Raw genomic sequence first — 52,787 nt, 5'->3', positions numbered from 1 at the left:
GCGCCCTGCTCGACGAGATGGTCGACGAGTCGGACGAGGCTGGGCTCGTCCAAGCTGAGATCGGGCTTGAACGGAGTGACGATGAGGACCTGGTTGCCCTGGATGGGATTGCTCATAGCGATAGATTCCGATGAAATCAAAGGGCGGCGCACAAGCGCCGGACAGCTTCGTCCAGGCGGTCCTCCGGGACCCCCAGCGAGAAGCGGACATGGGAGCCGTATTCGCTCCCGTAAGCGGTACCGGGATTGCAAGCGATCCCGTACCGTCTAATCAAGTCGCCCAGGTGGGCTTGCGCCGATTGGCCACCGGGGGTGCGAGCCCAGACGAACATCCCGGCTCTGCTCGGGAAAACCTCGTAGCCAGCGCGCTGAAGGCCGCCGGAGAGAAGCCGCCGCCGCGCCGAGTATGTGAGGCGCTGGGCAGCCAGGAAGGCTTCCAGCGGTTGCCCAAGCATCCGCGCGGCCGCGAGTTGCAGCACCGTGGCCGGCCCGGCGTCGACATGGCGCTTGAGCGCCAGCACGCGCGCGATCGCGTCGTGCTGACCTAGCATCACCCCAAGACGCCAACCGCAAAGGTTGTAGGTCTTCGACAGCGAGTGCAACTCCACAGCGACGTCGAGCGCACCCTCAATTTCGAGGAGGCTGCGCGGTGCTGGCCCGTCGTCGTATATCTCTGAATAGACGAAATCGTTGCACAGCAAGAAGCCATGCCGGCGCGCGGCGTCTATCCAGCGCTCGAAACAACCCGGCGTGGCCAAGGCGCCCGTCGGGTTGTTCGGGAAGTTCAGGAACACGAGGCGGGTACGCGACAGCACATCGTCCGGAACTTGCGAGGGCTCTGCCCCGAACCCCATCTCGGCGCGGCCCGCGAGCGAATGAACCCGAGCCCCGCACCGCTCCGCCGCAGATCGATAAGGGCCGTAGGCCGGTTCGCAAATGACGACGCTGTCACCCCGCACGAGCAGGGCGGCGCAGAGCAGGTGCGCAGCTTCCTTCGCGCCCAGCATCGCCAGAACCTGCGTCTCCACGTCCAGTGACACGCTTGATCGCCTGCGATACCAGGCGGCGAATGCTTCGCGGAATTCCGGCATGCCGCGCGACTCCATGGGCGCGTAGCGGTGCGCCCCTGGCGCGTGCACCGCAGCATTCAGTGCGTCGAGGGCCTCCTCGGGCGGCGGAAGGTCGGGATTACCGATCGAGAGGTCGACGACATCGAACCCACACGCCCGCGCGTCCTCGACGACCTGGGCCATGCGTGCTGTGATGTAGGTTACATCCGTCGCCGGCAGCTCCGCCTGACTCATGCGGCGGCCTTAAGAAGAAGGCTGCGCAGTTCTGCGGGCGACGACACCAGCACATCCGGCTTGACATCCTCAAGTTCCCGTCGCGAACCGATGCCCCAGGTCACCGCACAAGAGGACACTCCGGCCGAGCGGGCGGCCACGATGTCGTTGGGAGAGTCGCCGATCATCCACGCTTGTTCAGCCTGGACACCAAGCATGTCGAGCGCCCGCAACAGTGGCTGAGGATGAGGCTTGGGGTTTTCAATCTCGTCGCCACCAACGATCGCGTCGAAGCCCGGAAGGCCAAGCACCTCGATCAGTTCGTCGACGCGCCGACGGTCCTTTCCGGTCACCAGACCCGTTGCCACGCCTTCGCTCCGCAACTCGCGTAGCAACTCCGATATACCGGGAAACACCTCAATAAGGTTCGATAGCCGCGTGCTGTAGTCCCTGAACACCGGGTACATCTGCGTAGGTAGCGACATCTTGCTCATGATCCTGTCGAACGAGTCGCCCATGTGGCTCAGATATTCGCGCACAGGAGGCTCGCCCCGCCCGACGATGTCGCGAAAACTGAGCGTGAAGGCGGCCTTAATAACAGGCTCGGAGTTGATGATGACTCCGTCGAAATCGAACAGCACGCAGGACTTCATGATGTCGCCTCCGAAGGATTCGCGCGCCGTGCGAGGTAGCGCGCCAAATCCGCGACGGTCGGGTACATCGAGAGCATAAGGTCCTCGTCGTCGAAACTGACACCTGTACGCTGCTCCAACGCTACGACCAACTGCACGAACGATAGGGAATCGACACCCAGGTCACGCACGAGTTCGTCCAGGAGTGACACACGATCACGATGGCAGATCGTTGCGAGCACACTTGCGACCTCTTCTTCAATCGTCTTCATCACACGGCCTCACTTGCGACAATGTTCGTTAGCATCTGGCGCAGTTGTGACTTAATGACCTTACCAAGCAGATTGCGGGGCAAGTTATCCATCACCACGATCCGAGTTGGCCATTGCACCTGGGGCAGGCGCTCCTTCACGAAGCGTTCCAGGTCCGCAGCCGGTTGACAGACTTGCACGAACGACACGATGTCCTGGCTCTGGCGCTCGTTATCGATGCCGAGAGTCGCAGATTCGACCACGGCCGGATGGGATTCAATGATCTCGTCGATCTCGACCGGATCGAACTTGATGCCGGCTTTGTTGATCATGTCGTTCCGACGTCCGTGCAGATAGAGGTAGCCGTCGGCGTCCACGGTGCCGATGTCTCCGATGAGGTACCAGCCGTCCTCGAACGCCAAGCCCGTCCGCGCCGGATCCTGGAAGTAACCGTCGAAGACGTAGGCCCCTGCGACGCCGATTTGCCCATCCGGCAGGATGCGCACGCGGCATTTCGCAGGGATGCGCCCCACCGAACCCTCTCGGTATGGTATCTGGCGCGTGTAATAGGCGACCAGAAGCGCCTCCGTGGAGCCATAGTTCTGCAGAACGATAGTGTCGAATAGGCGCTCGAACTGGCCCTGCAACTCCGGGGCCAGGCGCGACGAACCGCAGATCACGTAGTTCAAGGCCTGTCCCCCGCCGGACGGCCGACGCCCTCGTATCGCGATCAACGCGGACAACATCGCCGGGACCGCGATCAGCACGTTGCGGTGGTCGGGTTCGAGGAGTTGGTCAAATGTCGCAGCCACATGGGCGTCGAACAAGGGCGCAATGGTCACACTCGCGCCGAACAGCAGTGGCTGCAGCGTGCTGTAGGTCCAGCCGTCAATGTGCCACATTGGCATGGAGACGATGAAGCGCGTCGTTGGCCCGACGTCCAGGTCGTGTCCGTAGTCCATGATGTTCTCGATGAAGTGGCCCCACCGTAAGGCGGCGCCCTTAGGGCGTCCCGTTGTCCCACTTGTATAGAGCAGGGCGATCGGCTCGTCGGCGGCAAAAGGCACTTCGGGCAGGTGAGCCACCGCAGCCGAAGCCAGCGCGTCTAGATCAACGGGCATGGTGGGAACATCCACCAAATATGGTCTGGCGTCGTCCGCGATCAGGGCCAGCCGTGGCTGGGCATCTACGATGACGTCATGGATTCGGTTTGCCTCCTCGTCGGGGCCGAGCGGCACCGCGACAGCGTGCAGGCGCAGCACTGCGAAGTAGGAGACCACGAACTCAAGGCTGTTCCCCGACACGAGCAACACACGATCACCGGGACGGATGCCGCACGCAATCAATCGCTCAGCAAGCGCTGCAGACGCATGGGCGAGTTCGGAATAGGTGAGGCGCCGGCGTCGGCGTGGCTCTACGGCAAAGTGCCGTTCGGCGAAGCGTTCAAACAGCGGCGACAGAGTATGCAACATGGCACTTACCTCCAATTGATGAAGACGATCTCAGCCAGGAGACTGTGTTCTTCTTTTTTCAAGGAGGTCGCGCCATGGCACAACAAGCAAATTATGCGCGCACGTAACCGCGTTAGCATAACCCGCACCTGAATCGGAGCTCCCCCCAATTCCTTTCGGCGCCAGATGATTTTTGATCCCTGCGGCAGGTCTTGTATTTGTACCTGCTCGTAACCTCACCTTTATATATTTTCTGCTTCTTACCACAGAATATTTTCTGCTACTTACCACAAATAAGTTGTGCTACGCAAGGTTTTTTTGACTAACTCAAAAAACAAATGTGGCAGCCCCCGCCGAGGTTTCATGATCCGGGAATTCGAGCTTGCGCACCCGCAAAACTGCTCAAATCCCACCCGTTTTGGCCTGTTTCCGCGTTTTTTGCACCTGGAGGGCTGCCTGGGCTGGTTCCGTACCCTGGACCTGTCGGACGAGAAGGCGCTCCAGCCCAATTCGTTCCTGGCTTCGGCGACCGCTGCATGATGCCGTCAATAGCATTTCAGACTTGCGCCTAGCATTAAGTTTTCCTGAAACTGGCCCAGCCACCCCCGGTTTGGGGTACGGCCGGGGTGTTTCGTCAACCGACCAACTGCCTGGCCAGTGCCACTTCGATGGAATCCCCCGACTGGTTCAACACATCCAGCCCCGACTCCGGCGTGTCGCCCGAAGTCGATTGAGCCACGGCGATTTTCTTCGCCATCAGCTCGAGGCAGGTCATCTGCGCCGTGCCCTGGTAGCCCAGGAAAACCACGTCCACCGGCTGCTTTTGACCGATCCGCCAAGAACGGCGGGCGGCCTGTTGCAGCGTGTAGACGTTGTACCCGGACTGCAGGAACACGATGGTCGGAAACTCCAGCAGGTCGAGACCGGTTTTCACCAGCTCGGGGTTGGTCACCAGCACGTCGATGCCGCGGTCGACCTGGTCAGCGACCCAGTCTTCCCGCTTCTCGGCGGCCACGCTTGCACTCAGGGTTGCCACCTTGAGGCCCTCGGCCGCCAGCAGCGCCTTGAGCCTTGCGGTGGTGTCACGGGTGCCCGTGTAGACCGTGTAGACCAGGACTCGGCGGCCCTTGACCTTCTCGGCTCTCACGCGCTCGATGAGCATGCGCTCCTTCGGCATCGGCTCCGAACCTTCGAACAGCGCCGGCACGTGGGCCAGGACGCGGCTGCGATGATGCGGGTGGACGACGTGTTCCGCACGGAACGCGCAATCCGGCCAGGCCAGCAGTGCGTTGAGCACCACGCCCAGGAGACTGTGATCCCCCGCGCGCAGCGCCTGCTTCAAGGCATCTTTCAAGGCCCCCTCCAGCTTGCGATACCACTCCAGCTGCACCGGCGCCATCGCCACCCCCTCGAAATGCTCCTCGTAGGGGGGCAGGACATTGCCGCCGATCTGCTTGAGCTTCAGGAACGCGGTGATCGGCACCACATACCGCATGATGCCGTTCGGGCCGAAGCCCGGTCCCTTGGCTGCCCGATGCACGGTCTGTCGGCCGCGCGCCGTGCGGTGCGATTTGGCTTCGTCATCGCGGGTCTTGTAGATGTCCTTGATGACGCCATGGGCTCTCAGGAAGCCCATGGAAGCCGGCCCGAGCGAGCCGCGCCGCGAGTAGCCGAAACCATCCTCCATCATCGCCTTGGGTTGCAACCGCCAAAGCAGGTAGAAGAGATCGTCGGCATAACCGCCCATCAGCGTCCCAGTCAGGAGCAGCGTCTTGCTGCATTTCCTGGCCAGTACGCCGAAGGCCTGGCCCTGGGCGGAGCCCTCGTTCTTGAACTCGTGACCTTCGTCGACGATGAGCAAGCCGAAGTAGCCCTGGGGCAGATAGCGCTTGATGAACTCGGTCGGTTGGTAGCCGCCTTGCCCAAAGCTGAACTCGGAGTTAGCCATGGCCCGCTCCATCCGGGTCGCCTGGCGATCGGAGAAGAACAGGTCGCCGTCCTCGTCCATCAGGTTGATGAACTCGTAGACGTTGTCCTCCAGCATGTCGCCCAGCATCGTGGCCCCGAATGTTGCCAGGAGCCGCTGCGCCGTCTTGGCACCGATCGTCGGCAGCTGCTGCATCGCCGAAAGCACCATTTCGTCCCGCGACTTCGCCGAGGCCTGCGGACGGGTCAACGTCCACAAGGCGCCCTGGCACTGCGGGCAGAATCGGCGTTCCTTGGCCAGTAGGTACTCGGCCAGGTCAGGGTTCAGGGGCCTGTCGTCCCCATCGGTGATCCAGGTATGGCAGTGCGGGCAGACCGCGACCTTCGACCCTTGCGGGAACGTCGAGTCGCCATTCTCCTCGCGCACCAGGACGCGCTTGAGATTGAACGCTGGTTTCCAATGGTAGCCCATGCGCATCCGCACCCGGCCCATCACGAAGAACTCGGGATGGAGCGGGGCCTCGCGCATCTCGCGCAGCTGCAGGAGCTTCCTGAGCGTGTCCGGACCGTTGAGGATCCAGACCCGCGCATTCGGCACCGTCTGCTTGATCTCCCGCCGCCACTTGTAGACCAGGTGGGGAGGGCAGATGACCAGGCTGCGTCGATAGCCTTCGGCGTGGGCGACCGCGGCGACCGCGATGGCCATCATGGTCTTGCCCGTGCCCATCTCGGCATTGATGATACCGGCCGGCTCGTCCTCGTCGAACAGCAGGGCCGAGACGGCCTGGACCACCTCGCGCTGGGCAGGGAAGGGCGCCCGGGTCAGGGTGTCCATCACCGCCTCCCGCCGCACATCCGGCAGGCCCGAGTACACGGGTGGGTTCTGCCGGCGCACGGCATCGAGCAGGCCCGTGCCGAAGCATGAGACGAACTCCGACAGCGACATCACGGACGGTCCGGCGATCGGCGTCATCTCGGCATCCTCGGCGGGCCGAAGATCCTGGCTGGGACTCGCGTAGTAAGCGGCCACGGCCTGGTCCTTCGTGGTGGGCCGGAAATGCTGGTCCACCTCGATCCTGGGCGCGCTGCCCGGCAAGCCGGTGATGCCGGCCTGCAACTCGGCCAGCTCGGCGATGGAGACGGATCCCCATTCGTCGTACTGCAGTCCGGTCACGAAGCCGAAGCCGATGCGATCCCCTGCATCGTATTCGGTCAGCCACCAGGTGGCCGAGCCGAAGGCGTCGAAGAGCTTGCAGATGACCCACTGTTCCGGGGCATCGGCCGGTTTCGGATGCGAGGCGATGAACGCCAGGATGTCCGCGTGGAGCTTGTTATGGTCGCCCACCGGCTGGGTGGACGTGGTGACATGAAGAATTTGACGTTCGACTTGCATGGTGGTCTCCAGAGAAGAGATGACGGGGACACCATGCCCCTCGCGGGGAATGGATACCCCGCGAGGGTGGTTGAGGAAGTGAACAGGTCAGGCCGCGAGCGGCATTTCCTGCGGGGTGGTGCCGCCAGTGTCGACCTGGCGCGTGAGCACCCGGGTTTTCACCAGCTCAGAAATGGCCTGTGAGAAGGATTCCCCAAGGTCGATCAGCGAGGCCCGCACGGGCCCCAGGGTTGGCCAAGTGACCTTGGCATGATGGTTGAGATCCTGGACGACGGCGCCGCCCAGGCGGGCCAGCACCGTATCGCGCCAGGCGTCGACCAGGGGCACCGGCGAGATCCGCTGGATCATCGCCCATACCGCCTCGGTGTGGGCCGTTTCCTCGTCGCCGAGGGTCATCACCCAGGCACGACCGTTCGCCGTGTCCGGTTCGACCACGGCCGGGTCGTAGATGAAGGCATGCGTCACCGGCCCGAACAGCGACCGGCGCGGCAGCTTGCCGGCCAGCTTGGTCAACCGCGAGGCATCGCCGATGAAGGCGAGGCCACGCGGGTCTTCCGCCGGCGGCGTACCGGGACGCAACTCCACGACCCCCACCACGCCGTCACCAGGACGGGGCGGGGCCTCGACCTGGTGCAGGGTGATGCGGTCGACGCCCCCGATGACAAGGGCAGGGAGAAAGCCGCCAGCAACTGCTGGATGGCGGTATCCCGGCCGTACAGCGAGGCGAACATCAATTGCCCCGCTTCGTTTCTGACCAGCGCATCCAGGAACACGTCCGAGAACTCCCTGATGCGCCAAAGCGATGGTGTAGCCATGCAGACCTCCAACAAGAATTGCGAGGCCCGCCCCTGACGGGGAAGACGCCCCGCGAGGGTTGATGATTGATCCCGGCGCCAGGCGCCCGATCTGGTTGCAGGGATGACCGGATCTCGATGCTTACGGCATCAGCGGGTCGAAAGCCTTCGACCAGGTAGTGCTCGCCAAAGCCAAGGGCCTTGTTGGAGGGCCCGTCAAACAGGCACTCCAAAAAGGCCCCTCACGAGGAGGGGCAAGCGGAGGAGACTTCAAATATCACTGCACTGCCTACCGAATGGTCAGCACCTCGCCGAAGGCCGGGCTGCCATCGGTGAAGTCGATGGCTCGGATCACCGGCACGAACCGATCGGTCAGGACACGGGTTTCCGACACGTTGCCCTTGGCATCGGTTTCATGCTGGACCGATACCTCCTTCTCCTTGTGGGTTGCCCCCTTGATCAGGTAGGTACGGCCGTCCTGGGAGGCCACGAAACCGCCGATCTGGCCAGCGGCCAGCCCCAGGGCTAGGTGCCAGTCCGAGAGCATCCGCAAGGGGCGCCGGTGGGCCTGGGCCTGGGCACTGAAGGTCCGCGGGAACGCGGGCCACAGCGTACTGGCATGATGCCTTACGATCTCCGAAGCCAACTCGGGGCCGTTCAGGCGCAGGGCCTGGAATACCAGGTCATCGCCGGCGACGGCCTCGGGCACCAGGAGGGGAGCATGCGGCCAGGCCTCCGGCAACTCGGGCGGCAGGGTGTCCTTCACCGCCATCAAGGCCTCGACCTGCCCCCTGGAGGGCGCGGCCGGCCGGCGCTTGATGCCGAACACCACCATCTGCTTGAATTGCCGCTCTGGCGCTGACCAGGCCGTGAGGTTGGAGAAATGCCGGCACAGGTAGTTGGCCATCTCCTCGCTCATGACATAGTGCGGGACGATGAAGACCAGCACACCGCCCACCTGGAGCCATCCCGCCGTCTTGCGCAGGAAGATCAGTTCCAGCCGTTCGCTATGCTTGCCATCCCCAGTCTGCCCGGTGTCGGCCACGGTATGGCCGTAGGGCGGATTGAGGAACAGCAGGCTGGCCATCCTGGACGACACCCAGGCGTCGTTCATGTCGGCGTGAAGCACGGTGTCGAGCAGCTGCTTCGCATGCCAGGCACGCTCCACATCGAACTCGATGCCCAGGGCTTCCACGGCGGCGCCGGCCTCGGTCAGGGCATGCTTGACCTCGGCCAGGGCGACGCCCTCGCCACAGCACGGATCCGCGATCCGCACCCGGGCGCCGGCGATGTCCAGGGCGTTGATGATGCGGCCGAGGGTGACCTCGTCCGTTGGGAAGTAGCCGTTCTTGATGAAGTTGCGGGCCAGCCGCGAGAACATGAGTCCCATGGCCAACCTCCTCAGATCAGACCGAGCAGGGACAGCCAGCTATCCGGATGGTCCGGCTCGACGCAATCGCCTTCCGGCGTTTCGCAAACCGAATCGAGGATCCACTCCTCGATCTGCTCCAGACTGGGGACTTCGTAGGAAGTCCCGTTGAACATGATGCGTGGGGGCAATTTGAACATGATGCGCTCCATAGGAATGTGGAGACACCATGCCCCTCGCGGGGAACGATATCCCCACGGGGTAAGAAACAACGGTTAAAAGGCCTTGTTCAGGCCGGCTTGTTTGAGCACGCCGTTGGCGGTGTGCCGGGAAAGGATGGTTCCGTCGACCGGGAAGTGCCGACCGGAAATCGGGCTGTACCAGATTTCATGATCGCCTTTCCCCTGCCTGACCAGGTAACAGCCCTGCTCCAGGAGCATGGCCTTGAGCCTAGCGGTAAAGCCTTTCATGTCGAGCCCTCAGGCTGCGAGGGCGATCTGGTCGTCGACGATCAGCTGATAGTTGGCCACCAGGCCTTCGACAGCCACATGGTTCAACTCGATCAGTTCCGGAACCAGAACCTTGAGCTTGGCATGCAAATCCTCCAGCGACGGCGACTCGGTGCAAAGACCGGGAAGATCATCGCTTTCGGCGACCCAGACGTGGACGTCTGGATCCCATCGGGCTTGGATGTGAAACATACACAAAATGCTATCGGCAAGTCTCTTGAACATGGATACCTCCACTATAGCGGAGACACCACGGCCCTTCCGGGGAGGTGTCCCCGAAAGGGTTGCAAAAGGATGAAGTCCCGAGCCTCGCGGCTGCGCTCGTTCCAGGGACTGACGAGCTTCAAGTTACGCATGCAGTCTAGGGCTTTTCCCGGGAGGTTTCTAGCCCTGCTGCATCGCATGGTCATAGAGCGCCTGGGCGCCAGCCTTGCGGGACCGGTGGTGCCCCAACGGCGCACCGTTGGGGGCCTCCGCCACCCACCGCCCTGCTTGGCCAAGCAGCAGACCGAGCCTGGCGCCGACCAGGCCATGATGCCGGACCTCATAGCGACCGTGCCCGATCTTCACGATGTGGAACTTGTCTTGCATGATTTCTCCTTCAAACGATGTAACTCGGCAAAGGCTGATCGGGGTTGATCGGCCCTGACAGCAACTCTCCGCTGTCTTGGTCGTAGACCTCGACCCAGTAACCGCTTCGGTGATAACGATGCGTCTGCTCGCAGGCCTTCGGCCGAGTCGGGCAGATCTCGTAATCCGCCAAGTTGCCCTTGGCATGTCCCTCGCGGGCTGCGGGATCGGACGTGCTTGCTTCAACGATGAATGGCATGGAAATTTACTCCGTACATACGACGACGCCGGGCACTGTCAATGCCGGCGTAAGTGGTTGAAATTCAGACAGCCTTGCGCTGCTCGATGACCCTGGCCAGGACGCGCGGTGGAACCCGATAGAAGCGGCCCTGGTACTCGCCGGTCAGGCGCCGGCCGCGCTTTTCGACGATCCTGACCTGGGGGATGGCGAATCCTTCCAGGATCAGGACATCGCCGACGTCGACCTTGCGATTGCGGGCAGCGTGCCAGGCGCGCACCTGGCCACGCCAGTCCGCGTTGGCCACCGGCACCATGTCCAGGTAGGACAAGGGACAGGTGTAGTAGTAGGGCCCCATGCTTTCGCACAGGTCCTTGTAGCCCCAGCCGTGCTTCTTGCCGCCCGGCGCCAACAGGTCGCAACCGATGTACCGGTAAGGCGGCCTGTAGGCCCTGGGGGGCTCTGGTGGGCCCGGGATGACCTCCCAGACCGTCCAGAGCACGTTCCCCACCGTGGCGTGCCTCAAACACTCCCAGCGCGTCCCGTCAGCCTGAGTGGCCGACCGGATGCGCTTCGCGAGGACTTCGGACCGGCTGCTGTCAAAAGAGATTGTCCATCCCATGAGTGATGACCTCCTTGCTGTGCCGAAGGTCGTGCACCCTACGGGGTGGTGACACCCCGGCGGGTTGAGATTGCCCCCCATCCGGGGGAGATGCGATGAAGCCCCAGGCCTGGCGGCCGTGCTCGTTTCAGGGGCTGACGAGCCGTGACAGATTCCGTCTGTCGGCGTTTGTTACCTGGTTGGCGCGTGGCCTTTCCAGGGCCGTGAAAAACGCGGCCCTGGAAAGGCCCCTCAACGAGGGGCCGGGTTAATCAATCAACCGATCCGAATCACGCTATCGACTGCCCAGGCACTGGCAGGCCTGTCCGGGAAGCTGGTGCGTATCAGTTCACGCTTCGCCCTCTCGGGTGCGGCGTTTTCGTTCGGCGCGTACACGTCGACGTAACCCTCATAGCGCTCCCAGATGCCGGGTACGCTATGCATCCGGACGCGATACTTGCCGTAGTGGTCACAGCCATATTCATCGGACATTGCCCGCCTCCACCTTCCAGATTGCATCAACAAACTGTGGATCAAGGGCCACCTGGTGCGAAATGACGGCAGCGGTTTCCTCGCCACCACCGCTCTGTGGGACGATCACCGCGCCATCGGCCGTGTCTCGCATGTCATAGTCGACCACGACAAGCTCCACGGGCAGGTCCGACGAGACGCCCTGGACCAACCCGCCATCGACGCCAACCACGACCCGAGGCCTTGTGGGTATGGCGGGATTAGGCGGTGTGCCACCCAGGGCGGACATGGCCAGGTTGTAGGCTTCGGTCAGGGCCCGATCAACGTCATCGGGCGGCACGTCGGCCTGTTCTCGCAACCTCATTGCGGCGACCAGGCTCCGACAGGCCGCCACGGCGCTTGCCTCTCGCCGCTTCTGCAAGACGCTCGCGTCCGGTGCGGGCCAAATCTCGACGGTGGCCACCACGACAAACTCGAGACCGCTGTCCTCTTCCTCAAAGTCGTCGTAGAGGAGGGGCATCTCCTGAGTGTCATCCCAGATCGTGCCCGCCTCGAAAGCGGCCTGAGCGATCCCTGTCGCCTCCTCGTCGTCGGTCGACGGAATGCCGACCTGGACCCGGTGCCGATAGGGGAGGGTGTACTCCACAATGCGCAACTGTCTTCCCATGATGTGCTCCTGAAGATGCGGAGCACCGTCCCGCGGGACGGTTGCCCCGCAGGGTGATAAGAAATGCGCCTTAGATCATTCCCCGGGAAAGGGTCTGACTGCCGGCAATGATGAGTGCATACAGCGCACGTCAGCCGTGCGAGTTGAGATGCGTCTCGACCTGGCCGAGCACCCACACACCGGTGCGCTTCCAGGCCTGCCCGCTCAGTAGGTCCGTATCGGGGATTTGAACCGCCGGATCGGCCACCTGCTCGGCGTACCGGCGCAAGGCTTCGAGCACGAAGGCCTGCACCAGTGCTCCGGTGGGGCAGAAGTTCATGATGCGGTCGATGAATTCAGAGTTGGTTTCCATGATGTCCTCCAGGGAAATGGCAGGGACACCGGGCCCTGCAGGGCCCAGGTGTTCCCTGCAGGGTGGGATAGCCCGTGAATCTGGCTTCGGGCTTGCAAACGACAATTTCGGGCGGCGGGTTAGGCCGGCGTCCAGGTGCCCTCCGCGGAAGCCTTGGAGGCCTCCGCAAAGGTGCCGTAGAACTCATCGGATACCCGCAGGCATTCCTGGTAGTCCTCGTCGTATGCCGCGATGAAAAATCCTCGTCCGAGGGCGAGGCCGATGATGTGCTCCGGGGTTTCCGAGATCACACATTCCGTTGTCATGGTTTGCGCTCCAGGTGAAACGGAGACGCTGGCCCCGATGCGGGGACAGACATCCCCGCGGGGTTGATGAAGATGGGATCCCAGGCCTGGCGGCCTTGCTCGTTCCAGGGACTGACGAGCCTCGATCCTTGACGGGGATCGGGCGGGCCGTAACGACGGCCGGCGTTGGTACGCGGCGTGGGCTTTCTTCAGGATGGCCCTCAAGAAAACCCCCAGGGCAGTCTGCCCTGGGTGTCGGTCAAATGTCGTAGCCTTCCAGCTGGGTCCAGCAGCCGGTGGCCAGCGCGTGTTCGGCGCTATCCCTGTCCGGGAAATACTCGGCCGATTCGCGGCTGTACGGTCCATCCGTGGGATGGATGGTCCCGATGAAGAAGCCAGAGTTGCTTTGGCACACTTGGAGAGGAAGGTCGACCTTCAGGTATCGCTTGGCCAGCAGGCCAATTTGTTGTCCGGTTTGCATGAATTACCTCCTGCTTTATCGATTTGGCATAGGGCCAACCCTCGTCGGGCCGGCGCTATGCAGAGGATTATAGAAACGAGCCGCGGGTGTTCTCGCGGTCAATGATGAAACAGCGGACGGTTGACCGGCCGCCGGCGGCGTGCGATCGCCGCCAAGTCGCGCACGGCCCGGAACGGCAGGCGGACGCAGCGGTAGAAGAAATACCCCGCAGCACCCAGGTATTCCGATACGGTCCTGACCACAGCCCGGTTGGCTTGCTTGGCGCGTGTCGCCTCGCTTGCGAACGAGTCGCTCAAGACCAGCTTCGCCCGCAGGTACAGGCCGGGCTGCTTGAGCTTCTCGGTGGGCGCATGATCGAAAAAGCTGACGATCATGCGTGCCACCACAGGCTCGTCGACGCGCGCAACCAGTGTGTCCCAGTGCTGCTGTTCGGCGGCCCGCTGGCCACCCTTGGCGGCACGGGATTGTTCCAGTCGCTGTTGGAAGGACGTGATGTTGCTCATGTGGATCTCCTTGATGAGAAACCCGACACGGAATTCGACCCCCATGCGGGAAGGCGATCCCGCGTGGGCAGTGGGTGAAGGGCCGTGGCCCCGGTTGATTTAGCCGCGCACCTTGCGGTGCGTACTGTTCCAGCGGCAGCAGTACATTGGTGGCCACAAGGGCCGGGTGAACCTCGGCATCCTTGAGCGGGCTCGGCAAACCGGCTCAAGGATGCCCAAGGTGGGCGGGATGACATTCACATCGTGGGCAGTTGCGATCGCGTCTCCACACGGCGCCGGCGGCGCCGTCGCGTCCGATAGGGGAGACCAGGACGCGCAGTTAAGGGTCACGGTTCGGGGTAACCGCAAACCTGGATTCAATCGCCGCTGGATGGGCTCATCCCGCAGGCCTCTGCGAGGCCTCCCGGATGAACCCGCCAGAGCGGGTTCTGTAAGTTCACATCACGCAGCAGGCAGCTCCCACATTTGCTTGCTGGCATCGAACCGGTAGCCATGCGCCTTCAGGGCATCACGCTGGGCACGGAACAAGCCACGGTCCACGGTGGGATCGAGCTTGACCGGCTTGCCGGCATTGATGAGATCTTGAGTCTCGGCATCGAATAGCGAGGGCTCGGCATCCGATGCCTCCTGGTTCTCCACAACAGCCGATTGGGGCTCCGGCTGGGGTGTGACCGCCTCGTCGGCGGGATCGGGTTCCACAGCCTCCGGAAGCGCCTCGACATCCGGCGTTTCCTCGGGCTGGTTGTCGACGTGGATCGCCGACAGCTTGGCTCGGACCTCGACCCAGACCTTGCCGCGCCAGGTGTAGCTGGACGGATAAATCTCGTCGATGACGAAAGCGCCGACATATTCGCCGGCGGGGTACTGGTCAAGGATGGCATCCTTGACCTTGAAGGTTCCGATGTCGGTGATGAGATCGCCGACGCAGAAGCTTCCGGAACGGCCTTTGACCTCCTTGATGCTGAGCGTGCCTTGAAGTTGGACGGGCATGATGCCTCCTGGTTGAGAGTCCAGCCAGAAGGCCCCTCTCCCGGTGGGAGCGCAGGCACTCCCAGGCGGGACAGGTTGAGTAAGCTGAGCCATCGGGGAGATGGCGGGTAAGGTGGGGATTCCACCGGCCACAGTCCACGAATGGACTGGAGCCGATGGCAGGGTGGATCTAGTGCCTGTCTTCCGGACAAGGTCACGGCCTGGGGCCGTTGCAGGGAGAGCGCGACAGGGAGTCGCTACAATGGCGTTGTCGGGACTGTGAAGGCCCTATACAGCCGGCTCCGGTTGATTGAGACTTAACCCAGCCTTTCGGCCGCGAAGTTTCAGGGCTGACTTCGCATTCGGGTGAGCGTTTTTCTCTCGAAACGCACAAAACGAGGGGAATCGGTGGCCTCGGGTGGCTTGTTCCAACCCGGCGCGCCGGGCTCGAACAAGACCCCGAAGGGTCTCGGCTGCGGATTATGCAGCAAAGCGGTTCTGCTCGGCAAAATCGACCGGCATGCCATCGATCTTGGCGGAGCGGATCTGCAGGAGGCGGCCCTTGATGGACACGCCCGTTTGGCCGGCCTTGTCGCCGGATTTGTACTGGAAGGTTTCCGCGTAGATGTCGCCGATCTTGAACGACACGGTCACCTTCTTGTTCTGCTCCACGGCACTCAACAGGAACTGGACACGCTCCAGGGCCTCCGCGCCCTCGATCTTGCAATCGAAGTAGGTGGTTTCCGGATCGTTGATGTCCCCGTGCAGCGCGGCGATCGAGCAGGCCCAGAAGGAACCCTTCTTGACCTTGACCTCGCGGACACGGTTCAGATACCCGATCCCGGTGGTGTGCAGGTCGAGATGCGTTTTCGGCTGCTTCTCGGCTGCGGCCGGGGTGGTAGCCGTGGTGCTGACAGCGGTTTCGTTGGTAGCGGTGCTCATGGTGATCTCCTTGATGAAATAAAAAAGGGGAGACCACTGCCCGCGCTGGGGAGTTAAGCCTCCCCAGAGGGATGTGGGTCTTGCGACCCGAATGGAACCGGCGAACCGGCGACAGCGATTAGAAGAGTTGAACCAGGGTGGCCACGACGCCGACGGCAACCGTCAGCATGACACCGAGCCGGATGGTCAAATCCCGGCTCAGGACATCGAACTTGGCATTGATGCTGGCTTGCATCAAGGCGAGGTCGGTCTTGGTGGCCAATTGGTCGAACATTTCCTTTTCCAGGGCTTCCACGACTGCTCGGGCTTTGTCATGCGGTATGTTGACCGCTTCGAAAGCCTCGATGATCGAGAGTGCTGTTGCTGCTTGCATTAAGAACCTCCATACAGGGCACGGAGGCTGCCCGATGGGGGACAAGTCCCCGCACGGGTTGAGAAGGATGCTGCCTCGGCTCTTGCGAACCGGCGCGGTTACAAGGCTGACCGCGCTAAAGGGACCAGATGACGCACCGGTGGGCGAATCGCGTTACATGCGATCAAACGAGCCCGAAGGCCAGAGAAACGCTTTTATGCAATCAAATATCCGCGCGTCTGTCAAGCACTGCGTCGGTAGATGCCTCCTGCAGTTGAGCCCACATCATCGGCGAGCCGTCCACCGCGTACTCCAGGACGTGAACCCGCTCGAAATCATCCGAGAGGAAGGCTAGGTATTCCTCCAGGTCATCCACCTGGCACATGGTGCCGTCTGGCCACAGGCACCAGAGATCTTCGCTCGCAGGATGGCCATGGAGATGGTCGACCGGCACGGCGATCGCGCGATCGCCGGCCTGCCAGCGCGCAAGGTGCTCCGGACAGGCCGAGCAGACGCCGAGGCCTGCGCCATAGTCCACCTTCAGCCAGCTGCAGGGCTGGCCGGCCGCCTCGTCATAGCAGGCATGCAGATCATCGCAACCGCAACCTATACAAGTGGCCAGCATCATGCCGACCTCCTTTCATCGCGCCCTTTTGATGGGCAGCTTTCCAACTCATGACAGCACAATGAAATTACGCCGTTATCCACAGGGTTACCCACTAAAACGGTGGATAACTCAGGCGCCCGTCTTCGGCACGGCGCTCCAGACCACATCCACCAACTGGCCGGACTCGAACAACTGCACCCGTACCCCGTTGATCCGGCACACGGCCGTCACCCTGAAACGATCGAAGCACCCCACGGCCAGGCAGTGGCTGGCCTGGCTTTCCTGCACCAGGTCCATCACCATCGCGTTCAACTGGGATTGTTCCTGCACCAGTGAGAGCATGGTTACCTCCTGCATCATTCAAATTCAACGCTGCACATAGGCACGCTGTTCGTCTCTACGATTCGTGAGATTTCCACTATCTCTTCTATACGGACAACTCCTGAACGGGCCAGTTCGTGCGCAAATATATCCGCGAGTTCATTGGTGCGCGTGACATCGCTTGTAAACACAAGACGGAAACCATATCGACGCCCCAGCCTTAGGAAGACTTCAATATCTTCAGGGCCATCATCCCTCTCCTCGAAAGTACCATCCGCCCGGTGCCAGACCTGGCGGTTACCAACGTTGAATTCCTGATCCCAATACGCCTCCTGGAGCATCGAGGAAGGCACCTGGATGCCCAGCTGCTCCAGCTTCCTGCGGTAATACTCCAGGGGCTGCCGCCAGGCCTGCGGGTCATCCAGGTTGGAGTAGAGGTATTCGTCGTTCACCTCCTCCCCATCCTGCTCCAGTTCCACGACCAGGAAATACTGGCCAAGCGGCCGATCCCAGCCCAACAGCACTGTCACAGGCCGGCCGTCTGGGGTGGCGGTGTTGAAGTAGTGTTGGGTCATGTCCTATCGGCCACTGGCGAGATCAGTCGCCATCGAGTTTGAAAGGGATCCGCCAAGTCAGCTGGATCAAGAGTCCAACTGCCAAGCAGGCAAGACCGAGCATCCAAATCCCATCCTGGGCAAGAACCGCGGAGAACGTCCCTTCAGGCATGGGATCCTTTTCCTGAAGGGTTGACGCCATGGCCCAGGCGCCCAAGATCAAAATGCCCGTAGAGGAAAAGAGCATCAGCAAAAATCGCATCATCATTTGAGTCTCTCCTTATTCCTGGTTATCCGAGGCCTCGCCGGCGCCGGACTTCTCCTTGAAGGTCACCGATTCGATGCGCGAGAGGGCCAGGAAGACGTCGTCGATCACCAACCGGAATTCCGACTTCTCCTCGCCGGTGTCCTTGTCCGCCCAGCTTTCTTCCTTCAGACGGCCTTCCACGCGCACCCGGGCGCCTTTGCGCAGCAGTTTCGCGGTAGCCTCCGCCCGCCTGTCCCAGACCGAGCCAGTCAGCCAGAAACCGCCGCTCTGCTGTATCTCTCCCTTGGCATCGCGGCTGTACTCGTCGAAGAAGACCCGTAGTTCGCACACGGGGCGATCCTCGCCCTTGACGGCCACCATCTTGAGAACAGGCGCAGCCCCCAGATTGCCAGTACCACGGAATTCATTGCCCATAACACACTCCTATCAAGTAATTAGAAACGATAGACAACAGCTAATTCTCCACCGCGTAGAGGTCGCGCATCACCTGGCGCGCATGGCGCACCAGGCGTTCTCTTGCATTGAGCCAGCGGGCTGAGGCCTCGGTATCCCGATACCATCGGGCAGCCTCGGCCGGCAGCCGGTCCAACCTGGAGGCCAAGGCCTCGGCCGACAGAGCTTTCGCGCCAGCCTTCCAACGTAGCGCCACGGCGCCGGTGGCCCGGCGCTGCAGCGTCAGCTGCAGGCCCGTGCCGTTGTGTGCCCGGGTAACCTCAGCCAGCTGCATCATTTCCCGTTCGATCTCATCCAGTTGCTGGTTCAGGTCCATGACCATCCGGCCGCTGCGCTTCAACACCGTCTTGCCATCGAGTTGGCCTGTCCACAGCCCGACCAGCTCGGACAGGTCGTGCACCGCTCGGCTACCCTGCGCCATGTCCATCACCAGGGTCTCCAGCCAGGCCGGAATAGGGCGGTGGGAGTCCCCCCATGGCTAGAATGGATACCCGGAACGCGACCGTCCGTGGCTGCAACCACATCTGGACGGCGCAAACCGAGCCGAAAGCCATAAACCAACCGTTTTGAAAGGAGTCCCACCATGGAACCAAGTACCGAAACCAAGATCCTCGAATCCCTGAATTTCATCGCCGGTACGCTCGCACTCATGGCAGCAGATCTCCGTGCGTTACGTGCGGCACAACACGACCCCACGCAAGCCAACATGGAATCACTTAAGGATCTTGGCGATTGGCTTGCCCGTGCCGACGACATCGGAAAACGGATCGGCAAGGATTTCCTTAAGAGCATCAGCCCCGCCTCGCCAGGCTGATTTCGACACCCTCGACACCGAAGAACCGGATCACGGTCAAGCGCATCAACTTGCGGCGATCTTGAATTGCCCGGTCGATTGACCTTGTAAAAGCGGTAGAAAGTTCAGCGGTTCGCCTTTCGAGCGCCAGGACCCGGTCACGATCAGGTTGGCCGGCTTCATCTACTGCCAGTGTTTGCAGGTACTCATACCAGTCCCCGTAACTCATGGAGGCTCTTTGCTCCTCCCATGAGGCCGTTTCCGCATCCGGGACGGGCAAGGGAATCAGCCCCTCGACATATTCGATGACGGCCTTTGCCATGCCGAACAGTTCATCATCGGTCAACTCAGACATCTCCGTTCCTTACCTCAACGGACTCGGCCGCTCGCGCGCCCGCGCCCTTACCCTTAAGACCCTTTGAACTACCAGTCGGTAACCGCACCAACCCCGGTATCCAAAGCCTGAAAACCATCGCCTATCCCTTTCAAAACCAGACCCGCTACAGCAAATCCGCGGCCTCGGTATCCTCAGCCGTCCGCTCCCGCTTTGGTTCCCGCCGTAACGGCTTAGCATGTCTCGGCAACTTCGCCCGGCTAAGCACATCCTCCGGTAGCCCAGGCCAGATTTCGGCGAGTGCCTTGACACGATCTTGTATATCCCGCGTCTTCGGATGCCCGACATCCGCACGGGTAACGGCGGCGTAGGCGGGCACCTGGAGTACGTTCTGGTTGCGTAGTGCCCGATCGAAGAAAGCGCGGATTGGCCTCAGCCTGGCACTCAGGATTTCGCGTTCCTTATCCGCGCTGATCAGATTCCTGCCGGTCAAGGTCTTGACCACCCGCACATACATGTCGAAGTCCATGACCAGCTTGGAGAGCAGGAAACCGTATGGCGACCGGAAGCCTAGCGACACCTTGGCCGGATCCCGGCTGCGCAGAATGGACAGATGCATCCCACTCGCCGCCATGTCGTCAATCTGGGTGCGGGCCTCAGCCGTTGCCTTGGACAATTGCTGGATCAGGTCGTCTATCTCGAACTCGACCAGGATCAGCATCCAATCGGCATAGGGATTGTCCTGTCCAGACAACTGCCAGAGGTTGCGTAGGGCCGAGCCGACATTCTTGGCGCCCGGAATACGTGCGAGCTTGCCCTCCGGGTCCCGGCCCCGGCCGACGAACAGACGATACGCCTGCCGTGTATGCACCAGCATGTAATCGTCATCGGAGTCCAGCGAACCGATGGACAGGATCACCCTGGCCTCATCGCGGTTCACGCCCTTATCAGCACCCAGCTTGCCCGCATAGTCCCGCTTGGCTTGCTCCTGGGCATCCTCCCAGGCCAACAGCTGCTGGTAGAGCGGATGCAGGGGATGGTGCGTAGGGACATCCATATCCGCATCCAAGAACTCGGCGAGCTGTCGCCGAGCCTCCTCCGGTTCAAACTTCGGTTTAGCCATAACGTCATTCCTTACTCAATAACCGCATGCCATCGGCACAGAACAAACCGATGTACCATTTAACCGAGTGCATCCAGGCGGGGCGGCCAAGTCCATAAAGGTGACTACCTGCCACGGTCGCTGCACCACCAGGTAGTCGCGGATCGAACTTGCAGCACCCTTTGCTCACCATGGCCTGTTGAGAAGGCTGTGACGAGCCACCGGCTGACTTCTCGCCGGCAAGTAGAAGCGCCCCCCGCAATCCGGATTGCGGGCGTTGATGCGGTGTTCCGCATCCGATCCGTCTTCGGCCGGGCCTGACCGCCCCGCCTGGATGCACTCAATTCAAACCTCCTTCCCGGACTGTCCAGAGTCTGGACACCCTGCCGTCGCTTCCCTGGCTGTCCAACCCTTGGACACCTGCCGTCGCTTCCCGGACTGTCCAGAGTCTGGACACCCTGCCGTCGCTTCCCGGACTGTCCAGAGTCTGGACACCCTGCCGTCGCTTCCCTGGCTGTCCAACCCTTGGACACCTGCCGTCGCTTCCCAGCCTGTCCAGTAGCTGGACACCCGCCGTCGCTTCCCAGCCTGTCCAGTAGCTGGACACCCTGCCGTCGCTTCCCGGACTGTCCAGAGTCTGGACACCCTGCCGTCGCTTCCCTGGCTGTCCAACCCTTGGACACCTGCCGTCGCTTCCCAGCCTGTCCAGTAGCTGGACACCCGCCGTCGCTTCCCAGCCTGTCCAGTAGCTGGACACCCGCCGTCGCTTCCCAGCCTGTCCAGTAGCTGGACACCCGCCGTCGCTTCCCAGCCTGTCCAACCCCTGGACACCCTGCCGTCGCTTCCCAGCCTGTCCAACCCTTTGCTCATGTTGGCCTCCGTTGGCCCATGCGTTGAGCCATGAAGGCCCGCAAGGTCGCTAAGCCCGCCTGGCGCTTGCGGGCCTCCTCTTCAGTGCGTGTGATCGCTCCCGGGGCGTCGGCAGTTCTCAGCTGGCGAGCTTGTTCCTTGAGCCAGGCGTCGCGCTGATTGCTCGCCAGCTGAGAGTCTTCGGCTTCACGCTGCTGGCGAGCTTGTTCCCTCAAGGCAACAGTCGGTACGAACCGGCCGGTCTTGACTTCCTTCACCAGGGTGTTGATGTAGCCCAGTGGCGATTCGATGCTCCGCTTGCGGGACTGTCCAGCCAGTTCATACAGAAGCAACTGGGCTTGTTCCGGCACGTCGGCCAAGACCTTGATGGCCCAGGACCGCTCCTCGGGCCGCAAGGTTCTCGGCCAGACCAAATTATCGGACCAACTCCCCCCAGAAGCGTTGCTGGCCTCACCGGGCTTGGAGATCGTGGAGGGGGTAGGGGGAGGAGGTGTTTGTGTTGTATTCCCTATACCTGTAGTCATAGAGATATAGAGATTTTCCGATTTCCGCCCATCTGATTTTCCGGTTTCCGCCCATCTTGTTGGCTCGTTTCCGGAAATCCAGTTGGTACGATTTCGGAAATCCAGTTGGTACGTTTCCGGAAAATCAGTTTGCAGGTTTCCTGCATTCATGTTTGCAGGATTCCCGCAAACTAGTTTGCAGGTTTCCTGCAAACTGGATGGTGCGTTTCCGGAAAATTGGTCAACCATGCGGGTTCCAGCCTGGTTGTCGGGCTGGCGCAGCTCCGCATTGGTTGCGTCAGGTCGGCTGTTGCCAGCCGAGAGGAGGCCGATCAGGTGATCCAGCCTGAGCTGCCATTCGACCTTGGGTGGCATGCCCGAGCGTCGTTCGTCGAGCAGGGCCGACTGGCGCAAGTGCAGCCTGGCGCCGTCCAGTTCGTGGCGGCTCAGGCCGGTTTGATGGCGTAGGGCGTCGAACCGGTATGTCTGCCATCCTGACAAAATCTCTCCGGTCCGGATGCGGCCGCGCTCGTGTCCCAGGAGGTGGGAGAGCAACACCGCCGAGGTGGCGGCGCCGGTGATGTCTGACAGCGGCCGATAGAAGAGGAGGGCGCGCCCGAGCAGTTGCAGGATCGCCCGTTCATTGCGCCAGTCCCACGTGGTGTACAGCTTGGGCTCCAGGAGGCGTCCCAGCGTATCCAGGTCAACTCGATACCATACCTTGGCCGGCATGCCGACCCGCTTCTCTTGCCAGAGCCCAAGCTCCTTCAGGATGACCCTTGACCTATCCTGCTCTCGTCTGGACAGCCCGCATTCATTGCGCCAGTCCTCGCGCGTCTTCCAGAACCAACCCAGTCTGGCCGGCTCGGTCATTGCCAGCCGCTTCGTCCAATAGATTGCCTGGGATAGCATCAATCCGGCTGTGACCCGACCGGTTAGCTGCACCAGTCGCGGATGATAGGCGACACACCGTTGCCCCAGCAGCAGGGTGATCTCGTGGATCTGATCCAGGCGCCGCTTGGAACGGGAGGAGCTCCCTGTCATGGTGTCAGGCGGCCCTTTCTGCTTTGCTTGTCGTGGGAGACATTGCTACGCGATCTCCGGCTCGCCGAAAAACCGGCGATAGATGTCCGGATCCTGTTCGAGCCAATTCTTGGCTTCGTTCTCGCTGATTGGCTGCACAGCCAACCCAAATGGATACCCTGTCCCATTGTCTGTCTGGAAACTCAGCTTGAACCATTGACCAACTCTAGTCCTACAAAGCTGCTCAAGTATTAGTGGGCCTGGACGGTCAAGTTTATCCACCCGCCTCGTGGCGATCGCTACGGATTCGGTGCCGACAAATCGACGACCTCCAACCACGCAATCCAACATTGGGAGAGCGGCATTTATGGCCTGCAGATTGCGAGCAGATGACCTTAGATCGTAGAGACGGATGATGGCAAAGGCTGTAATCAAGAAGCCGACTGCAACTCCAAACCCTCCGAGGTAATCAATTAGAGCTACCGAGACAGGCAATGCCGCGAAAGCGGCTAACCAGGCGGCTAACCATTTGAGGGCTTTGATGGCTTCCATGTTCTAACCTCCGGCCCCAGCAGAGTAGTCAATTTGCTCTAACCCCTCGTATTTCCTGGCTGCCTGGGATTGCAGCAGTTCCACCAGCCTGGCGACGTCGACGCGGATCTCCAGGCGAGCAGGCATGCCGACCCGGCGCTCCTCGATCAGGCCGCGGTCGCGCAGAGCGCGTCGAGCAGTTTCTTGTTCAGTCCTCGACAAGCAGGTGGCCTCGCGCCATTGTTCGGTGCTTAGGCGCAGCCAGCCATCGGAATCCGGCGGCAGCTGCGACGCCTCGTGACAGGCGCAGGACAGGAAGAGGGCGGCCGTGACCCCACCGCCGAGTTCCACGAAGGAGCGGTGAAAGGACACCGGCTCGTCGTACAGTTCCAGCAGGACGCTCGGGGACAACATGCGTTGCCCCTGGAGCGGCTTTAGGTTGTGGCCGTTGAGCTTCTTCATGAGGCGATCTCCTTGATGGCGGCCCACAAGGTGGCCACATGGATGTTCGGGTAGCTGTCTACCAACTGGTGGAAGCGCTGAGCCAGGTCATCACTGCCCCGCGTGCGATTCCAGGACCGGCGCACCTCCTCGGCCAGGTGACCGTCGAGCTTCGGGGTGCGGCCGCGGCGAGTTGCCGGGCCGGCAACGCCGCGCAGGCGGCGGTACTCCATCTCATTGATCCCGAACAACTCCAGCATCGCGGCGGCCGGCGCGCCACGCCGGATGAACCACATAGTCTCTTCCTGCTCGGCGTGGATCCTGCGCAGGCGATTGATGGCCAGGTGGAGCATGGGCTCGTCAACGCAGATCGAACAGAAGGCCGGCCGCTGCTCGGCCAGACGCAACAACTCGTGCGTAGGAATTTGCCGGAGCAAGTTCAGGGTGGATGGGCTGAGATGGGCCTCGAGGTGTTCCAAGTCGGCCACGTCGGCGCGATCGGCGATGTGCTGCAAGATGGACGCCACGTACTGGCTGTCGTAAATCGGGATGCCGGGCAAGCGGCTATCTGCACTGTCGCCGCGCCGGCGCAGGTGAAGGTGAATGTTGGGTAAGCGGTGGTGGGGATTCATTGTCCACCTCCGAAACGTCCGGGGGCCTGCGCGCGCAGGTCGCGAAGCGCCCGTACCAGGTCCATCCAGACCGACACCGAATCGATCTCTGTCGCCAGTCGCTTGCCCAGCGTCAGGGGGTCAATGGGCATTCCCAGGATGGTGTCCATATAGTGCTGGAGTGCGTATTCGTCACGGCCGTTCTCCTGGCGCTGGGCCTGGCGCCAGGTCGAGTCGGCGGGCAACAATTCGGACCAAGTGTCGTCCAGCTGGTCGGACAGCATGGCCAGCATCCACCAGCCATGGTAGCGGTCGGCGCCGAACTCGTTCAGCTCGATCGGCTCGTCGCGCTCCGGCACCTCCATGTAGAAGCCACACGGCCAGGTGTCCATGAGGTGCAAACAATCCGCCACTTCGGACATCCGGGCGAAGCGGGTGGCCAGCTCCTGCACGGCCGCCAGCGGATCGACGTCGACCGGGTGGGCCGGCGACGCCCGTGTCCTGGGCGGCTTGGCCACGGCCGGATCGCCGGCGGGGCTCTCCGGATCGTCTTCGGGGGAAGATGCAGGGGCAGGGGAGGCCGGTTTGCTGGCGGAGGAGGGGGCCGACGGCTTCATCTGTAGCCTGGCCTGCGCCACCAGGCCCGCGACATCCTCGCCGGTGAACCGCTGGCAGAGGTCGCGCGCCAAGCGCACGAATTCGACCGCCTCGCCGAGCTTGAGGGCTACGGCTTGGTCGATCTGGTCGATGATCTTGGCCGGATCCAGTTCGCCGGTAGCGAGCCAGGATTGCTCGGCACTCCGCAGTACCTGGTCGCGCAGGTCTGGCCAGAAATCGGCCTGCAGGGTGTGCTTGAGGAGGCGCTCGAAGGCGTTGAAGGCCGGTTGCCATGCGATGGTATTGTTGATTGTCAGGCGCCTACAGGCGCTTCCAAGACCATTGAGGTTGTTGACAGCAAAAATGTAGTAACTAAGAGTGGTCTTGCTGACCGGCAGGCCGCTCTGCCGAAGCCGGACCTCCAGCGCCCGCGCGGACAGGGTGGTACTCTGGGCCTCCTCGGCCAGCTGCTTGAAGGTGACGGCGTAGGCCTGCGCCTTGTCCCAGAAGATGGTGTCCGCGCGCAACTCGTTTTCCGCGCAGTGGTCGGCGAAGGTGGCAAGTTCCGACACCCAGGGCACATAGGTGGCCAGGGTGTACTGGAAGGCCGGATCCCCGGTTTCCTCGAACAACTCCTGCAGGATGCGCAGCCGGGTGTTGCCGCCCTTGCCGACCATGTACTTGGTAGTGCCTGGCCGCCGCGTGACGACGAGCGGACTGTTGAGCCGCTTCAGGGTTCTGATCGAATCCTTGATGTCGTCGTAGCGTTCGTTCTCCGCTTTCCGTGGGTTGAGGTCATACGGGATGATATCCATCACGGGAATCTGGATTTGCGTTTCGCTGTCCGCGTTCAACTGATGCTGGTTGTCGGGTACCACCACGTTCAGCGACTGTCGCATCAGCGCGACATCGGCCTCATCCATGGATTTGGTGCCGGCGGGTTGAGCGTTCTGCTTCATCTTCCGGCGACGCGCCAGCTCTTCGATGCTGACGGAGGCGGGGAGGCGATCTTTGCCGGTGGCCATCACTCACCCCCGTCTTCTGAGTATCCGCCGGCGTAGACGCCGCGCAAGGAGGGGATCATCTCCCAGACCAGCTCATGCATGGTATCGAAGGGAGATACCCGGTCACGGCGCTTGAGACGGTGCACGGGGAGTTGCGCCGTCGCCGCCTCGTTGTAGGCGACCGAGGCCGGGATAATGGTCTCGGCCACGGTGACCAGCCCCTTCATGTCCAGGTAGCTGGTCCGGATCTCGTCGGTGATCTGGCGGGCATCGTTGGTATGCCCGACCCGGTTGAGCACCGCGGTCAACGGCCCCGGCGAGATGCCCAGGGCCTGGGCCTCATCGAGTTTCTGGAGCAATTCGATGGTGCCGACCCGGAACTCCCGCGCACTGGGCGTTTCGGGCATGATCGGCGAGATCAGGCGGTGAGCGGCCAATGCCGCTGTGTAGAGCAACGGCCCCTGGGCGCCCGGGGTATCCACGAACACCAAGTCGTAGTGGTCCTCGATCATGGGTGAGCGCAGTGCGCGTCGCAGGATCATAGGCGCATCGATACGGCCTTGGATGAACTGTTCCAGGTCGGTGGTTTCGATGCCTGCGAACTTCCGCCGTGGGGCATCGCATACGATGATGTCCAGGCGGTCCCACATGGTGGGCGTGATCGCGGTTTCGGCGACGCGGCCGTTCAGGATGACCGAGGTCAGACCGTCTCGGGGATCGCTCCGGAGTTGGAAATACTTGGTCAGGGATGCCTGGATGTCGGCATCGACCATGAGGACGCGCAAACCCATGTCCGCGGTGAGCGCACTGAGATTGGCGGTTAGGGTCGTTTTCCCGATCCCGCCTTTTGTTCCTACGACACTAAAAATGACCACATGAACCCCCTAAAGCTTGTTGCCATCGGCGTTAACCCTTGGGAGTTGTCGTCACCATCCAGCTTTCGTGCCACATCGCTTCACCACCTTAGCAAGTCGTCTAATGTATATTATGTTAAATTATCAAAGCGGGTCTGCCAGTCCGGGTTGAGTTGCTAAAATAACGCCCCATATCGAACACGTTGCCCTACCACCACAACCCCAAGTCGGAGCAAATATGTCTACCAAGCACAGCCCCCTGTTGATCCTCGGTTCCGGCCCCGCCGGCTACACGGCCGCCGTCTACGCCGCACGGGCGAACCTGAAGCCGGTCATGATCACCGGCCTGCAGCAAGGTGGCCAGCTGATGACCACCACCGAGGTCGACAACTGGCCGGCCGATGTCAACGGCGTCATGGGGCCGGACCTGATGACCCGCTTCCAGCAGCATGCCGAGCGCTTCGGCACCGAGATCATCTTCGACCATATCCACACCGCCAAGCTGACCGAACGTCCGTTCACGCTGGTCGGCGATTCCGGCAGCTATACCTGCGACGCCCTCATCATCGCCACCGGCGCCTCGGCCATGTACCTCGGCCTGGACTCGGAACAGAAGTTCATGGGCCGCGGGGTCTCCGGCTGTGCGACCTGCGACGGGTTCTTCTACAAGAACCAGGAAGTCGCGGTGATCGGCGGCGGCAACACCGCGGTCGAGGAAGCGATCTATCTGGCCAATATCGCCGCCAAGGTGACCCTGGTGCATCGCCGCGACAGCTTCAAGGCCGAGAAGATCATGGTCGATCACCTCATGGAGAAGGTTAAGGAAGGCAAGATCGTTCTTGAATTGAATAGTGTTCTGGATGAAGTCTTGGGCGACAACAGCGGCGTCACCGGGATGCGCCTGAAGAATGCCCAGAGCGGCGCCAGCAAGGACGTCACCGTCGCCGGCATCTTCGTCGCGATCGGCCACAAGCCGAATACCGACCTGTTCACCGGCCAACTGGAGCTCGATCACGGCTACATCGTCACCCAGGGTGGCCGCCACGGTAACGCGCAGCAGACCAGCATCCCCGGGATCTTCGCCGCCGGTGACGTTCAGGACATGATGTACAAGCAGGCCATCACCAGCGCGGCGTCCGGCTGCCAGGCCGCCCTGGACGCCGAGCGTTACCTTGACAGCCAGAAGTAGGATGGTCGCGTAACACCATGAAAACCGGAGGGAAGCCCCCTCCTCCCGGCCATGCGGAGGACGACGCGCAGGCATTCATGACCGAGATGGCGGGGGTCGAGCCCATCTCGCCGCATGGCCGCGTCGTCCACGCCGCGCCCCGTCTACCGCCGTTGCCGCTCAGCCTGTTCCGGGACGAGCGCGAGGTGATCCTGGAATCGATGCGCGACCCGGCGCACTGGGACGAGGATTCGGAACAGGACCGCGACACCTCCTACGTCCGTCCCGGGCTGTCGCGCCAGACCCTGCGCCGGCTGCGCCGCGGCGAGTGGCACATCCAGGCCGAACTGGACCTGCACGGCCTGACCAAGGTCGAGGCCAAGCACGAGTTGGCGGAATTCCTGCACGAGTGCAAGCGCCGCGGCGGCCGCTGCGTGCGCATCATCCACGGCAAGGGACTCCGGTCGCCGAACCGCGAGCCGGTGCTCAAGCACCATGTCCGCCACTGGCTGACCCAACGCGACGAGGTGCTCGCCTTCGTCAGCGCACGGCCGGCGGACGGCGGCGACGGTGCGGTGGTCGTCCTCCTGAAAGGGCGCTAGGCCTCGCGGATTTCGACCGGCGTGTAGGCCGGTACGAGGTCGAACAGTTCCAGCAGGTCGGCGTTGCGCATGCGGATGCAGCCGTGCGAGCGCGGCTCCTGGACGAAGCGCTCGTCCGGGGTGCCGTGTATATAGATGTAGCGGCGCATGGTGTCGTTGGCGCCCAGCCGGTTGTGGCCGGGTTCGCTGCCGGACAGCCAGAGTATGCGGCTGAGTATCCAGTCGCGCTCCGGTTCCGCCGCACCCAGTTCCGGGCGGTAGGTTTCCCCGGTCGGCCGGCGTCCGGTGAACACGGTGTTCACGGGCATGCCGCCGCCGATCTTGGCCCGGACGACATGCCGGCCGCGCGGGGTGCAGCCGCTGCCGCTCGTCTCGCCCGCGCCGTTGGCCGCCGTCGAGACCGGCCAGGTGCGCACGGGTGCGCCGGCGTCGTCGAACAGTTCGAGGCGCTGTTCGGCCAGGTTGACGACGATCCTCATGGCGGTGCCGCCTCCCGGCGAGCTTGGCGCTTGGCGGCGAAGAAGGCGGATACGAGGCCACCGCAGTCTTCCGCCATGATCCCGCCGACCACTTCGGCATGGTGATTCAGGCGTTCTTCGGCGAATAGGTCCACGACGCTGCCGGCGGCGCCGGTCTTGGGTTCGCGCGCGCCGTAGACGACCCGGGCGACGCGGGCGTGGAAGATCGCCCCGGCGCACATCGCACAGGGTTCGATGGTGACGTACAGGGTGCAGCCCGGCAGGCGGTAGTTGCCCAGGCTGCGGGCGGCATCGCGCAGCGCCATGATCTCGGCGTGGCCGGTTGGGTCATGCGCCGCGATGGGGTGGTTGAAGCCGCGGCCGACCACCTTGCCGTCCTGCACCACCACGGCGCCGACCGGCACCTCGCCGAGCCGCCAGGCCTCGCGTGCGAGTTCGAGGGCCTCGGTCATGTAGCGGCAATCGACGTCCTTGTCCATGGTGTCAACGGGGGCTTGCGGGAGGTATGGCGAAGTCGCTGCTAAAATACACGAGTTTCTCCAGGCGCGTGATGCGGCGAGGCAAGACCATGAATTTCATGCAGCAGTTCAGTCTAGACATTCGAGGCCCGATGGCGGACGAGGCGCGCGAGAGCATTCAGATGTACATCAATCTGAAACTCGCCGCATCGGGTCAGCCGCCCTGCCAGGATGGCCGCGACCACGCCTTTCTGGCGGTGGCGGAGAACCTGCTCAAGAGCTACCGCGAGAAAAGCCGCCTGCTGGCGGGCTACCTGTGTCCGCCCGACCGCCGCATCCAGGACTTCCTGGACGGCTATCTGGGGGACGCCGCCGCGGACGCCGTGCCGCGGCTGCCCGAGAACACCCTGAACCTGGATCGCGAGGGCATGGCACGGGAGATTTCGCTGCCGCACAACGGCGACGTGTTCCGCAACGACTACGTCAGCAGCTACCGCATCCGCAACGGCGTACTGCACAACCCGGCCTCCGACCGGCGCACGACCAAGGGCTCCTTCCACGTCGCCGAGGGCGGTCTGGCCATCCCGGGCGACAAGAAGGCGGTGCCGCGCGCGGTGTTCGCCCGCTTGCTGGGCGAGGCGCTCAACCCGCCGGATCATCTGCTGACCATTCCGTACACCCACGGCCAGCCCGAAGAGGCGAAGCTGTTCGTCTCCCTGCTCCTGCGGCCGGTGGTCTGCCCGGAAATCCCCGGGCGCGAGGCCGAAAAGACCATGGAGGTGCGCTTCTTCGCGCCCGGCAGCCTGGTCAGCAACCTGGACTTCGTCGAGAGCATCTTCGGCAATGGCGGCAATCCGTTCCTGTCTTCCAGCGACGCCGGCCTCGACGTCGAGCACTGGACCGGCCATACCGGCTGCGTGATCCTGGCGCCGCACCTGAACCGCTTCACCAAAAAGGAACTCGGCCTGCCGCACTGGGACCAGGCCAGCGAGGGCCAGCGCCGCGACGGCATGTGCTGGCGGGACGAGGGCGAGCTGTACAACGAAGGGGCCGCCTTCAAGGTCACCGCGCGCGACGAGCGCGGCGTCATCGTCACCCTGATCGCCGACAACTACTACGGCTACTGCAAGAAAGAGGTCAAGACCCAGATCAGCTATGCCGCCAACCTGTTCGGCCTGGCCGAGGAAGAACATTCCGGCGGCGCCCTCGCCTTCCCCTGCCACAACCATGGCGAGGAGTACGGCGTCGACAGCCGTACCCGCCCGGAAGGCTACAACTTCGCCGACATGGTCGAGCGCTACGGCAGCCTGATGGACCTGCAGCCGGAAGGCTACGGCATCGACAAGCGCTATCCGGAGGTCGTCTACGTGCCCCAGGCCGTGCGCATGGATCTGCCCAGCCAGACCATCAGCTGGTACGACGGTGCCGATGCCCGTTCCATCAAGCTCCGGCCGGGCAAGATCTACGTCCAGCCGAACGGCTACAAGGTCGAGATGCTCAAGCATCCGGGCGCGCCGTCCTGGCGCCTGGTCGGCACCGATCCGGAGGGCACCTTCTGCCACAAGCCGTGCACCGTGTCGGGCGGCGGCAAGTCGGAGATATCGAAGTCGCTCAACGACGCCGTGATCTATGGCTCCTTGTTCGTCTCCAACCTGGAAAAGGACCTCGACCAGGTCGCGGCGATCTTCGAGCACGATTATCGCGGCCGTTTCAAGCCGGGCTTCGAGCAGGAGGACCGCGGGCCGGACCGGCAGCCGCTCAACCCGGAGCGCAGCCTGGGTTCGGTGATCAAGCTGCTGACGCCGTCGCCGGTCTACAACGAGGCCTACAACGCCTGGCTGGAGTCCATCCCCGACCGCATCCTGGCGCTGGCCTTCGTGATCAAGCGCATGTACCGGCCGGAATGGGGTGCCGACTGGCGGCGCCAGCTCTCCGTCGACTTCATCAACGGCCAGCCCGGCCACGAGCTCAAGCTGGGCGACCGCAAGCTGGTCGGTTCCTACCTGCGCGTCGGTTTCGAGGAAAACGGCGCCTGGCGCGTATTCAAGATGCGCCAGGACTTCATCGCCGCCGAGAAGGTGCAGATGGAGGACGACATCTCGGCCAGCGTGGTGGTCCCCACCGACTGCCTGGGCAACCGTTCCCCGCTCAGCCACGAACCGTCGGTGAAGCTGGTCAAGAACTGCGAGCGGCGCCTGTTCCAGCGCCCCGACGACGCTATCCACCGCGGCTATGACAAGCAGGCCGAGGCCGACATGGCGCGCCGGGACAACTTCCTGGCCAACTTCGAACCGCTCGCCGGCGTCGTCCTCGACGAGATCGTCGAGGACGAGGTCGGCTTCGGCCGCTACACCCGGCCCATGCGGGACATCCTCAAGGAGTCCTACGACACCGGCCACGGTTACGTGGTGTCGTCGGCCCACCCGCGCTTGGTCGACGGCAAGCCGAGCAAGAATCCCCGCTATCTGCAGCTCAGGCCCGACCTGGCCGACCCCGTGCGCCGCTATGTCGCCGAGATCGGTGCCCGCTTCCACCGCAAGGTAGCCCTCGGCGAGCCGGTCTGCGAACCGGTCAACGCCGTGCTGGTCGGGCGCCGCAACAACCCGCCCGAGCCGGGCATCCGGCCCCTGGCGGTGTACAACCCGATCCATTACCAGGAATTGCCCGAGCTGTTCATGGACTTCGTGTGCAGCCTGACCGGCAAGTCGCCCTCCACCACCGGCGCCGGTTCCGAAGGCGCCCTCACCAAGGGCCCGTTCAACGCCCTGCGGCCGACCGCGGACCTCAACAACGCCCTGGTCTCCTACATCCTGACCGGCTATGCCGGCTATTCGACCGCCGCCGGCTGGATCGGCCCCAAGGTCCGGGTCAACCACGACATCAGCCTCCTGGTGCCGGAGATATGGTCGCGCCTGACCGCCGAGCAACGCGAGCCGCGCTGGCTGATCGAGCACGGCTACCTGGAAAAGATGGAGGACTTCGAATACCAGGGCCGCACGGTGCAGGCCAGCCGGCTCGGCTACCGGATCACCGAGCGTTTCGTGCACGGCTTCCTGGGCAAGATATTCGACACCCCGATGGCGGTCATGCCGGAGGCCATCCTGCGCCCCGAGAAGCAGGATATGGCAGTGTTCGTCGATGGCGTCGACAACATCGTCGAGGCCCAGCAGCGGGTCGCCCAGCGCTATCTGGACGACGGCAGCCTCGCCGAGGCCTGCCCGCCGCTCCGGGCCCTGCTGCATATCATGGCGAGCGGCCAGTACGAGGGCAAGAATGCCCACCATCCCGACATCCGGGCCTTGTTCACCCGCGAAGCCCTGCTCGCTGCGGACTGGTACCAGGAGCGCCTGGAGGTCAAGCAGGCCCGCGACGTCGCCCTTTGGCAGCGCCACGTCGCCTACCTGGAGGCCTACGCGGCGCGTCCCGGCCATCAGGACCTGGTCGCCCGCTTCGGCATCCCCGAACGCCTGGCGGCCACCCGGGCCCACCTGGACCACGTCGGCAGCGCCGCCTACCTGGACAGCCTGCGCGGGACGCTGGGGGCGGACCCGCTGGCCCCGGCGCGGACGATATGAACATGCCCGATATGGGTATAATCGCCGGACTTTGACTGACTAACGCAGGAAGGAATCGAAAAGTGGGCTTTCTCTCCGGCAAGAAGATACTTATTACCGGGCTGATCAGTAACCGTTCCATCGCCTACGGGGTCGCCGAGGCGTGCAGGCGCGAGGGTGCCGAACTGGCCTTCAGCTACCAGGGCGAGCGGGTCAGGGACCGGGTTATGGAAATGGCCCAGAAGGACTTCGGCTCCAGCCTCTGCTTCGACTGCGACGTGTCGAGCGACGAGCAGATCGACAAGCTGTTCCAGGATTTGGGCCAGCACTGGGACGGGCTGGACGGCATCGTCCACTCCATCGCCTTCGTGCCGAAGCAGGCGTTGGCCGGCGACTATCTGGAAAACATCAACCGGGAATACTTCCGTATCGCCCACGACATCTCCAGCTATTCCTTCACCGCCCTGGCCAAGGCCGCAATGCCGATGATGGCAGGCCGCAACGCCTCGCTGCTGACCATGTCCTACCTGGGCGCGGTGCGCTCGGTGCCGCACTACAACGTCATGGGTCTGGCCAAGGCCAGCCTGGAGAGCAGCGTCTACTACCTGGCCGCCGCGCTCGGCCCCAGGGGCATCCGGGTCAACGGCCTCTCGGCCGGTCCGATCAAGACCCTGGCCGCCTCGGGCATCGCCGACTTCAACAAGCTGCTGGCCTGGGGCGAGAAGCACTCGCCGTTGCGCCGCAACGTCACCATCGAGGAAGTGGGCAACGTGGGGGCCTTCCTGCTCTCCGACCTGTCCTCCGGCATGACCGGCGAGATCACCTACGTCGATTCCGGCTTCAACAGCACGGCCGGCCTGGCGGTGGATCCCGACTGAGCGTCGTCATGCGACCTGAAACGGCCGGAATTCCGGCCGTTTTTTTTGCCCGCGGCGTTGGCGCTTCCGGTGCCCTCGTCTAAGCTAAACGTTTGCGTTATGGTCCGTCTATGCCGAACGACCTCATTGCCGCCCTCGACCGTTATTTCGAACTGGTGCACGCCGACGACGACGGATTGCGCATGGAGGTCTACCGCCTGCGTTACCAGGTCTACGTCGTGGAGACCGGTTTCGAGCGCTCGGAGCATTGCCGGCAGGCCATCGGGGCCGACGGCCTGCCTTATTTCTGGGAAGAGGACAGCTTCGACCGCCGGGCCGACCACTTCCTCCTCCGTCACCGCGCCAGCGGCCTCTACGCCGCCACCGCCCGTCTCATCCTGCCGCACCCGGAAGATGCCTGTAGCCTGTTCCCCATCGAATGGCACTGCGAGCTGGACCGGCCGGTGCTCGGGGCGGCCGCCCGTGGCCGCCTGGCCGAGATATCCCGTTTCGCCGTATCCAAGGCGTTCAAGAAGCGGGCCGGCGAGGCCGGTACCCTGGCCGGGGTCGCCGACGACATCGAGCGTTATTTCCAGGAAGACGAGCGCCGCGTCTTGCCGCACCTGTCGCTCGGCCTGTTCGCCGCGGTGATGCGCATGGTCCACGCGCACGGCATCCGGCACAGCTATGCGGTCATGGAGCCGGCGCTCAAGCGTCTGCTGGCCCGCTTCGGGGTGTTGTTCGAGCAGATCGGCCCGGAAGCCGACTACCACGGCGCCCGGGTGCCCTGCCTGATCAGCGCCGACAGTGCCCTGGGCCACATTAAGCAGGCGGCCCCCCACGTCTGGGACCTGATCACCGAGCGCGGCGCCCTGGTCGGACAACCGGGCTGAACGGGCGTCCGGTCAGGGCCGCGTCTCGATCCGCCTGGCGTGTACGCGGCCGGCCTCGGTCACGAAACGGATCGGCGCCACCGCCGCCAAGGCATGCAATGCCGCGCTTTCGTCGTCGATCAGGAACACGCCGCTGACGCGCCGGCGCGCCAGTTCCGGATCGTCGAGTCCGATCGGGGTGCGGCGGTAGCGGTTCAGGGCGGCGACCACGTCGGCCAGCGGCTCGGCGTTGACGACCAGGCGGCCCTGGGTCCAAGCCAGCGCGGCGGCGGCCGCGACCGGTTGCACGGGGGAGATGACGTCGGCGCCGAAGTCGGCCGCCTGGCCCGCGTGCAGGCGGCGCCGCGACTCGCTGCCGGCGCCCGGCAGGCGGATTTCCACCCGCCCTTCGGCGACCGCCACGTGCACGCGCTCACCGTCTCGCCGCACGTCGAAACGCGTGCCGATGTCGCGGATGACGCCGGCCGCCGCGCGCACCTCGAGCGGCCGTAGCGGATCGGCGGCGACGTTCAGGGCGATCTCGCCGGTTTCCAGCACCAGCGCCCGCCGGTCGTCAGCGAAGTCGATACGCACCCGGGTGCGCGGCGCGACGTCCAACTCGCTGCCGTCGGCCAGGCGCAGGTGGCGGCGGGTATCGGCGTCGACCAGTTCGCCGCCGCCGGGAACCAGCGAGACCAGCCAGGCACACAGGCCGAGCACCGCCACCAGGCCGGCGGCGCGGACGGGCGCGCGGCTCTTGCGCGTCTGCAGGCGGCCGGCGTCCTGCCACAGGCGCTCGAACACTTCGTATTCCCGGCGGTGGGCCGGGTCGGCGGCCAGCCAGGCCTCGAACCGGGCCCGCTCGGCGGCGTCCACCCGGTCGCCGCGCAGGCGTGCGAACCAGGCCGCGGCGGCTTCCTGGATGCGCTGTTCGGATTCGGGTGGGCTGTCGCGGGCGGGCATGGTGGTGGCGCGGGATTCTCGGCAGGCCGGCCGGCCCTGTCAAACCGGCCCGGGCTCAGCCCGGCCAGCGTCGGCGCAGGTGCAGGAGGGCACGGGCCAGGTGTTTTTCCACCATCTGGGTCGAGATGGCCAGCTCGGCCGCGATCTCGGCCTGGGTCTGGCCCTCGAAGCGGTGCCGGAAGAACACTTCCCGACAGCGTGCCGGCAGGATCTCGATGCCCTCGGCCAGGGCCCGCAGGCGCTGGCGCGCCTCGGCGATCCGGGCCGGATCGGCGCAGGCGTCGGCGAGTTCGTCGCCATGCTCGTCGATCGCCACCAGGACCGGGCGGCCGGCGGCGGCGCGCAGGCAGTCGATGGCCAGGTTGCGGGCGCTGCGGAACAGGAATCCGCGCGGGTTGGCGATGGCGTCCGGGGCGGGCCGCACGAGCAGGCGAAGGAAGACGTCCTGGGCGGCGTCGCGGCCGGCCTCCGGACAATTCAGCTTGTGCGCCAGGTAGCGCCGCAGATCCTCGAAATGGGCGCGATATAGTTGGATCAGGACGGCCTCGTAGGGGTGTCCCTGAGCAGGCATGCAATTCACGCCGGGCATCGTAGTCGGAGACACCCATGGCCGGCATGCGACATAGTGTCGCAGCCGGTCCGGGTTGGGTAAGGCGGCCGCCGGCCGTCTTGTCGGGTAAGGGCGTCCAGCGCGCCCGCCGCACCCGACTCAGGAGATCTTCGTGCCCAAGCCAACCCCGAAACACCGCGTCCGCCTGGCCGTCCTGGCCCTGGCGTTGTCCTGCCATGCCGGCCTCGCCCAGGCCGCCCGCTTCGACATCCCGGCCCAGCCGCTCGCCTCCGCCCTCCTCGCCCTGGCCGGCCAGGCCGGCGTGCAACTGGTGTTCTCGCCCGATCTGGTCGAGCGCTTGCCGGCCCCGGCCCTGCATGGCGACATGGCAGTCGAGGAGGCCTTGCGGCGCCTGCTTGCGGGCAGCGGCCTGGCGTTCCGCAGCGACGGCGGCCAGGGCTACGCCGTGGTCCGCCCAGCGTCCGAGCCGCATAGCGCCCTGCCGGTCGTGGTGGTGACCGCCACGCGGACCGAACAGCGCATCGAGGACGTCCCGGCCAGCGTCTCGGTGATCGGCGCGGCCGACATCGCGCGCCGGCAGCCGCAACTGGTCGCCGACCTGCTGCGCGACGTCGAAGGCGTGGACGTCGCCGACTATGCCTCCCTGGCTGCCACCGAGACCATCCGCCTGCGCGGCGTCGGCGGCTCCTTCGCCGGCTCCACCAGCCAGGTATTGCTCGACGGCATGCCCCTGGAATCGCCGGTCAGCGGCATCCATTTCGGCCTCAAGGCCCTGGCGCCGGAGGACATCGAGCGCATCGAGGTCGTACGCGGCCCGGCCTCGGCCCTGTACGGCCCGAGCAGCATGGGCGGTGTCGTCAACCTGTTGTCGAAGCGCTGGCAAGGCGACCCGGGCGCCGAACTGCAACTCGGCATCGGCTCCCACGACGCCGCCCGGATCGGTGCGGCCGCCGGCGGCAGCTGGGACGCCGTGGACATCCGCCTGTCGGCCAGCCACTACCTGACCGACGGCTACGTCGCCCAGCCGGACCCGGATCCGTGGGGTGCCAAGGACCTCGGCCCGCGCGCCGGCCGCGACCGCAAGGTCGGCCTGGCGATGGCCGTGCGCCCGGCCGCCAACCAGGAGATCAGCCTCGGCTACCGCAACGCCCAGGTCGAGTCGGACTGGCTCGGCGGCCACCCCAACTACAACATGGACGACGAAGTCGAGGCCTATGACCTGGGCTACCGTTACGAGCCCGCCGATTGGGCCGTGCTGAAGCTGCGCTACCGCAAGCTGCGCCAGATCGCCCACATCCTGTTCGACGACGACTACGTCAACGGCAACACCGGCAGCCTGGCGGTCGCCGAGATCGACGACCGCATCGACGACAGCGACAGCGTCGACCTGCAATCCGACCTGCGCCTGGGCCGGGCCGACACGGTGACGGTCGGCTACAGCCACAACCGGGCCAAGTACACCTCGCGCTGGCAGGACGTCATCTACGCCGACGCCGGCGAAAGCGTCTCGAAGAGCCGGCTCGACGGCGTTTTCGTGCAGGACGAGCACCGCTTCGGCGACGCCGTCACCGTGCTGGCCGGCGGCCGTTGGGATCGTTACCGGATGGACGGCGACACCAAGGACGGCGTCCGGACCGGCAACGATTCTTCGGACAGCCTATTCAACCCGCGCGTCGGCCTGCGCTACCGCCTGTCGGCGGCCACCTCGCTGTACGCGACGGCCGGCACGGCCTACGTGCCGGCCCTGAACAGCCTGAAATTCCGCTCCGGCAGCGCCTGGCTGAACAACCCGGACCTGGAGCCGGAGAAGTCCGTTTCCTACGAGGTCGGCGTCAACCACCGGATCGGGCCGGCCAGCGTCCGCGCCGCCCTGTTCCACACCGACTACCGGGACAAGATCAGCTCGATCCAGACCAGCAGCGGCAAGTGGCAGTTCCAGAACATCGGCAAGGTGCGGGTGAACGGCTTCGAGTTCGGCGTCGACGCCGCGCTGGGCGCCTGGTCGCCCTACCTCAATTTCAGCTATACCGACTCGCGCATCGTCGACAACCCGAGCGATCCCCTGACCGAGGGCCGGCAACTCCAGCGCGTGGCGCCGCGCAAGCTCAACCTGGGCGTCGTCTACGCGCCGTCCGACCGTTACTACGTGCGCCTGGCCGGCCGCTACGTCGGCGACTATTACTTCGACGATCGCAACAGCGAGACGGCCCGCAACCCCGACCACTTCGTCGCCGACTTCAAGGCCGGCTACCGCCTGCCGGTGGCCGGCCCGGTGCGCCGGGCCGAACTCAGCCTGGCGGTCAACAACCTGTTCGACCGCCGCTACCGCGAGCAGCAGTACGAATACATGGACGGCCGCAACCTCTGGCTCGGCCTGGACATGCGTTTCTAGGGGAGCGGCCGCGCCATGCCGTACGCACCCGCCCGCGCCGACCGGCTGACCCGCCTGCACCGCTGCGTCGGTCTGGCGGCGGCGCCCTTCATCACCCTGTCGCTGCTCCTCGCCGTGGCCCTCACCCATCCGGCCGCGTTGCACGCCACGTCGGCGCGGCTGTTCGACTCCCGCGCCATCCCGGCCGTCGCGTTGGCCGAGCCGGTACGGCCGGGCGCCATCGACCAGACCGTGGCCCTGGTCGCCCGGGCGCACGGTGCCCGGCCCAACGTGGTGGTGCTGGACCGTACCGGACTGGCGCGCGTGGGCGGCTTCGCCGGCGGCCACGACCACGCCGGCAGCCGGGCGCCGCGCCATACCACCTACGTGGTCGACATCCGGCGCCAGGCCATCGTCCGGGTCGAGGACCTCGGCAACTCGCTGTTCCTCATCGGCCACGGCATCCACGCCTACCAATGGTTCGGCATCGACGGCCTGAACCTGGCCAGCGTCACCGCCTGCGCCCTGCTCGCCCTGCTGACGACCGGCCTGGCCATGCGCGTACGCGATCGCCGCGCCGGCCGTAGCGGCTCCCCGCCGTTGCGCTGGCACGCCCGTCTGGGCCTGTGGAGCGCCCCGTTCACCCTGGTCATCGCGGTCACCACCCTGATGTTCGATTTTCCCGCCCTGTTGCCGGCGCCCGACCCGGCCTCGCGGCCGATCCCCGCGCTCGCCCTGGCGGAACCGCTGCACCCGGGGTCCCTGGACCAGGCCGCGCAGTTGGCCGAACGGGCCCTGGGCAGCCGGCCCCACAGCTACTACCTGGGGGCCGACGGCCGGGTCAAGCTGGCCGGCTTCGGCGCCGACATCGCCGGCGACGCGGTCGTCGTCGACACCCGGAGCATGCGCATCGAGCGCATCGAGGACTGGCGCAACAACCCGGTCAGCGCCGCCTTCATCGTCCACGACGGCCGCTACCTGGGCGGTCTGGACGGCTTCAACATCATGGACGCGGTCGCCCTGGTCCTGTTCTACCTCACCTGGGGTGGGGCGGCGGCCGCCTGGCGCCGCTGGCGTCTGCGTCGACGCGGCGCCGGCGAGGTGGGCCTGCCGGGATGACGCGGCCGGGCCGCGGCGTCCCCTGGCGCCGCCGAATCCTGGCCGCCTGGCTGGCCGGACTGGTCCTGGTCGCGCGCGCCGAGGACGACGGCAATGCCTCGGCGATCACCGCCGCCGACATCCGGCGCGAGCGCCCGGCCAGCCTGGTCGACCTGCTGCGCAGCCGGGCCGGCGTCGAGGACAGCTCGGGCAGCCTGACCCTGCGCGGCGTCCAGGGCATCGCCGTGGTCCTGGACGGTCTCCCGGCCGCGCTCTCCGATCTCGCCCTGGTCAATCCCGACGACGTCGAACGTATCGACATACTGCGCGGGGCAGCGTCGGCACGCTACGGCGCCAACGCCATGGGCGGCGCCATCGTGGTCACCACCCACCGGCGCGCCGTGCGCCCGGTCGTCAGCCTGCTCGGCAGCGCCCACGGCAGCCTGGGCGCCCGCTTCAGCGGCGAACGGGCGGCGGCCGGCTGGCGTTTGGGCCTGGTCCTGGCCGACGAATTCGAGCAAGGCAGCCGGCGCGTGCCGGCGGCGCCCTATCCGAACCAGGTCACGGTCGACTCGGAACGCTACCGCAACCGCTCGGCCAGCCTGCGCGCCGGCTACCACCCCGGTGCGGCCGGCCTCGACCTGGAGGTCAGGCATACCGACAGCCTGTCCGGCTACGGCCGGCCGAACTGGTGGGAGCACTACCGGGCCGACGCCGTGCGGGCCACCCTGGGCCGTACCCTGGCCGACGGCCTCAGACTGGAGCTGGTGGCCGGCCACGAGGGCTACGACGACCTCGGCCTCATGGACACCGGCACCGGCAGCGACGCCGCCGGCCTGGCGGCTGACCGCCACGTCGACTCGAGCGGCGCCAACACCGACCTCACCCTGACCCTGGCCGGCGCCGGCGGTAACGCCGCCTGGCACCTGGGTGCCGTGTACCGGCACAGCCGCGACCGCTACGTCATCCGTCCCTACGGCGGCGCCGAGGCTGAGTTCATGCTCGACGCCGCCACCGTCAACCGCGCCCTGCTCGGCCATTACCAACGCCGCTGGGCGGACGGTCCCGAACTGAGCCTGGACGCCCGCCTGGACCGCCACGAGTATCCCGCCGTCGACCTGTACGACGCCGGCGGCGGCAGCGCCGCCCGGGCGGCCGTGGTCCGGCAGTCCTTCAACCCGAAGGCGGCCCTGCGCTGGCCGGTCGGCCAAGGGCTCCGCCTGGTCGCCTCCGCGGGCACCGGTTTCGTGCCCCCCTCGCCCTACCAGCTCTACTACACCGACCTGGGCGCGGCCGCCTGGCTGCTGGGCAACCCGGACCTGAAGCCGGAACGTTCGCTGACCCGCGACATCGGCCTGGAATACCGGGCCGGGACGCGGGCGACCCTGGCCGCGACCCTGTTCCAGACGGTCTGGACCGACAAGATCGGCATGCTCATCGTCGACTACGGCACGCCGGTCAAACGCCGCTACGCCAACATCGGCGAGGCCGAGGCGCGCGGCCTGGAACTGGAGACGCGCTGGCGCCTGGACGACGCCTGGACGGCCAGCCTCAACTACACCTGGAACCGGACCCGCATCGTCAGCGAGCGCAGCCATCCGGAGCGGGTCGGCAACGTCCTGCCGGACATGCCGCGGCACAAGCTGAACGCCGCCCTGGCCTACGAGTCGGCCGGACTGGCCGGCCGCCTGGCCCTGCGCTACGCCAGCGCCGCCTATACCGACGAGGCCAACAGCCGGCGCGATGGCGCCGGCTACGACTGGCTCAAGCCGGCCTACGCCGTGGTCGACGCCAGCCTGAGCCGGCGCTGGCGTGACCTGGACCTCACCCTGGCGGTCGACAACCTGTTCGATCGCCGCTACCTGACCGGGTTCTTCCGCCTGGGCCAGGCGCGCCTGGTCCGGCTCGAACTCAACTGGCGCATTTAGCCCCGCACTGGAATGAATGTACTAACCTGATAGGGCCATGTGGCGAGTTTCCACAAGGAGATGGACGATGAGCCAAAGAAAACCAGGGATGACGGTCGGTTCCGGCCAACAGATTTTCGGCTGTGACGACATCGATGCCGCGGAAAGGCATCAGGCTCAGCAGCAGGTCGACGAGGCCTATCGCAAGGGCAAGAAACTGCATGACGACATCCAGGACGATCCACGGCACGCCGGCAAGCCGAGCGATGACGGCTACGCGCATATGTCCGAGGCCGAACGGGAGGCCTATAAGAATGGCTTCCGCGGCGAATGACGCCCGGGCCGCCGGGCTAGGAGCGCGCCGCCCACCATAGGCGCAGGCGCATGCCCAGTTCGGTGGTATAGCCGGTCGAGACCGAGCGGAGACGGCCGTCGCGGCCGATCACCACGAAGGCCGGCACGCCCTTGAGACCGTAGGCCGCGGCGATGCGGCCGTCGCTGTCGACCAGCGTCGGCCAAGCGAGCTTGTGGCTGTCGAGGTGCCCGGTGACCTGGGTGGCGGGGCCGGACTGCATGGCCACCGTCATCACCGGCCAGTCGGCCAGGACGGCGGTTACGTTGCCCTCCTCCTTGGCGCAGATCGGGCACCAGTCGGCCCAGAAATGCAGGGCGACCGGCTGGTCCGGATGCTCGGCGCGCCAGGCGGCGAGGTCGAAGCGGCTGCCGTCGGCCAGGTCGCCGGCGATGGCCGGTGCCGGGCCGCTCGGCACGTCGCGCTGTTGCCAGGCCTGGATGCCGAACACCACCGCGACGAACAGGACGACGTCGACGAGCAGGCGCTTGAGGCCCGCCCGGGTCGGCCACCTTATTCCCACTCGATGGTACCCGGCGGCTTGCCGGTGATGTCGTAGGTGACCCGGTTGATGCCGCGGATTTCGTTGATGATGCGGTTGGACACCTTGGCGAGCAGCGCATAGGGCAGTTCGGCCCAGTGTGCGGTCATGAAGTCCTGGGTCTGCACGGCGCGCAGGGCGACGACATAATCATATGTCCGGCCGTCCCCCATGACGCCCACCGCCTTGACCGGCAGGAACACTGCGAAGGCCTGGGAAACCTTGTCGTACCAACCACTTGCGCGCAGTTCTTCGATGAAGATGTGATCCGCCTGGCGAAGCAGGTCGGCATATTCCTTCTTGATCTCGCCGAGGATGCGCACGCCCAGGCCGGGGCCCGGGAAGGGATGCCGGTAGACCATCTCGTGCGGCAGACCGAGCGCGATGCCCAGTTCCCGCACCTCGTCCTTGAACAGCTCGCGCAGCGGTTCCAGCAACTGCAGGTGCATGTCCTCGGGCAGGCCGCCGACGTTGTGGTGGCTCTTGATGGCGTGCGCCTTCTTGGTCTTCGCCCCGGCCGATTCGATGACGTCCGGGTAGATGGTGCCCTGGGCCAGCCACTTGGCGTTCTTCAGCTTGGCGGATTCCTCTTGGAACACGGCGACGAACTCGCCGCCGATGATCTTGCGCTTCCGCTCGGGGTCGCTGACGCCGGCCAACTTGGCCATGAACCGGTCGGTCGCGTCGACGTGGACGACCTTGACGCCCAGGTTGCGGGCGAACATGTCCATGACCATCTGGCCTTCGTTCAGGCGCAGCAGGCCGGTGTCGACGAATACGCAGGTGAGCTGGGTACCGATGGCCTTGTGCAGCAGTGCCGCCACCACGGAGGAATCGACCCCGCCGGACAGGCCCAGGATCACCTCGTCGCTGCCGACCTGGGCCTGGACCTTGGCGATCGCCTCCTCGATGTAGTCGGGCATGTTCCAGTCCTGACCGCAGCCGCAGATGTCGTGCACGAAGCGGCCGAGCATGGCCTTGCCCTGGAGGGTGTGGGTGACCTCGGGGTGGAACTGGACGGCGTAGAAATTGCGGCTGCCGTCGAACATGCCGGCGATCGGGGTGGAGGCGTTCTCGCACATCACCCGGAAGCCGGGCGGCAGGCTCTCGACCTGGTCGCCGTGGCTCATCCAGACGTCCAGCCAGCACTTGCCGTCCGGATCGGCGCGGTCCTGGATGCCGGCCAGCAGCCGGGAATGGCCGTGGGCGCGCACCTCGGCGTAGCCGTATTCGTGCTGGCTGCCGTTGATCACCTTGCCGCCCAGCTGCGCGGCCATGGTCTGCATGCCGTAGCAGATGCCCAGCACCGGTACGCCGAGTTCGAACACCACCTGCGGCGCGCGCGGCGTTTCCGCCTCGGTCACCGAGGCGGGGCCGCCCGACAGGATGATGCCGGCGGGTTCGAAGTCGCGGATGAACTGCTCGGAGACGTCGAACGGGTGCAGTTCGCAATAGACGTTGTGCTCGCGCACCCGACGGGCGATCAGCTGCGTGAACTGGGAACCGAAATCGAGGATGAGTATCTTCTGGTGCATGGCGGCGGCTCAATGAAAAAAGGAGGGCGGCGCCCTCCTCTTCCTGGGTGGTCGGTCAGACGTGATAGTTCGGCGCTTCCTTGGTGATCTGCACGTCGTGGACGTGCGACTCCTTGATGCCGGCATTGGAGATCTCGACGAACTGCGCGGTCTCCTGGAAGGTCCGGATGTCCTGGGCGCCCAGATAGCCCATGGAGGAACGCAGGCCGCCCATGAGCTGGTGCAGCACGCCCAGGACCGAGCCCTTGTAGGGCACGCGGCCCTCGATACCTTCCGGCACCAGCTTGTCGGCGTTCGCCTCGTTGTCCTGGAAATAGCGGTCCTTGGAGCCCTTCTGCATGGCACCCAGGGAGCCCATGCCGCGATAGGACTTGTAGGAGCGGCCCTGGAACAGTTCGATCTCGCCCGGCGCTTCCTCGGTACCGGCCAGCAGGCCGCCCAGCATGACGCAGTTGCCGCCGGCGGCGATGGCCTTGGCGATGTCGCCGGAATAGCGGATGCCGCCGTCGGCGATGCAGGGGACGCCGTGCTTGGCCAGGGCGTCGGCGACGTTGGCGACGGCCGAGACCTGGGGCACGCCGACGCCGGCGACGATGCGGGTGGTGCAGATGGAGCCGGGGCCGATGCCGACCTTGACGCAGTCGGCGCCGTGGTCGACCAGGGCCAGGGCGGCCTCGGGCGTGGCGATGTTGCCGCCGATCACCTGGACGTGGGGATAGCGGGTCTTGACCCACTTGACGCGCTCCAGCACGCCGCGGGAATGACCGTGCGCGGTATCCACCACGATGACGTCGACGCCGGCCTCGACCAGGGCGGCGACCCGCTCGTCGTTCTCGGGGCCGACGCCGACCGCGGCGCCGACGCGCAGGCGACCGTGGTCGTCCTTGCAGGCGAGCGGATGTTCGCTCGACTTGCTGATGTCCTTGACGGTGATGAGCCCCTTCAGGGTGTAGTCGTCGTCGACCACCACCAGACGCTCGAGGCGGTTCTTGTGCAGCAGGGCGATGACGTCTTCCTTGCTCACGCCCTCATGCACGGTGACCAGCTTCTTGCGCGGGGTCATGATGGCCCGGGCCGGCTGGTCCAGGTTGGTCTCGAAACGGAGGTCGCGGTTGGTGATGATGCCGACCACCTTGCCGGCCTTGTCCACCACGGGCAGGCCGGAGATGCGGTAGCGCTGGGTGATGTCGATGACCTCGCGCACGCTCATGTTCGGGGTGACGGTGATCGGGTCCTTGACCACGCCAGATTCGTGCCGCTTGACCTTGGCCACCTCGACGGCCTGCTGCTCGGCGGTGAGGTTTTTGTGGACGATGCCGAGGCCGCCTTCCTGGGCCAGGGTGATCGCCATGGGCGCTTCGGTGACCGTATCCATGGCGGCGGACAGGACCGGGATGTTCAGGGAGATCGTCTTGGTGAGGCGGGTATTCAGGCTGACATCGCGGGGGAGGATGTCGGAACGGGCGGGGACGAGGAGGACATCGTCGAAGGTGAGAGCCTTTTGCAGGATGCGCATATTGGTGACCTTGTACGCAAAACGGCATTATACGGGTTCGCGGGCGTCCGGGCGACTGCCTGCAACCCGGTATCACGATGCCCTGATGTACGGATATACATTTGTAGGATTGACGCCGCCGATATATGCCATTAAGTTTCGCGGATACCCGAGGAATAGGCTCGGATTTCAATAATGTGTTGCCGTCAAAGAGGAGTTGACATGAACAATCGCTACGCTTCCGCCGTCCTGGCCGCCCTGATGGGCCTGTCCGTTGCCGCCTGTGCGAGCACCTCCGAACAGGCGGCCGCGCCCGCCGAGCCGGCCAAGCCCACCCTGAGTGCGGAAGCCCAGGCGGCGCTGGCCCAGGCCCAGGCGGATGCCAAGGCCGCGCAGGCCTCGTTCACCTATTGGATTCCTGCCGAGAGCGCCCTGAAGAAGGCTCAGGAAGCCGCCAAGGTGGCCGACAGCGCAACCGTGATCAAGCAGGCCCAGATGGTCAGCGCGCTGTGCAAGGTCAGCGCCCACCAGCCCGACTATCCGTCCACCGAGATGAAGTGATCCCGGTCTCGGGACGCTGAAACGGGCGGCTACGGCCGCCCGTTTCGTTTTCCGGCCTCATTCGGCCTCGCCGCCGCCCTTCTTCATGGCCTTGCCCTCCGCGGCGCGCTGCTTGCGCACCTCCTTGGGGTCGGCGATCAACGGCCGGTAGATCTCGACCCGGTCGCGGTCGCGCAGCACGGCATCCGGCTTGGCCAGCTTGTTCCATATCCCCAGTTTGCTCTTCGCCAGATCGATCTCGGGATGCTCGGCGAGCAGGCCGGAACGTTCCACCGCCTGGCGGACCGTGCAGCCCTCCTCGACGTCGAGGCCGACCGTCTGCTGGCGTTCCTTGAGGGCGTAGATCACTTCGACATGGATCATCATCGCTCACCGTAGACCTTTTCGGCCCGTTCGACGAAGGCGTCGACCAGACTGTTGACGATATGGCCGAATACGGCCCCCAGGGCCTTTTCCAGCAGATGGCTGGAAAACTCATAGTGCAGCATGAACTCGATCTTGCAGGCGGCGTCACCGAGCGGCCGGAAGTGCCAGGCGCCGTCCAGGTGGTGGAACGGCCCTTCCTTGAGCCGGAGCAGCATCTCGTTCGGATAGCGCTTGCTGTTCACGGTGGTGAACTCGTGGCGGATCGACTTGTAGCCGATCTTCAGGGTCGCTTCGGTCGTCTCGTCGTCGCGCACGTGCAGGTCGGTGCCGGCACACCAGGGCAGGAACTTTGGATACTCCTCGACGTCGTCGACCAGGTCGTACATCTCCGCGGGGGTATACGGCACCAGTACGGATTTGACGACTTGTGGCATGACGGACAGCGGGCGTTGATGATGGGGCTGTTAAAATACACGAAAACCAGCCGAGTTCCCCATCCCACATGAGCATCATCGATAACCGCAAAGCCTTCCACGATTACTTCGTCGAGGAGAAATACGAGGCCGGACTGGTGCTGGAGGGCTGGGAGGTCAAGGCCATCCGGGCCGGCCGCGTGCAGTTGAAGGAGGCCTACGTGGTCCTGCGCAACGGCGCGGTCTGGCTGATCGGCTGCCACATCAGCCCGCTGGTGACCGCCTCCACCCACATCAAGCCGGACCCGACCAGGAGCCGCAAGCTGCTCCTGCACGCCGAGGAGATCAAGAAGCTGATCGGCAAGGTGGAACGGGCCGGCTACACCCTGGTCCCGCTGGACATGCATTACGCCAAGGGCCGGGTCAAGCTGGAGGTCGGCCTCGGCAAGGGCAAGAAGCAATTCGACAAGCGGGCCACCGAGAAGGAGCGCGACTGGCAGCGCGAGAAGCAGCGCCTGATGCGGAGGGAGGCATGAGCCGGGGCCGGGCGCGATGATCTGCGCCGATGGCAGGGCCCCGCGCGGACGCCCGGAGATCGCCGGTCTGGACGAGCTGGACGCCTTCGACGAGGTCATCGACGTCCGTTCGCCGGGCGAGTATGCCGACGACCACATCCCCGGCGCCGTCAACCTGCCGGTCCTCGACGACGCCGAACGGGCCCGGGTCGGCACGCTCTACAAACAGGTCTCGCCGTTCGAGGCCAAGCGCCTGGGCGCGGCGCTGGTGTCGCGCAACATCGCCAGCCACCTGGAGAACCACTTCGCCGCCAAGGGCAAGACCTACCGGCCGCTCGTCTACTGCTGGCGGGGCGGCACCCGGAGCGGTTCCCTGAGCCACGTCCTGCGCTCGGTCGGCTGGCAGGCCGCCCAACTGGCGGGTGGCTACAAGGCCTATCGCGGTACCGTCCTGGCGGATCTCGAACGGCTTCCGGAAGGTCATTCCTACACCGTGGTGTGCGGCCCGACCGGGGTCGGCAAGAGCCGCTTCCTGCGCGCCCTGGCCGGCCTGGGCGGCCAGGTGCTCGACCTGGAAGACCTGGCGGCGCACATGGGCTCGGTCCTCGGGGCCTATCCGAGCCGGCCGCAGCCGCCGCAGAAGCTGTTCGAAAGCCTGGTCTGGGACCGCCTGTGCCGTTTCGACCCGGACCGCCCGGTCTACGTGGAATCGGAAAGCAAGCGCATCGGCGACCTGCATACCCCGGAAATCCTGCTCCGCCGCATGCGCGCCTCGCCCTGCCTGAACCTGACCGCCCCGGTTCCGGTACGGGTGGCCCTGCTCAAGGAGGAATATGCCCACCTGATGGCCGATCCGGCCAGACTGGGCGGCGAGCTGGACCGCCTCATACAACTGCGCGGGCGCGACACGGTAACGCGCTGGAAGGCCCTCGCGGCGGCCGGACGCTGGGACGAACTGGTTGCCGACCTGCTCGAACAGCACTACGACCCGGCCTACCGGCGTTCGCTGGGACAGAATTTCGTGCTTGCCGAGGCCGGGCCGACGCTGGAACTGGCGGCGGCCGACCCGGAGTACGTCGGGGCGCTCGCCCGGGGTGTGCTTGACGGCATCCTGGCCACTGCCTAAGTTGAAACCGTGACCAGAATTTGACAGCCGGGGCTGCCGCCCCTTCCCTTCACGCAACTCGTCCCAGAGAGGAACGCGATGACCATAACCTGGATCATGGTGGCCAATGCCAGTCACGCCAAGCTGTTCGCCAACAAGGGCCCGAACAAGGGTCTCGAACTCGTCAAGGAACTCGACCACCCCGAAAGCCGCGAACGCGCGGCCGAACTGGTCAGTGACCGAATTGGCAACTTCGCCGGATCCGGCAGTTATGCCCAACCCACGGCGCCGAAGGAACACGAGGCCGAACGCTTCGCCCAGGAAATCGCCCAGGAACTCGAGCAGGGCCGGGTCAGCAATTCCTATGAGAAGCTGGTCATGGTGACCTCCTCCCATTTCATGGGCCTGATCAACGGGCGCATCAGCCAGCAGGTCAAGAGCAAGATCAGCGATGCCATCAACAAGGATTACACCCACCTGCCGGTCAAGGAATTGACCGGGCATCTGGCCAACCACGTCTACCTATAGGAGGACGTAACTTCCGAGCACGTCGTAACGCACCCCGATCGGAGTCGGAACCGATTCCACCAGCACGAACTGCCCGGCCGACCACGTGAGCGGCCTGAAAACGCCCCACTCGGGCGTATCGGATACCCGGCCTTGCGCCGGGTTCGCTTTTTCGCAGTCCGCCCTGCGTACCAGGGTGACGTGGGCCCGGTAAGGCCGGCGGTCGAACGGGATCGCCGCCGCCGTCAGGGCCGCTTCGAGCTTGCCGACCAGTTCCTGCAGGGACGCCGGCGTCCGGCGCGGGGCCACGAAGGCGACATGGTTGTGGCGCCAGCACTCGGCATGATCCAGCTCCATGCGGACCGCCGCCGCCTCGATTCCGGCCAGCCCGGCCATCAGCTCGGGCAAGCGTGTCCGGGCCAGGTTGCCGATGAAGACCAGGGTGAGATGGATGGTTTCCGGCCGGGTCAGGCGACCGCCCAGGGCCTGTTGCAGGCGCCGGCCCTGCGCCGCCAGTTGCCCGCGCAACGCCGCATCCGGCCAGAGGGCCAGGAACAGGCGCGCGGTCGTCGCGCCGACGGCCCCGTCGGCAGTCAGTCCCGCCCGATCAGGCATACCGCTTCCGCCGCGATGCCCTCGCCGCGGCCGGTGAAGCCGAGCCGTTCGGTCGTGGTGGCCTTGACGTTGACGGTGTCGGCGGCAACGCCGAGATCGGCGGCGATGTGGCCGCGCATGGCGGCGATGTGGGGCGCCATCTTGGGGGCCTGGGCGATGATGGTGGCGTCGACGTTGCCGGTCCGCCAGCCGCCGGCGCGCAGCAGGCCGGCGACGTGACGCAGCAGTTCGCGACTGTCTATGCCGCGGTAGCGCGGGTCGCTGTCCGGGAAATGGCGGCCGATGTCGCCGAGTCCGGCGGCGCCCAGCAAGGCATCGCAAATCGCATGCAGGAGCACGTCGGCGTCGGAATGGCCGAGCAGCCCGACCGGGTGCGGGATGTCGACGCCGCCGATCACCAGCCGGCGTCCCTCGGCAAAGGCGTGCACGTCGAAACCGTGGCCGATGCGCAGATCCATAGTCAGTTTTCCTTCAGATTCATGTACATGCGCCGATGCGGGATACCCGCCTCGGCGAATTCGGGACCGTCCGCCCGGAAGCCTTGGCGGGCGTAGAAGCCGAGTGCATGGCATTGGCCGTGCAACTCCAGGCCGGCCAGGCCGAGCCGCCGGCCATGGCCGATCAAGCATTCCAGAAGGGCACGGCCGATGCCGCGGCCACGCCAGGGTGCCAGCACCGCCATGCGCCCGATCCGGCCGGCCGGGGTCAGCCTGGCCACGGCCACCGTGGTGGCGCCGGCTTGGGCGACGAACCAGGCACACTCGGGGTCGATCGCCTCCCACTCGAGCGCCTCGGGCACCCCCTGCTCATCGATGAACACGGCGCGCCGGACCGCGGCGATGGCGGCCGCATCCTCCGGCCAGTGGGCCGGCCGGATGGTCACGTCGTTGGGGATGGGCTCGGCATCGGTGAACATGGTTAGAATAGCGCTTCTCATTCACGAAGAGTTTGCCATGAAAGTCTACGGCATCCCGAACTGCAACACGGTGAAGAAAGCGCGCGACTGGCTGGCGGCGCACGGCCTGGACTACGAATTCCACGACTACAAGAAACAGGGCGTACCCGAGGCCCTGATGAAGAAGCTGCTCAAGGCCCACGGCCACGAAACCCTGATCAACCGCAAGGGGCCGACCTGGCGCAAGCTGCCGGATGCGGTCAAGGATGGCGTCCGGGACGCCGAGTCCGCCTATGCCGTGATGGCGGCCAATTCCAGCGTCATCAAGCGTCCCATCGTCGAACGCGACGGCCATTACCTGTTCGGCTTCGACGAGGCCGCCTACGCGGATTTCTTCAAATGAACAGCCCGGCGCTGGAATACGCCCGCGAACTGGTCGGGCGGCGTTCCGTCACCCCCGAGGATGCCGGCTGCCAGGGCTGGCTCGCCGGCCGGCTGGAACCGCTCGGCTTCGCGGTCGAGCGGGTGGACATGGGCGGCGTGAGCAACCTTTGGGCCCGCCGCGGCACGGCCGCGCCCCTGGTCTGCTTCGCCGGTCACACCGACGTCGTGCCGACCGGGCCGCTGGAACGCTGGCGCAGCCACCCGTTCGAGCCGAGCGAGCGCGACGGCCGCCTGTACGGGCGCGGCGCCGCCGACATGAAGGGCTCGGTGGCGGCCTTCCTGGCCGCGGTAGAGGCCTTCCTGGCCGCCCATCCGGATCACCCCGGCTCGATCGCCTGGCTGATCACCTCGGACGAGGAAGGCCCGGCCGTGGACGGTACGGTGCGCGTGGTCGAGCGCCTGGCCGGGCGCGGCGAGTCGATCGACTACTGCATCGTCGGCGAGCCCACCTGCGCAACGGTCTTCGGCGACACCATCAAGAACGGCCGGCGCGGTTCCCTGCACGGTCGCCTGACCGTGAACGGGGTGCAGGGCCATATCGCCTATCCGCACCTGTGCAAGAACCCGATCCACCTGGCAGCGCCGGCCATCGCCGAACTCGCCGGTACCGTCTGGGATGCCGGCAACGAGTACTTCCCCGCCACCACCTGGCAGATATCCAACATCCACGGCGGCACCGGGGCGACCAACGTGGTGCCGGGCACGCTCGACATCGTCTTCAACTTCCGCTTCTCCACCGCCAGCACGGTGGCGGGCCTGCAGGCCAAGGTGCATGAGATCCTCGACCGCCACGGCCTCGACTACAACCTGGCCTGGGAGATCGGCGCCAAGCCTTTCCTGACCCCGCGCGGGCAACTGGTCGAGGCCCTGTCGGCCGCGATCGAGGCCGCCACCGGCGTGATGCCGGAGTTGTCGACTTCGGGCGGCACCTCGGACGGACGTTTCATCGCCGACATCTGCAAGGAAGTGGTGGAGTTCGGGCCGGTCAACAAGACCATCCACCGCATCGACGAGAGCGTCGGCCTCGACGAGCTTGCCCTGTTGACCGACATCTACCGCCTCACCCTGGAGAAACTGCTCCATGTTTGACGCCGCCACCCGCCATCTGGTCACGCTCAGGGACTGGCTGCGCTTCGCCGTGTCACGCTTCAACCAGGCCGGGTTGTTCTTCGGCCATGGCAGCACGAACGCCTACGACGAGGCCGCCTATCTGCTCCTGCATACCCTGCATCTGCCGATCGACCGCCTGGAGCCCTTCCTCGACGCCCGTCTGCTGCCCGAGGAGGCCGCCCGCCTGGCCGAGGTCCTGCACCGGCGCGTCGAACAGCGCGTGCCGGCCGCCTACCTGACCGGCGAGGCCTGGTTGCAGGGCTACCGCTTCCGGGTCGACGAGCGGGTCATCGTGCCGCGCTCGTTCCTGGCGCCGATGATCCTGGAACAATTCCATCCCTGGCTGGATCGGCCGGAGCGGGTGCACCGGGCGCTCGACCTGTGCACCGGGTCCGGCTGCCTGGCCATCCTGCTCGCCGAGGCCTTCCCGGACGCCGAGGTGGACGCGGTCGACCTCTCGGGCGCGGCCCTCGAGGTGGCCGGCGAAAACGTCCGCGACTACGGCCTGGAGGATCGTGTCCGACTGCTCC

The 52,787-nt window shown here is 65.0% G+C and carries 67 protein-coding genes (1 of these 67 running past the window's edge); 18 read left to right on the top strand and 49 right to left on the bottom strand.

What is annotated here, in order from left to right:
* The 5 genes in view from EZJ19_RS07870 to EZJ19_RS07850 are tightly spaced (at most 20 nt apart) and all read right to left on the bottom strand, a layout consistent with a single transcriptional unit that may run on beyond the window.
* On the bottom strand, positions 1-116 hold the 5' portion of the coding sequence (locus tag EZJ19_RS07870; RefSeq protein WP_131446352.1) for a dihydrodipicolinate synthase family protein. 790 nt of this gene lie to the left of the window's left edge; the window shows 116 of its 906 coding nt (coding positions 1-116); it begins with the start codon at positions 114-116; its stop codon lies beyond the left edge, outside the window.
* A 20-nt stretch (positions 117-136) separates the two neighbouring features.
* Complete coding sequence (locus tag EZJ19_RS07865; protein ID WP_131446350.1) at positions 137-1,303, bottom strand: aminotransferase class I/II-fold pyridoxal phosphate-dependent enzyme; 1,167 nt, start codon at positions 1,301-1,303, stop codon at positions 137-139.
* Complete coding sequence (locus EZJ19_RS07860) at positions 1,300-1,935, bottom strand: HAD family hydrolase (RefSeq protein WP_131446348.1); 636 nt, start codon at positions 1,933-1,935, stop codon at positions 1,300-1,302. Before EZJ19_RS07860 ends, EZJ19_RS07865 begins: the two co-directional genes overlap by 4 nt.
* Positions 1,932-2,186, bottom strand: coding sequence for an acyl carrier protein (locus tag EZJ19_RS07855; RefSeq protein WP_131446346.1), 255 nt, complete (start codon positions 2,184-2,186; stop codon positions 1,932-1,934). The genes EZJ19_RS07860 and EZJ19_RS07855 overlap by 4 nt, the downstream gene beginning before the upstream one ends.
* Entirely contained in the window at positions 2,186-3,637 is a 1,452-nt protein-coding gene (locus EZJ19_RS07850) for a class I adenylate-forming enzyme family protein (protein WP_131446344.1), read from the bottom strand. Before EZJ19_RS07850 ends, EZJ19_RS07855 begins: the two co-directional genes overlap by 1 nt.
* A 342-nt stretch (positions 3,638-3,979) precedes the next feature.
* Between EZJ19_RS07850 and EZJ19_RS15850 the strand changes: the two genes are divergently transcribed.
* Positions 3,980-4,156 (top strand): hypothetical protein, encoded by a 177-nt coding sequence (locus EZJ19_RS15850; protein ID WP_165873513.1) that lies wholly within the window; start codon positions 3,980-3,982, stop codon positions 4,154-4,156.
* A gap of 94 nt (positions 4,157-4,250) precedes the next feature.
* Here EZJ19_RS15850 and EZJ19_RS07845 read toward each other — a convergent pair whose 3' ends face one another.
* The 24 genes from EZJ19_RS07845 to EZJ19_RS07735 form a co-directional block, all read right to left on the bottom strand.
* The gene (locus EZJ19_RS07845; protein WP_131446342.1) at positions 4,251-6,935 is read right to left on the bottom strand and encodes an SNF2-related protein; all 2,685 of its coding nucleotides are present in this window, start codon (positions 6,933-6,935) and stop codon (positions 4,251-4,253) included.
* 87 nt (positions 6,936-7,022) lie between these two features.
* Positions 7,023-7,532, bottom strand: coding sequence for a hypothetical protein (locus EZJ19_RS07840; protein WP_131446340.1), 510 nt, complete (start codon positions 7,530-7,532; stop codon positions 7,023-7,025).
* 486 nt (positions 7,533-8,018) lie between these two features.
* The gene (locus EZJ19_RS07835; RefSeq protein ID WP_131446338.1) at positions 8,019-9,119 is read right to left on the bottom strand and encodes a DUF6094 domain-containing protein; all 1,101 of its coding nucleotides are present in this window, start codon (positions 9,117-9,119) and stop codon (positions 8,019-8,021) included.
* Between the two features lie 11 nt (positions 9,120-9,130).
* A complete protein-coding gene (locus EZJ19_RS15845) occupies positions 9,131-9,298 on the bottom strand; it encodes a hypothetical protein (RefSeq protein WP_165873512.1) in 168 nt (55 codons plus the stop codon).
* A 75-nt stretch (positions 9,299-9,373) separates the two neighbouring features.
* Entirely contained in the window at positions 9,374-9,568 is a 195-nt protein-coding gene (locus tag EZJ19_RS07830; protein WP_131446336.1) for a type II toxin-antitoxin system HicA family toxin, read from the bottom strand.
* A gap of 9 nt (positions 9,569-9,577) precedes the next feature.
* Positions 9,578-9,832 carry a DUF1902 domain-containing protein gene (locus EZJ19_RS07825; RefSeq protein ID WP_206199366.1) on the bottom strand — a complete coding sequence of 85 codons (255 nt, stop codon included), beginning with the start codon at positions 9,830-9,832 and terminating at the stop codon, positions 9,578-9,580.
* Positions 9,833-9,991: 159 nt separating this feature from the next.
* Entirely contained in the window at positions 9,992-10,198 is a 207-nt protein-coding gene (locus tag EZJ19_RS07820) for a hypothetical protein (RefSeq protein ID WP_131446334.1), read from the bottom strand.
* 10 nt (positions 10,199-10,208) lie between these two features.
* Positions 10,209-10,436, bottom strand: a complete 228-nt coding sequence (locus EZJ19_RS07815) for a hypothetical protein (protein WP_131446332.1) — start codon at positions 10,434-10,436, stop codon at positions 10,209-10,211.
* Positions 10,437-10,500: 64 nt separating this feature from the next.
* Positions 10,501-10,827 carry a hypothetical protein gene (locus EZJ19_RS16335; RefSeq protein WP_240754701.1) on the bottom strand — a complete coding sequence of 109 codons (327 nt, stop codon included), beginning with the start codon at positions 10,825-10,827 and terminating at the stop codon, positions 10,501-10,503.
* Positions 10,828-11,292: 465 nt separating this feature from the next.
* Positions 11,293-11,508, bottom strand: coding sequence for a hypothetical protein (locus EZJ19_RS07805; protein WP_131446328.1), 216 nt, complete (start codon positions 11,506-11,508; stop codon positions 11,293-11,295).
* Positions 11,498-12,154 (bottom strand): hypothetical protein, encoded by a 657-nt coding sequence (locus tag EZJ19_RS07800; RefSeq protein ID WP_131446327.1) that lies wholly within the window; start codon positions 12,152-12,154, stop codon positions 11,498-11,500. Before EZJ19_RS07800 ends, EZJ19_RS07805 begins: the two co-directional genes overlap by 11 nt.
* 130 nt (positions 12,155-12,284) lie before the next feature.
* The gene (locus tag EZJ19_RS07795) at positions 12,285-12,506 is read right to left on the bottom strand and encodes a hypothetical protein (protein WP_131446325.1); all 222 of its coding nucleotides are present in this window, start codon (positions 12,504-12,506) and stop codon (positions 12,285-12,287) included.
* A 119-nt stretch (positions 12,507-12,625) separates the two neighbouring features.
* Positions 12,626-12,811 carry a hypothetical protein gene (locus tag EZJ19_RS07790; protein ID WP_131446323.1) on the bottom strand — a complete coding sequence of 62 codons (186 nt, stop codon included), beginning with the start codon at positions 12,809-12,811 and terminating at the stop codon, positions 12,626-12,628.
* 238 nt (positions 12,812-13,049) lie between these two features.
* Positions 13,050-13,271 (bottom strand): hypothetical protein, encoded by a 222-nt coding sequence (locus EZJ19_RS07785; RefSeq protein ID WP_131446321.1) that lies wholly within the window; start codon positions 13,269-13,271, stop codon positions 13,050-13,052.
* Positions 13,272-13,369: 98 nt separating this feature from the next.
* Positions 13,370-13,774, bottom strand: coding sequence for a hypothetical protein (locus EZJ19_RS07780; RefSeq protein ID WP_131446319.1), 405 nt, complete (start codon positions 13,772-13,774; stop codon positions 13,370-13,372).
* 441 nt (positions 13,775-14,215) lie between these two features.
* On the bottom strand, positions 14,216-14,764 hold the full coding sequence (locus tag EZJ19_RS07775) for a DUF3275 family protein (protein WP_131446317.1): 549 nt from the start codon (positions 14,762-14,764) through the stop codon (positions 14,216-14,218).
* Between the two features lie 459 nt (positions 14,765-15,223).
* The gene (locus EZJ19_RS07770; RefSeq protein ID WP_131446315.1) at positions 15,224-15,685 is read right to left on the bottom strand and encodes a DUF3577 domain-containing protein; all 462 of its coding nucleotides are present in this window, start codon (positions 15,683-15,685) and stop codon (positions 15,224-15,226) included.
* A 118-nt stretch (positions 15,686-15,803) separates the two neighbouring features.
* Complete coding sequence (locus EZJ19_RS07765) at positions 15,804-16,058, bottom strand: hypothetical protein (protein WP_131446313.1); 255 nt, start codon at positions 16,056-16,058, stop codon at positions 15,804-15,806.
* 202 nt (positions 16,059-16,260) lie between these two features.
* Complete coding sequence (locus EZJ19_RS07760; protein ID WP_131446311.1) at positions 16,261-16,665, bottom strand: hypothetical protein; 405 nt, start codon at positions 16,663-16,665, stop codon at positions 16,261-16,263.
* 108 nt (positions 16,666-16,773) lie between these two features.
* A complete protein-coding gene (locus EZJ19_RS07755) occupies positions 16,774-16,986 on the bottom strand; it encodes a hypothetical protein (RefSeq protein WP_131446309.1) in 213 nt (70 codons plus the stop codon).
* A gap of 14 nt (positions 16,987-17,000) precedes the next feature.
* A complete protein-coding gene (locus EZJ19_RS16045; protein WP_206199365.1) occupies positions 17,001-17,540 on the bottom strand; it encodes a hypothetical protein in 540 nt (179 codons plus the stop codon).
* A 22-nt stretch (positions 17,541-17,562) separates the two neighbouring features.
* Positions 17,563-17,787: a hypothetical protein gene (locus EZJ19_RS07745; protein WP_131446307.1), complete on the bottom strand. Its 225-nt coding sequence runs from the start codon at positions 17,785-17,787 to the stop codon at positions 17,563-17,565.
* 12 nt (positions 17,788-17,799) lie between these two features.
* Entirely contained in the window at positions 17,800-18,201 is a 402-nt protein-coding gene (ssb, locus tag EZJ19_RS07740; RefSeq protein WP_131446305.1) for a single-stranded DNA-binding protein, read from the bottom strand.
* Positions 18,202-18,241: 40 nt separating this feature from the next.
* Positions 18,242-18,667: a hypothetical protein gene (locus tag EZJ19_RS07735; protein ID WP_131446303.1), complete on the bottom strand. Its 426-nt coding sequence runs from the start codon at positions 18,665-18,667 to the stop codon at positions 18,242-18,244.
* 156 nt (positions 18,668-18,823) lie between these two features.
* On the opposite strand from EZJ19_RS07735, the gene EZJ19_RS07730 reads away from it, so the two are divergent.
* Positions 18,824-19,054 carry a hypothetical protein gene (locus EZJ19_RS07730; protein WP_131446301.1) on the top strand — a complete coding sequence of 77 codons (231 nt, stop codon included), beginning with the start codon at positions 18,824-18,826 and terminating at the stop codon, positions 19,052-19,054.
* On the opposite strand, the gene EZJ19_RS07725 is transcribed toward EZJ19_RS07730, so the two are convergent.
* The 8 genes from EZJ19_RS07725 to EZJ19_RS07690 all read right to left on the bottom strand — a co-directional run bounded on the left by EZJ19_RS07725 (position 19,032) and on the right by EZJ19_RS07690 (position 26,924).
* The gene (locus EZJ19_RS07725) at positions 19,032-19,388 is read right to left on the bottom strand and encodes a hypothetical protein (protein ID WP_131446299.1); all 357 of its coding nucleotides are present in this window, start codon (positions 19,386-19,388) and stop codon (positions 19,032-19,034) included. The genes EZJ19_RS07730 and EZJ19_RS07725 overlap by 23 nt on opposite strands.
* A gap of 145 nt (positions 19,389-19,533) precedes the next feature.
* Positions 19,534-20,490 carry a PFL_4669 family integrating conjugative element protein gene (locus tag EZJ19_RS07720; protein ID WP_131446297.1) on the bottom strand — a complete coding sequence of 319 codons (957 nt, stop codon included), beginning with the start codon at positions 20,488-20,490 and terminating at the stop codon, positions 19,534-19,536.
* Between the two features lie 845 nt (positions 20,491-21,335).
* Complete coding sequence (locus EZJ19_RS07715) at positions 21,336-22,886, bottom strand: hypothetical protein (protein ID WP_131446295.1); 1,551 nt, start codon at positions 22,884-22,886, stop codon at positions 21,336-21,338.
* A 45-nt stretch (positions 22,887-22,931) separates the two neighbouring features.
* Positions 22,932-23,417: a hypothetical protein gene (locus EZJ19_RS07710; protein WP_131446293.1), complete on the bottom strand. Its 486-nt coding sequence runs from the start codon at positions 23,415-23,417 to the stop codon at positions 22,932-22,934.
* Positions 23,418-23,420: 3 nt separating this feature from the next.
* Positions 23,421-23,858: a hypothetical protein gene (locus EZJ19_RS07705; RefSeq protein WP_131446291.1), complete on the bottom strand. Its 438-nt coding sequence runs from the start codon at positions 23,856-23,858 to the stop codon at positions 23,421-23,423.
* Positions 23,855-24,469, bottom strand: coding sequence for an STY4526/YPO1902 family pathogenicity island replication protein (locus EZJ19_RS07700; RefSeq protein ID WP_131446289.1), 615 nt, complete (start codon positions 24,467-24,469; stop codon positions 23,855-23,857). The genes EZJ19_RS07705 and EZJ19_RS07700 overlap by 4 nt, the downstream gene beginning before the upstream one ends.
* The gene (locus EZJ19_RS07695; protein WP_131446287.1) at positions 24,466-26,070 is read right to left on the bottom strand and encodes a hypothetical protein; all 1,605 of its coding nucleotides are present in this window, start codon (positions 26,068-26,070) and stop codon (positions 24,466-24,468) included. The genes EZJ19_RS07700 and EZJ19_RS07695 overlap by 4 nt, the downstream gene beginning before the upstream one ends.
* Positions 26,070-26,924 carry a ParA family protein gene (locus EZJ19_RS07690; RefSeq protein WP_131446285.1) on the bottom strand — a complete coding sequence of 285 codons (855 nt, stop codon included), beginning with the start codon at positions 26,922-26,924 and terminating at the stop codon, positions 26,070-26,072. The genes EZJ19_RS07695 and EZJ19_RS07690 overlap by 1 nt, the downstream gene beginning before the upstream one ends.
* A 217-nt stretch (positions 26,925-27,141) precedes the next feature.
* Here EZJ19_RS07690 and trxB point away from each other — a divergent pair, with 217 nt between their 5' ends.
* Together trxB and EZJ19_RS07680 are read left to right on the top strand one after the other, a co-directional pair.
* On the top strand, positions 27,142-28,092 hold the full coding sequence (gene trxB / locus EZJ19_RS07685) for a thioredoxin-disulfide reductase (protein ID WP_131446283.1): 951 nt from the start codon (positions 27,142-27,144) through the stop codon (positions 28,090-28,092).
* Between the two features lie 77 nt (positions 28,093-28,169).
* Positions 28,170-28,673, top strand: a complete 504-nt coding sequence (locus EZJ19_RS07680; RefSeq protein ID WP_240754700.1) for a Smr/MutS family protein — start codon at positions 28,170-28,172, stop codon at positions 28,671-28,673.
* Here the strand turns inward: EZJ19_RS07680 and EZJ19_RS07675 are convergent.
* Positions 28,670-29,152: a L,D-transpeptidase gene (locus EZJ19_RS07675; protein ID WP_131446279.1), complete on the bottom strand. Its 483-nt coding sequence runs from the start codon at positions 29,150-29,152 to the stop codon at positions 28,670-28,672. The genes EZJ19_RS07680 and EZJ19_RS07675 overlap by 4 nt on opposite strands.
* The gene (tadA, locus tag EZJ19_RS07670; RefSeq protein ID WP_240754699.1) at positions 29,149-29,631 is read right to left on the bottom strand and encodes a tRNA adenosine(34) deaminase TadA; all 483 of its coding nucleotides are present in this window, start codon (positions 29,629-29,631) and stop codon (positions 29,149-29,151) included. The genes EZJ19_RS07675 and tadA overlap by 4 nt, the downstream gene beginning before the upstream one ends.
* A gap of 89 nt (positions 29,632-29,720) precedes the next feature.
* Here tadA and EZJ19_RS07665 point away from each other — a divergent pair, with 89 nt between their 5' ends.
* From EZJ19_RS07665 to EZJ19_RS07655, 3 genes are all read left to right on the top strand, one after another.
* Complete coding sequence (locus tag EZJ19_RS07665) at positions 29,721-33,185, top strand: PPi-type phosphoenolpyruvate carboxykinase family protein (RefSeq protein ID WP_131446277.1); 3,465 nt, start codon at positions 29,721-29,723, stop codon at positions 33,183-33,185.
* 62 nt (positions 33,186-33,247) lie between these two features.
* Positions 33,248-34,042: an enoyl-ACP reductase FabI gene (gene fabI / locus EZJ19_RS07660; protein ID WP_131446275.1), complete on the top strand. Its 795-nt coding sequence runs from the start codon at positions 33,248-33,250 to the stop codon at positions 34,040-34,042.
* A gap of 110 nt (positions 34,043-34,152) precedes the next feature.
* Positions 34,153-34,914 carry a PEP-CTERM/exosortase system-associated acyltransferase gene (locus EZJ19_RS07655; protein ID WP_131446273.1) on the top strand — a complete coding sequence of 254 codons (762 nt, stop codon included), beginning with the start codon at positions 34,153-34,155 and terminating at the stop codon, positions 34,912-34,914.
* 12 nt (positions 34,915-34,926) lie between these two features.
* Here the strand turns inward: EZJ19_RS07655 and EZJ19_RS07650 are convergent, their stop codons facing one another.
* Positions 34,927-35,856, bottom strand: coding sequence for a FecR family protein (locus EZJ19_RS07650; protein WP_131446271.1), 930 nt, complete (start codon positions 35,854-35,856; stop codon positions 34,927-34,929).
* Positions 35,857-35,911: 55 nt separating this feature from the next.
* Positions 35,912-36,427 carry an RNA polymerase sigma factor gene (locus EZJ19_RS07645; RefSeq protein WP_165873511.1) on the bottom strand — a complete coding sequence of 172 codons (516 nt, stop codon included), beginning with the start codon at positions 36,425-36,427 and terminating at the stop codon, positions 35,912-35,914.
* 151 nt (positions 36,428-36,578) lie between these two features.
* Here EZJ19_RS07645 and EZJ19_RS07640 point away from each other — a divergent pair, with 151 nt between their 5' ends.
* The 4 genes from EZJ19_RS07640 to EZJ19_RS07625 all read left to right on the top strand — a co-directional run bounded on the left by EZJ19_RS07640 (position 36,579) and on the right by EZJ19_RS07625 (position 42,137).
* Entirely contained in the window at positions 36,579-38,819 is a 2,241-nt protein-coding gene (locus EZJ19_RS07640; RefSeq protein ID WP_131446267.1) for a TonB-dependent receptor, read from the top strand.
* 15 nt (positions 38,820-38,834) lie between these two features.
* On the top strand, positions 38,835-39,917 hold the full coding sequence (locus EZJ19_RS07635; protein WP_131446265.1) for a PepSY domain-containing protein: 1,083 nt from the start codon (positions 38,835-38,837) through the stop codon (positions 39,915-39,917).
* Complete coding sequence (locus EZJ19_RS07630) at positions 39,914-41,824, top strand: TonB-dependent receptor (RefSeq protein WP_131446263.1); 1,911 nt, start codon at positions 39,914-39,916, stop codon at positions 41,822-41,824. The genes EZJ19_RS07635 and EZJ19_RS07630 overlap by 4 nt, the downstream gene beginning before the upstream one ends.
* Before the next feature lie 67 nt (positions 41,825-41,891).
* Entirely contained in the window at positions 41,892-42,137 is a 246-nt protein-coding gene (locus tag EZJ19_RS07625) for a hypothetical protein (protein ID WP_131446261.1), read from the top strand.
* A gap of 16 nt (positions 42,138-42,153) precedes the next feature.
* Here the strand turns inward: EZJ19_RS07625 and EZJ19_RS07620 are convergent, their stop codons facing one another.
* Genes EZJ19_RS07620 through guaB form a run of 3 tightly spaced genes read right to left on the bottom strand, consistent with a single transcriptional unit; the run spans position 42,154 to position 45,747 of the window.
* On the bottom strand, positions 42,154-42,678 hold the full coding sequence (locus EZJ19_RS07620) for a redoxin family protein (RefSeq protein ID WP_206199364.1): 525 nt from the start codon (positions 42,676-42,678) through the stop codon (positions 42,154-42,156).
* On the bottom strand, positions 42,669-44,231 hold the full coding sequence (gene guaA / locus EZJ19_RS07615; RefSeq protein ID WP_131446259.1) for a glutamine-hydrolyzing GMP synthase: 1,563 nt from the start codon (positions 44,229-44,231) through the stop codon (positions 42,669-42,671). Before guaA ends, EZJ19_RS07620 begins: the two co-directional genes overlap by 10 nt.
* Positions 44,232-44,286: 55 nt before the next feature.
* Positions 44,287-45,747, bottom strand: coding sequence for an IMP dehydrogenase (guaB, locus tag EZJ19_RS07610; protein WP_131446257.1), 1,461 nt, complete (start codon positions 45,745-45,747; stop codon positions 44,287-44,289).
* Positions 45,748-45,948: 201 nt separating this feature from the next.
* On the opposite strand from guaB, the gene EZJ19_RS07605 reads away from it, so the two are divergent.
* On the top strand, positions 45,949-46,287 hold the full coding sequence (locus EZJ19_RS07605; protein WP_131446255.1) for a hypothetical protein: 339 nt from the start codon (positions 45,949-45,951) through the stop codon (positions 46,285-46,287).
* Between the two features lie 57 nt (positions 46,288-46,344).
* Here EZJ19_RS07605 and EZJ19_RS07600 read toward each other — a convergent pair whose 3' ends face one another.
* Both EZJ19_RS07600 and EZJ19_RS07595 read right to left on the bottom strand, forming a co-directional pair.
* Positions 46,345-46,650, bottom strand: coding sequence for an RnfH family protein (locus EZJ19_RS07600; RefSeq protein ID WP_240754698.1), 306 nt, complete (start codon positions 46,648-46,650; stop codon positions 46,345-46,347).
* The gene (locus EZJ19_RS07595) at positions 46,650-47,087 is read right to left on the bottom strand and encodes a type II toxin-antitoxin system RatA family toxin (RefSeq protein WP_131446251.1); all 438 of its coding nucleotides are present in this window, start codon (positions 47,085-47,087) and stop codon (positions 46,650-46,652) included. The genes EZJ19_RS07600 and EZJ19_RS07595 overlap by 1 nt, the downstream gene beginning before the upstream one ends.
* 35 nt (positions 47,088-47,122) lie before the next feature.
* Between EZJ19_RS07595 and smpB the strand changes: the two genes are divergently transcribed.
* The 3 genes from smpB (at position 47,123) to EZJ19_RS07580 (ending at position 49,214) form a co-directional block, all read left to right on the top strand.
* Positions 47,123-47,602 carry an SsrA-binding protein SmpB gene (gene smpB / locus EZJ19_RS07590; RefSeq protein WP_276320103.1) on the top strand — a complete coding sequence of 160 codons (480 nt, stop codon included), beginning with the start codon at positions 47,123-47,125 and terminating at the stop codon, positions 47,600-47,602.
* A 16-nt stretch (positions 47,603-47,618) separates the two neighbouring features.
* Entirely contained in the window at positions 47,619-48,707 is a 1,089-nt protein-coding gene (mnmH, locus tag EZJ19_RS07585) for a tRNA 2-selenouridine(34) synthase MnmH (RefSeq protein WP_131446247.1), read from the top strand.
* 78 nt (positions 48,708-48,785) lie between these two features.
* Positions 48,786-49,214, top strand: coding sequence for a host attachment protein (locus EZJ19_RS07580; RefSeq protein WP_131446245.1), 429 nt, complete (start codon positions 48,786-48,788; stop codon positions 49,212-49,214).
* On the opposite strand, the gene thpR is transcribed toward EZJ19_RS07580, so the two are convergent.
* From thpR to EZJ19_RS07565, 3 genes are read right to left on the bottom strand one after another with little or no spacing between them, the layout of a single operon-like run.
* Positions 49,209-49,808: an RNA 2',3'-cyclic phosphodiesterase gene (gene thpR / locus EZJ19_RS07575; RefSeq protein ID WP_131446243.1), complete on the bottom strand. Its 600-nt coding sequence runs from the start codon at positions 49,806-49,808 to the stop codon at positions 49,209-49,211. The genes EZJ19_RS07580 and thpR overlap by 6 nt on opposite strands.
* Positions 49,787-50,266 (bottom strand): 2-C-methyl-D-erythritol 2,4-cyclodiphosphate synthase, encoded by a 480-nt coding sequence (gene ispF / locus EZJ19_RS07570; protein ID WP_131446241.1) that lies wholly within the window; start codon positions 50,264-50,266, stop codon positions 49,787-49,789. Before ispF ends, thpR begins: the two co-directional genes overlap by 22 nt.
* A 2-nt stretch (positions 50,267-50,268) precedes the next feature.
* Positions 50,269-50,724 (bottom strand): GNAT family N-acetyltransferase, encoded by a 456-nt coding sequence (locus EZJ19_RS07565; protein WP_131446239.1) that lies wholly within the window; start codon positions 50,722-50,724, stop codon positions 50,269-50,271.
* 37 nt (positions 50,725-50,761) lie between these two features.
* Between EZJ19_RS07565 and EZJ19_RS07560 the strand changes: the two genes are divergently transcribed.
* The 3 genes from EZJ19_RS07560 to prmB all read left to right on the top strand — a co-directional run.
* Positions 50,762-51,106: an ArsC family reductase gene (locus EZJ19_RS07560; RefSeq protein ID WP_131446237.1), complete on the top strand. Its 345-nt coding sequence runs from the start codon at positions 50,762-50,764 to the stop codon at positions 51,104-51,106.
* Positions 51,103-52,236 carry a succinyl-diaminopimelate desuccinylase gene (gene dapE / locus EZJ19_RS07555; protein WP_131446235.1) on the top strand — a complete coding sequence of 378 codons (1,134 nt, stop codon included), beginning with the start codon at positions 51,103-51,105 and terminating at the stop codon, positions 52,234-52,236. Before EZJ19_RS07560 ends, dapE begins: the two co-directional genes overlap by 4 nt.
* A partial coding sequence (gene prmB, locus EZJ19_RS07550; protein WP_131446233.1) for a 50S ribosomal protein L3 N(5)-glutamine methyltransferase occupies positions 52,229-52,787 on the top strand: 559 nt, incomplete at its 3' end. The genes dapE and prmB, both read left to right, overlap by 8 nt.

The sequence above is a fragment of the Parasulfuritortus cantonensis genome, from assembly GCF_004337445.1.
Classification (GTDB): Bacteria; Pseudomonadota; Gammaproteobacteria; order Burkholderiales; family Thiobacillaceae; genus Parasulfuritortus; species Parasulfuritortus cantonensis.
This window is presented reverse-complemented; position numbering and strand designations above follow the sequence as displayed.

Bases quoted from the DNA above. Each gene is read 5' to 3' on its own strand.
- mnmH (WP_131446247.1), top strand. From the start codon at position 47,619: ATGATCTGCGCCGATGGCAGGGCCCCGCGCGGACGCCCGGAGATCGCC.
- EZJ19_RS07560 (WP_131446237.1), top strand. From the start codon at position 50,762: ATGAAAGTCTACGGCATCCCGAACTGCAACACGGTGAAGAAAGCGCGC.
- EZJ19_RS07735 (WP_131446303.1), bottom strand. From the start codon at position 18,667: ATGGACATGGCGCAGGGTAGCCGAGCGGTGCACGACCTGTCCGAGCTG.
- EZJ19_RS07865 (WP_131446350.1), bottom strand. From the start codon at position 1,303: ATGAGTCAGGCGGAGCTGCCGGCGACGGATGTAACCTACATCACAGCA.
- guaA (WP_131446259.1), bottom strand. From the start codon at position 44,231: ATGCACCAGAAGATACTCATCCTCGATTTCGGTTCCCAGTTCACGCAG.
- EZJ19_RS07795 (WP_131446325.1), bottom strand. From the start codon at position 12,506: ATGGAAACCAACTCTGAATTCATCGACCGCATCATGAACTTCTGCCCC.
- ispF (WP_131446241.1), bottom strand. From the start codon at position 50,266: ATGGATCTGCGCATCGGCCACGGTTTCGACGTGCACGCCTTTGCCGAG.
- EZJ19_RS07675 (WP_131446279.1), bottom strand. From the start codon at position 29,152: ATGAGGATCGTCGTCAACCTGGCCGAACAGCGCCTCGAACTGTTCGAC.
- EZJ19_RS07860 (WP_131446348.1), bottom strand. From the start codon at position 1,935: ATGAAGTCCTGCGTGCTGTTCGATTTCGACGGAGTCATCATCAACTCC.
- EZJ19_RS07680 (WP_240754700.1), top strand. From the start codon at position 28,170: ATGACCGAGATGGCGGGGGTCGAGCCCATCTCGCCGCATGGCCGCGTC.
- EZJ19_RS07835 (WP_131446338.1), bottom strand. From the start codon at position 9,119: ATGGGACTCATGTTCTCGCGGCTGGCCCGCAACTTCATCAAGAACGGC.
- EZJ19_RS07710 (WP_131446293.1), bottom strand. From the start codon at position 23,417: ATGGAAGCCATCAAAGCCCTCAAATGGTTAGCCGCCTGGTTAGCCGCT.
- thpR (WP_131446243.1), bottom strand. From the start codon at position 49,808: ATGCCTGATCGGGCGGGACTGACTGCCGACGGGGCCGTCGGCGCGACG.
- EZJ19_RS07695 (WP_131446287.1), bottom strand. From the start codon at position 26,070: ATGGCCACCGGCAAAGATCGCCTCCCCGCCTCCGTCAGCATCGAAGAG.
- EZJ19_RS07700 (WP_131446289.1), bottom strand. From the start codon at position 24,469: ATGAATCCCCACCACCGCTTACCCAACATTCACCTTCACCTGCGCCGG.
- EZJ19_RS07815 (WP_131446332.1), bottom strand. From the start codon at position 10,436: ATGCCATTCATCGTTGAAGCAAGCACGTCCGATCCCGCAGCCCGCGAG.
- EZJ19_RS07770 (WP_131446315.1), bottom strand. From the start codon at position 15,685: ATGAGCACCGCTACCAACGAAACCGCTGTCAGCACCACGGCTACCACC.
- EZJ19_RS07755 (WP_131446309.1), bottom strand. From the start codon at position 16,986: ATGCTCTCACTGGTGCAGGAACAATCCCAGTTGAACGCGATGGTGATG.
- EZJ19_RS07850 (WP_131446344.1), bottom strand. From the start codon at position 3,637: ATGTTGCATACTCTGTCGCCGCTGTTTGAACGCTTCGCCGAACGGCAC.
- EZJ19_RS07705 (WP_131446291.1), bottom strand. From the start codon at position 23,858: ATGAAGAAGCTCAACGGCCACAACCTAAAGCCGCTCCAGGGGCAACGC.
- EZJ19_RS16045 (WP_206199365.1), bottom strand. From the start codon at position 17,540: ATGACCCAACACTACTTCAACACCGCCACCCCAGACGGCCGGCCTGTG.
- EZJ19_RS07765 (WP_131446313.1), bottom strand. From the start codon at position 16,058: ATGCAAGCAGCAACAGCACTCTCGATCATCGAGGCTTTCGAAGCGGTC.
- ssb (WP_131446305.1), bottom strand. From the start codon at position 18,201: ATGGGCAATGAATTCCGTGGTACTGGCAATCTGGGGGCTGCGCCTGTT.
- EZJ19_RS07630 (WP_131446263.1), top strand. From the start codon at position 39,914: ATGACGCGGCCGGGCCGCGGCGTCCCCTGGCGCCGCCGAATCCTGGCC.
- trxB (WP_131446283.1), top strand. From the start codon at position 27,142: ATGTCTACCAAGCACAGCCCCCTGTTGATCCTCGGTTCCGGCCCCGCC.
- EZJ19_RS07650 (WP_131446271.1), bottom strand. From the start codon at position 35,856: ATGCCCGCCCGCGACAGCCCACCCGAATCCGAACAGCGCATCCAGGAA.
- EZJ19_RS07725 (WP_131446299.1), bottom strand. From the start codon at position 19,388: ATGTCTGAGTTGACCGATGATGAACTGTTCGGCATGGCAAAGGCCGTC.
- EZJ19_RS07730 (WP_131446301.1), top strand. From the start codon at position 18,824: ATGGAACCAAGTACCGAAACCAAGATCCTCGAATCCCTGAATTTCATC.
- EZJ19_RS15845 (WP_165873512.1), bottom strand. From the start codon at position 9,298: ATGTTCAAATTGCCCCCACGCATCATGTTCAACGGGACTTCCTACGAA.
- EZJ19_RS07800 (WP_131446327.1), bottom strand. From the start codon at position 12,154: ATGGGAAGACAGTTGCGCATTGTGGAGTACACCCTCCCCTATCGGCAC.
- EZJ19_RS07855 (WP_131446346.1), bottom strand. From the start codon at position 2,186: ATGAAGACGATTGAAGAAGAGGTCGCAAGTGTGCTCGCAACGATCTGC.
- EZJ19_RS07745 (WP_131446307.1), bottom strand. From the start codon at position 17,787: ATGATGATGCGATTTTTGCTGATGCTCTTTTCCTCTACGGGCATTTTG.
- guaB (WP_131446257.1), bottom strand. From the start codon at position 45,747: ATGCGCATCCTGCAAAAGGCTCTCACCTTCGACGATGTCCTCCTCGTC.
- EZJ19_RS07780 (WP_131446319.1), bottom strand. From the start codon at position 13,774: ATGAGCAACATCACGTCCTTCCAACAGCGACTGGAACAATCCCGTGCC.
- EZJ19_RS07665 (WP_131446277.1), top strand. From the start codon at position 29,721: ATGAATTTCATGCAGCAGTTCAGTCTAGACATTCGAGGCCCGATGGCG.
- EZJ19_RS15850 (WP_165873513.1), top strand. From the start codon at position 3,980: ATGATCCGGGAATTCGAGCTTGCGCACCCGCAAAACTGCTCAAATCCC.
- EZJ19_RS07605 (WP_131446255.1), top strand. From the start codon at position 45,949: ATGAACAATCGCTACGCTTCCGCCGTCCTGGCCGCCCTGATGGGCCTG.
- dapE (WP_131446235.1), top strand. From the start codon at position 51,103: ATGAACAGCCCGGCGCTGGAATACGCCCGCGAACTGGTCGGGCGGCGT.
- tadA (WP_240754699.1), bottom strand. From the start codon at position 29,631: ATGGACAAGGACGTCGATTGCCGCTACATGACCGAGGCCCTCGAACTC.
- EZJ19_RS07625 (WP_131446261.1), top strand. From the start codon at position 41,892: ATGAGCCAAAGAAAACCAGGGATGACGGTCGGTTCCGGCCAACAGATT.
- EZJ19_RS07790 (WP_131446323.1), bottom strand. From the start codon at position 12,811: ATGACAACGGAATGTGTGATCTCGGAAACCCCGGAGCACATCATCGGC.
- EZJ19_RS07635 (WP_131446265.1), top strand. From the start codon at position 38,835: ATGCCGTACGCACCCGCCCGCGCCGACCGGCTGACCCGCCTGCACCGC.
- EZJ19_RS07595 (WP_131446251.1), bottom strand. From the start codon at position 47,087: ATGCCACAAGTCGTCAAATCCGTACTGGTGCCGTATACCCCCGCGGAG.
- EZJ19_RS07720 (WP_131446297.1), bottom strand. From the start codon at position 20,490: ATGGCTAAACCGAAGTTTGAACCGGAGGAGGCTCGGCGACAGCTCGCC.
- EZJ19_RS07830 (WP_131446336.1), bottom strand. From the start codon at position 9,568: ATGAAAGGCTTTACCGCTAGGCTCAAGGCCATGCTCCTGGAGCAGGGC.
- EZJ19_RS07580 (WP_131446245.1), top strand. From the start codon at position 48,786: ATGACCATAACCTGGATCATGGTGGCCAATGCCAGTCACGCCAAGCTG.
- EZJ19_RS07655 (WP_131446273.1), top strand. From the start codon at position 34,153: ATGCCGAACGACCTCATTGCCGCCCTCGACCGTTATTTCGAACTGGTG.
- EZJ19_RS07805 (WP_131446328.1), bottom strand. From the start codon at position 11,508: ATGTCCGATGAATATGGCTGTGACCACTACGGCAAGTATCGCGTCCGG.
- EZJ19_RS07775 (WP_131446317.1), bottom strand. From the start codon at position 14,764: ATGCCCGTCCAACTTCAAGGCACGCTCAGCATCAAGGAGGTCAAAGGC.
- EZJ19_RS07845 (WP_131446342.1), bottom strand. From the start codon at position 6,935: ATGCAAGTCGAACGTCAAATTCTTCATGTCACCACGTCCACCCAGCCG.
- EZJ19_RS07785 (WP_131446321.1), bottom strand. From the start codon at position 13,271: ATGCAAACCGGACAACAAATTGGCCTGCTGGCCAAGCGATACCTGAAG.
- EZJ19_RS07715 (WP_131446295.1), bottom strand. From the start codon at position 22,886: ATGACAGGGAGCTCCTCCCGTTCCAAGCGGCGCCTGGATCAGATCCAC.
- EZJ19_RS07565 (WP_131446239.1), bottom strand. From the start codon at position 50,724: ATGTTCACCGATGCCGAGCCCATCCCCAACGACGTGACCATCCGGCCG.
- EZJ19_RS07825 (WP_206199366.1), bottom strand. From the start codon at position 9,832: ATGTTCAAGAGACTTGCCGATAGCATTTTGTGTATGTTTCACATCCAA.
- EZJ19_RS07600 (WP_240754698.1), bottom strand. From the start codon at position 46,650: ATGATCCATGTCGAAGTGATCTACGCCCTCAAGGAACGCCAGCAGACG.
- EZJ19_RS07760 (WP_131446311.1), bottom strand. From the start codon at position 16,665: ATGATGCTGGCCACTTGTATAGGTTGCGGTTGCGATGATCTGCATGCC.
- EZJ19_RS07645 (WP_165873511.1), bottom strand. From the start codon at position 36,427: ATGCCTGCTCAGGGACACCCCTACGAGGCCGTCCTGATCCAACTATAT.
- EZJ19_RS07820 (WP_131446334.1), bottom strand. From the start codon at position 10,198: ATGCAAGACAAGTTCCACATCGTGAAGATCGGGCACGGTCGCTATGAG.